We start from the raw sequence: 55,147 nt of genomic DNA on the forward strand, positions 1-55,147 counted from the left end.
GGCTCGCTGACAAAACGCGGGCAGTTGAGGTCCAGGTTCAAGGCGCGCTCGGCCAGGTTGCTCAGCACATCCAGCTCCGCCAGAGCTCCGGCGGTATCCTGCAACGGTGGCAGATGGCTGATCAGGGTTTCCAGCAGCGCATCGTAGAGCATCTTTTCCCGGGCCAGCGCACGGCTCTTGGCCGACAGCGCCTTGTCTTCGAACTCCTTGAGTTCCGGTGTGATGAAGCGCTCGGCGCCTTTGAGCGTCTGCCGGCGAATGTAGTCCGCGGGCGCCTGCTCGGCCTGCTTGCTGGGCAGCTCGATGAAATAGCCGTGAATGCGGTTGTAGCCGACCTTGAGGTTGGCCAGGCCGGTGCGGGCTTTCTCGCGGGCTTCGAGGTCGATCAGGAACTGCCCGGCGTTCTCGCTCAAGGATTGCAGCTCGTCCAGCTCAGCGTCGTAGCCGGTCTTGAGCACGCCGCCGTCGCGGATTACCGCTGGCGGGTTGTCGATGATGGCCTTGGCCAGCAGCGCCGCCAGCTCCGGGTAGGTGCTGGTGGTGAGCGCCAACTGCTTGAGGTGATCCGCCTCCAGTTCAGTCATCGCCTCTTGCAGTTCCGGCAGCGCGGCCAGGGCGTCGCGCAGGCGAGCCAGGTCCCGCGGACGGGCATTGCGCAAGCCGATTCGCGCGAGAATCCGCTCGATATCGCCAATTTCCTTCAACTGCGGTTGCAGTCGTTCGAAGCGGTAACCGTCCAGCAAACAAGTAATGGACGACTGACGCGCCTGCAAGACCTTGAGATCCCGCAGCGGGCGGTTCAGCCAGCGAGTCAGCAGGCGGCTGCCCATGGCGGTCTGGCAGCGATCGACCACCGATTGCAGGGTGTTGTCGCGTCCACCAGCCAGATTGGTGTCCAGTTCCAGGTTGCGACGGCTGGCGCCGTCCAGCACCACGGTATCGTCCAGGCGTTCATGACGCAGGCTGCGCAGGTGGGGCAGGGCGGTACGCTGGGTTTCCTTGGCGTAGCTGAGCAGGCAACCGGCGGCGCCGATGGCCAGGGTCAGGGTTTCGCAGCCAAAACCCTTGAGGTCCTGAGTGGAGAACTGCTGGCAGAGGCTCTTGTGAGCCGAATCACGCTCGAAATCCCAGGGCGCACGGCGCCTTGCACCGCGGCGTTTTTCCGCAGGCAAGCCCTGCGGCCAGTCATCGGGGATCAACAGCTCGACCGGATTGATCCGCTCCAGCTCGGCCAGCAGGTTCTCCCAGCCCTTGATTTCCAGGACGCTGAAGTTGCCGCTGGTGATGTCGAGCACCGCCAGGCCAAACAGACGCTCATCACCCAGCACAGCGGCAATAAGGTTGTCGCGGCGTTCGTCCAGCAGCGCCTCGTCACTCACCGTGCCCGGGGTGATAATGCGCACCACCTGGCGCTCCACCGGGCCTTTGCTGGTCGCCGGGTCGCCCACTTGTTCGCAGATCACCACCGACTCGCCGAGCTTCACTAGCTTGGCCAGGTAACCTTCAGCGGCGTGATAGGGAATACCGCACATGGGAATCGCCTGGCCCGCTGACTGTCCGCGCGCCGTCAGGGTGATGTCCAGCAGCTTGGCGGCCTTCTTCGCGTCTTCATAGAAGATCTCGTAGAAGTCGCCCATGCGGTAGAACATCAGTTGATCAGGGTGCTGGTTCTTGAGGCGCCAGTACTGCTGCATCATTGGGGTGTGGCTTGAAAGGTCCGTCATTCGTGGGGTTTGGCTCGTTGTGTCTATTTGACAATGATAAATTGTCTAATACTACAGTGATTTTTTCGGCATTGCCGGAGGCTCTGCCACGTCAATTCTGCGTAGTCGCAGGTAGCGGGCGGTCATCTTGGCGTCGGTGTGTCCGCCCAGCTTTTGTGCGTCGTTGCCCTGGTCGTCGGTGTCGGTCAGTGACTTGGCGCGCAGGTCATGAATGGTTGCGTCGGCCACCTCGGCCCGCTTGCATGCAAGCGCGAAGGCGGCTTTCACCGAGCTGTAATGTACCGGTTTACCGCCGCGAGGTGAGCAGAACAGGGTCAAGCCGCGGATCTTCCGTGGCAGGGCCTTGATCCTGCTGATCAGTTCTTCCAGATCTGGAGTCATTCGAACGATCAGGCGGGCGCCGGTCTTTTCTTGAGTGAAGGCAATCCCCTCGGTTGTAATATCCGCCAGCCGTATCGACAGAACATCGCCGATGCGTTGCCCGGTCAAGTAACCCATCTCATAAATCACCCTCATGTTATCGCTCGACTTACCGCAGATCGCGGCAAACTCGGCGTGGGTGATGTACCTGTCGCGCTGCTTTTCGGGATGCCGGCGAATGCCAGTGCAAGGATTGAAGTCAACCATCTGCTGTTCCAGGGCGTAGGTGAATACGCCTCTCAGAACGGATATCACGCGGTTGGACATGTTCGGAGTGTCCGCCATGTGCATCTTGAGTTTCGCGACGTGCCTGGGCAGTACGTCGCGCGGTTCGAACTCCGCAAAGGCTTCTTTCAGCCTTACGGCTGCGGCCTGGTATTGAACAATGGTGTTTGGCTTGAGCTTCTTCGACATCTGCTCTAAAGCGTCATCGATCAGCTTGCCCATGCCGCCTTGGCTGCCGCTGTCGATGATCTTCGCATACTCTGCCAGAGCCGCCTGGAAGTCACTTCCCAGGCGTTTCCATTTGCCTTTGCGCACCAGGTAGTAAGCCCCATGCTTTTCGTACATGCATGCGGGCAGGTGCCGATCTTTCTTGCGAGGACGCATCTGTTCTCACCTCACCCTAGCCGAAGCTCCGGCTCCTTCCTTGATTGAACCCCACCCATCCTGCCGATCACAGCCTGCCGCAGGACTTTCGGGTGACCATCTCCACCAACTGCAAAACCGTATTTGTGGGCGGTCAGCCATCTGATCTGAGCGCCGTAGCGCTTGTAGCCCGTCAGTTCGGCCACTTCTTCAGGTGTCAGAAACATATCCACCTCTATCGCTCGGGCCCATCGTTGAGACGGTCAATTACTTGTCCCCTTGGTTTATCGTGCGGTGTAGGCTGGCTCGCAGGTAGTTGATTGCGTGGTTCATGACTGCGCCTCCTTGGCCATGGCCGTGTCGACTGCCTCGTCGAGGTGTTTCTCGTTGAGGGCCATGTTCTGTGGTGTTATGCCAGCGAAGACGCCGCCCTGATTGATGGTTTCCAGGTGTCGGGATCGCAGCCACCGATATCACTCGCCATCCTTGTGCAGCTCGTTGGCCAGGTGCCATGGCGTCCAGTAGCCGTCGTCCATCGGTGTTGCTAAGTGATTGTTGGGGCCGCTCCAGCAGAGGCCATAGCGAGGAAGTCCTTCACTCTCTAGCGGGCGCGGCGGACCTGCTGGGCGTAGGCCTCTCAGTCGTTCAATCTTTGCGATTAGCGCCGTGGCGCAAGATTCGCCATGGTGCTGGGTGGCTGCTTTACGAGCAACCCACCCAGCTTTGAAAGCTAGGGTGTAGCTGGCCCGCAGGCGTTACACCTTTCCGCGCAGAAACTCGGCGAGGGCTATTTCAAGGGGGCTTACAGTTTGTTTGTTACTCATAGCTGGTGCCCCTCCATGATCATGCCGTAGTGGAACCACCGACTTTTCTGTGTCTTGGGGTTGATCTCGCACAGTACCCCGGGACGCGACCAATGGACGCCGTGACCGATCACCTCGATATCGCTTTTCCCGCGACCGACACTTACGCGCACGACGCAACCTATCGGCCACGCTTTTTTCACGGCCGTTGCCAGTGCGAGATTCGCTTCCTCGACGGCGTTCTGGCATGTCAATACAACATCGCGCTTGCTCATACGGCCTCCTTAAACTGCTCGGTTTGGCGCCAAGGGTCATTTGCCCGTGCGAGGGCGGCCACCTGCCTGCGCATGGCGGCATTCATCGCGCAGATCGGCAACGAGTCCGGTCAGTTGCAGTGGGTGCGCGAGCTGGGCAGCGCTCAGTACCTTAGCAAGTACGACACCGGCATCCTGGCCAAGCGCTTGGGCAACACACCCGAGGCGGACGGCGACGGGCAGAAGTACGGGGGCAGGGGGCTGATTCAGATCACGGGCCGCGCCAACTACGAAGCCTGCAGCGAAGCGCTGTTCGGCGATGCTCGACTGCTCAACACCCCCGAACTACTGGACACCCCAGTCTATGCCGCGCTGTCGGCGGGTTGGTTCTGGCAGCGGGCAGGGCTGAATACCCTGGCCGATAAGGGCGACTTCCTCACCATCACCAAGCGCATCAACGGCGGAACCAACAGCTTGGCGGATCGCGAGGCGCTGTATCTGCGTGCATTGAAGGTGCTGCCTTGAAGGCCACGGGCTTGTTGTTGCCGGTCCTGGCCCTGGTGCTGGGGTTTGCCCTGTGCGGTTGGCTGGCCTGGACGTGGCAGGCCAACGCCTACGGCAAGGATCTAGCAGAGCAGGCCGATGCGTACAGCAGGGACTGCGGGCAGGCCGCCGCTGCGGTGATTAACTGGCAGGAAATCCAGCAGGCCGCCCGCCGCGCCCTGGAGGATCGCCGGCAGGCGAATGACGACATCCATTACAAGGAACTGCGCGATGCTCAAACGGACCAGGCTCGCCTGTGTGACCGGCTTGCTACTGCTGATGTCCGGCTGTCAGTCGTACTCGTCTCCACCGAACCCACCAGCGGCTGCTCAGTGCCAACCACCACCGCCACCGGCCGCGTGGTTCATGGCCCCGCAAGAGCCCAACTTGACCGAAAGCATACTCAACGAGTTATTAGGATCACCGATGCCGGCGACCAAGGATTGATCGCCCTGCGGGCCTGTCAGGTATACGCAAAAGAAGTCTCTAGCGTGAAGTAGCAGAGGCTACCGGTTGGGGGCGTTGGCCTGTTTGAGCCCCCAACTGCTCGGCCTGCAAATCTGGCCCAGCTTATGCGTGAGAGATTTTTCTGGTTTAGTACAGAGAAGTTATAGATAATTGACGATTAACAATATGTCCCGTTAGAGATTCCTATGAGTGTTCAATCTGTAAGGAAGTATGATTACATAGATGCAATAAGAGGATTGGCAATAGTATTAGTGGTCATGACTCATGCATCACAATATGTAAAGCCTTTGTCGGATTTGCTTCTGCGCATCATGGAGGAGGGAGCTCGTGGGGTTCAGCTATTTTACGTTGCAAGCGCTGTTACATTGTGCATGTCTTGGTCAGCGAGAAAGTCCCATGAACAAAGTCCTATTTTAAACTTTTATATACGTAGGTTTTTTCGAATCGCGCCAATGTTTTATTTAGCGATGATAGGTTATTTGATTCTTAACGGGGTTGCCGCTACTTACTGGGCCCCAAACGGGATTGAATGGTGGTTTGTTCCTGTTACGGCGTTGTTTCTACACGGCTTCCATCCTGAGACAATCAACTCCGTTGTCCCAGGTGGTTGGTCCATAGCGGTAGAGATGACGTTTTATCTTGTTTTCCCATTTCTTATGCGATTCCGAAAGGCTTACTATTTTTTAGGCGTGTTGCTGGTTTGTGTTTTGCTGCAGCGCCTCAATAGCTATGTGTCTGTAAGGGTTTTTCCCTACCCGCCAGGACAGGAATACATGGCAGTGAATTTTTCGGTGTTGAATTTTATCAGCCAGGCGCCAGTATTTCTGATGGGTGTCTTTGCCTACCTGTTTCTGACCAGGGCTAGGGTGAGTGATGCAAAGATGCTCATCGTTGGTGGGCTTCTGTTTTGCTTCCTTTCTGTGAAATTTTGGACGCTTTCACATAAGCCGGTATCCCATCACGTTTATGCGGGTGCTATGTTCGCTGTATTATTTGTCTTGGTTGCCTATTATCCCGTAAGGATATTGGTCAATAAATTCATGATCGGCCTTGGTAAGCTGAGCTTCAGCATGTACCTGACGCACTTTGCAGTTTTGAGCCTTTTTACTAAGCTTGGAGTTGTGTCACTTCTAGGAAATGGCAATAAGGAAAGCGTAGTGTATTGTTTTTTGGTGCTGATAGTCTCGGCAGGTGTATCGCTACTGACCTATAACTTTATCGAAAAACCGGGCGTTTCCCTTGGTCGCCGTTTGATTGAGCGGCTAGAGGGAGCGAATGCGAACCCAATAATTGATAGCAAGGCTGTGGAGTCAGTTAAATAAGTACAGTTGAGCCTGCGTCATTTGGCGCAGGCGTTGGAGTGTGAATGGAAGTTAATGCGGCTGTAGTTAATCTTTAAATTTTCTCATTCAAGCTAGATACTTCCGTAAGGGCGCGTATTCACGTTGCCCGTTCTGTCTGTTTACCAGACCTCGTATACAGTTTTTCCGTCGAAACAAAAGAAGCGGCCGCTCTGGATGCGTCAACATTCGCGCTGCCACTGTCCCTGCAGATTGTCCCAGCAAGTCCAGCCAAGGCTCCTGCTTCGTGCACAAAGTGCAGCGAGCCTAGTGCTGTTTATCCATACAGAAAAGGTCTTGCATTATATGTCCACCCCCCATCGTTCCTTGGATGGGCGGCAAACGCCGCCTGGCCGACCGCTTTATCCCGCTTTTTCCACCCCATGAGTGCTACGTCGAAGTCTTCGCCGGCGGTGCCGCGCTTTACTTCATGCGTCCCCAGGCCGCTCCGGTTGAAGTCCTCAACGACATCAATGGTGATTTGGTGACGCTGTACCGCGTCGTGCAGAACCACTTAGAAAAATTCGTGCGCCAGTTCAAATGGGCGCTCAGCTCCTGCCAGGTGTTCGAGTGGCAGAAGATGGCGCCTCCTGAAACCCTTACGGACATCCAGCGTGCTGCCCGATTTTTCTACCAGCAGCATCATGCACTTGCCGGCAAGGTGGCTGGACAGACGTTCGGCACTGCGACGACCGGCCCGGCCATTAACCTGCTGCGGATCGAGGAGAACCTGTCTGCGGCGTGGCAGCGTTTGTCCGGCACTTATGTTGAAAACCTGGGCTGGCTTGAATGTGTCGAGCGCTACGACTGTGCACAACACTAGGCCGCAGAATTTACTGCGACAGGCGCGTGGAAGGTTGCGAGAAGCTGTCTAAACCCCCCCTGCTAACCATCCTGGTTTTGCTAGCCGAAATACGACCTAAAGGCAGCAAAGGTTTTAGATAAAACCCTATATAAATTATTGTTTTTTAAGGAATTAGTGCGCTGGCATTCACTAGTGCTGCATCATCGGCGTGTGGGAGGACAGATCGGAGGTATTTTTACTCATTGGGTATTTAGGCGGATTCGTTGAATGGGTGAAGCAAAGGAGCGCTGGGCTCGGCTTTTTGCAGATGGCGGCAAGGTTACCATGGGCGCCCCGGGCTCGCAGACTCCAAGGCACTACCGCGTTTGTCCGGTAAATGCATTACGTTTATGCAAAACAGCATTTGTCATTGAGAAAAAGTTCAAGCAATATGCGTTCTATGCAAATACGCAATGTTTCTACCGTCTTAAGAGAGCTGCTGGAGCGTGACGGAATCTCCCCCACGGAGCTTCACCGCCGCACCGGTGTGCCTCAATCCACCCTCTCGCGGATTCTCAGCGGGAAGATCGTCGATCCCTCGGATAAGCACATCTCGCGGATCGCCGAATACTTCCAGGTGAGCACCGATCAACTGCGTGGGCGCGTGGACATCGCGCCTGCCCGCGCGGCGGCCCCCCGTGACGAGATTCATTCGGAACTCAAGGACATAAGCCTGTGGGACGACGATACCCCTGTCGATGACGACGAGGTGTCGGTTCCCTTTCTGCGTGAGGTTGAATTGGCTGCTGGATCAGGAAGATTCGTCATCGAGGAAAGCGAGCGCGCCAGCCTGCGCTTCGGCAAGCGCAGCCTGCGGCACAACGGCGTGCAGTTCGATCAGGCCAAGTGCGTCACGGTGCGCGGCAACAGCATGTTGCCGGTGCTGCGCGATGGGGCCACGGTCGGGGTCAATGCTGGCAAATGTGCGATTGGCGACATCATCGATGGCGACCTCTACGCGATCAACCACAATGGCCAGTTGCGGGTGAAGCAGCTGTATCGCCTGCCCACCGGGATTCGCTTGCGCAGTTTCAACCGCGACGAGCACCCGGACGAGGACTACAGCTTCCAGGAGATCCAGGAGGAGCAGATCAGCATCCTCGGTCACGTCTTCTGGTGGGGCATGTACGCCCGCTAAGCCATCACCGTCAGACAAAGCCCGCCACTGAGCGGGCTTTTTTTCGCCCTCGAAAAATCCTCCCACCCTGCATTTATGCGGGCTCCATGCGTTCGTGCAATTCGGCTGCATAAATAAATGCATTTACGCATTGACTGCATATGCATGAATGCATATTATCCATCTCAAGCCGTTCGACAACGGCTGCAACGACGCTCTTTAGTGGCAAAGCAAAGGCAGCGATGAACCGGCCTCGACGGTTCAGAGGGTTGGCAACTGACCCGGGTGTGCAGCGTAAAGCACCAGAAGCAGTTATCCGGCGGACAGGGTCGCGGCCGGAGGAACAATTTGAATGGGTCCGTACCGCACCAGTAGTGCCGAAAGACCAAGGTTTGCATTACTGAAAAGCCCGGGCGACCGGGCTTTTTGGAATGCCTGCCTAACGTGGGCCGCCAACAGACAGGGACCCCTTGAATCACCCTTTTCAGCTTTCTATCAACTGGCCATCTCGCTGGCCTCAATCCGCGCGGGAGACGTGAATGACAAACGAGCAGCAAGCGTTGCTGGACATGCCGATCTGGCTGGTCATCGTCCTGGCGCTGGTCGGTGGCGTTTCCGGGGAAATGTGGCGCGCCGACAAAGAGGGCGCCCGTGGCTGGTCGCTGCTGCGGCGCCTGGCTCTGCGCTCTGGAGCCTGCGTGGTCTGCGGGGTCTCGGCAATCATGCTGCTGTATGCCGCCGGCGTCTCGATCTGGACCGCCTGCGCCTTCGGTTGCCTGACCGCGATGGCCGGCGCCGACGTCGCCATCGGCCTCTACGAGCGCTGGGCGGCCAAGCGCATCGGGGTTTGCGAACCGCCCCCGCGGGATTCGAACCCGGATCAGCGTTGACCCCGCGTCGCCTCCGGCCTTCAACACGCACCATCGGCCCCAGTGGCTGGGGCGCCTCGACCAGATTCAGGAACTACACAATGAATGAACTGACCCGGCTAAAAGACGCCATCACGTCCACGATCAAGCTGGCGATGCCGCAACTGCAGACGGTTGAGGCATTCCCCAAGATGCTCGAAGGCATCACTGAACCGGCGCTCCACTACGCGATTACCGGCCTGGATCAGGCCGCCGACCCCGGCGATGGCCGCAGTTGCCTGCGGGCCACCTTCGAGGCGCGGGTCCGGGTTGATCCCGAACTGGCGCAGGCGCCTTTGCAGGCGGCCGTGCTGGCGGCGCAGTTGCTTGAGCTGTTGCGTTGCCAGCAGTGGAACCTGGACTTTGTTGAGGGGGCCACGGCGGTATGGGCCAAGCCTGCCGGAACGGCGGCGGATCCGGCTTATCGCGCCGAGTGGATCGTGCAGTGGCAGCAACTTGTCTACCTGGGCCAGGAACAATGGCCCTGGCCGGATCAACCGCCGGGCACGCTGGTGTTGGGCTTCAGCCCAGATACCGGACCCGGTCATGAGGACCGCTACCAGTCGCCGGAGCACATGGCGTGAGTTACGTGTCTGCAAGCCACGACCGCATGATTGCCGGCCTGATCCTGCCTTGCAGCGTGGTCGGCGTGGATCTGGCTGCCGGGCTGGTCCGGGTGTCCGATGGCGCCGGCTGGACCAGCGCCTGGGTGCGCTGGCACAGCCAGGCCGCCGGCAAGGCCCGTCACTGGCGGGCGCCGAGCCTGGGGGAGCAGGGCGTGCTGATCAGCCCCAGCGGCGAGCCGGCCCAGGGCACCTTCGTTCCCGGGCTGTATGGCAATGCCGGTCCCCAGCCGGACAACCGCGACCACGTCGAGGTCTGGCGTTTCGAAGATGGCGGCTCGCTGGTCTATGACTGGCAGGCCAAGCGCTACAGCATCAGCCTGCCCAGCGGCACGGTGAGCATTGAGGTCGGCGCCAGCTCGGCGCAGGTCACCGACAGCAGCATTACCGCCAAGGCCGACAGCATCACCTTGAGCGGAGCTATCACTTTGAATGGCGATGTGCAGATCAACGGTGGGAGCCTGAAGCACAACGGGGTCAACGTCGGTTCGACCCATACCCACTTGGGGGTGATGCCGGGCCCCGGGGCAACGGCCCCGCCGCAGTGATCCTTGGCCCCATCGTCCTTACGACCCACCTATCACCCAAGCAACCCGCCCAGAGCGGTTTTTTTCTACCCGGAGAATCCAATGGCCATCCCCAAGAAAACCCCCGGTCGTCCGGCCGGCACCGGTGCTGTGGTGTTTCGCGACAGCCTCTACACCTCGCGCCATCTGATCCTGCCGGATGGCCGCCAATTGCCGGTGCTCCAGGGGCAGGTGTCGGTCAAGGCCGGCGACCGCGTTGCCCTGGACTACCTCGCCAGCCACCCGGATCTGCAAGCACAGGAGTAAGGCCATGATCGGAATGGATCGCCGTACCGGCCTGTCGCTGTCCGGCATCGAGCATGTGCGGCAGTCCATCGAGGACATCCTGACCACGCCCCTGGGCAGCCGACGGATGCGCCCCGAATACGGCAGCAACCTGCGCCGTTATGTTGACCTGCCGGTGACTGGCGGCTGGAAAAGCGCGGTGCAGGCCGAAGTGGCCCGAGCGCTGTTGCGCTGGGAGCCACGGTTGAAGTTGGAACGGGTCAGTGTGGTCGCGGTCGTTGGCGGCCAGATCAGCTTTCAACTGACCGGCCAGTACCTGGGCAATCGCGCGGTTTTGGAGGTAACGGCATGAGTACGTTGGACCTGTCGGCGCTGCCGGCACCCCAGGTGCTTGAAGCCCTGGATTTCGAGGCCTTGTACCAGGGCAAGCTGGCCACCTTTCGCCGGCACATGGGCGACAACTGGACGGCCAACTTGGAAAGCGACCCTGTGAGCAAACTGCTGGAAGTCTCGGCTTACGCCGACATGCTGCTGCGGGCCCGGGTCAACGATGCCGCCAAGGCGTTGCTGCTGGCCCATGCCCAGGGCACGGACCTGGATCACCTGGCGGCCAACGTCAAACTGCGGCGCCTGGTGATCCAGGCTGGCAATCCGTTGGCGGTGCCGGTGCTGGAGGAGATCAGGGAGTCGGACGACGCCCTGCGCGAGCGCATCCAGTTGGCCTATGAAGGGCTGACCACCGCCGGCCCGCGTAACAGCTACATCCTGCATGCCCGCAATGCTTCGGCGCTGGTGGCCGATGCCGAGGCCGAGAGCCCGTCGCCGGCCCGGGTGACGGTCACGGTGCTGAGCCTGGAAGGCAACGGCACGGCGGCTCCCGAGCTGCTGGCGACGGTTGCCGCGGCCCTCAACGATGAGGACGTGCGGCCCCTGGGGGATCGGGTCACGGTGCAGAGTGCCCAGGTGTTGCCCTATCGCATCGACGCCGTGCTGCACATGAAGGGGCCAGGGCCGGAAAGTGATGCGGCCCTGGCCGAGGCCGAGCGCAGGCTGGCGGCCTGGATCAATCCGCGGCGGCGCCTGGGCATCGAGGTGGCGCGTTCGGCCATCGACGCCCAGCTGCATGTGGCCGGCGTGGCTCGGGTCGATCTTGGCGGTTGGCAGGACATCACCCCGAGCAAGGCCCAGGCGGCGTACTGCACCGGCTACAGCGTCAAGTTGGGGAGCTGAAATGAGCAGCCTACTGCCGATCAACCGCACCCCGCTGGAGCGCGCCCTGGAGGCGGCCGGTAGCACTGACAGCGCCATCATGCTGCGCACCCTGTACGACCCGGCGACCTGCCCGGTGCATCTGCTGCCGCAACTGGCTTGGGCCTGGTCGGTGGATCGCTGGGACCCGGGCTGGAGCGAGACGGTCAAGCGCAACGCCATTCGCGCCTCCTACTTCATCCACGCCCGCAAAGGCACCCTCGGTGCACTGCGGCGAGTGGTGGAACCGCTAGGCTACCTGATCGAAGTGGTCGAATGGTGGCAGACGGTCCCTGAAGGCGAGCCGGCCACCTTTGCCTTGAAAGTCGGGGTGCTGGATACCGGCATCACCGAGGAGATGTACCAGGAGCTGACCCGGCTGATCGATGACGCCAGACCCGTCAGCCGGCACATGACCGGCCTGGCCATCAGCCTGGAAACCTCCGGCGTCATTGGTTACGGCGCCTACGTGGATCAAGGCGAAGTACTCGACGTGTATCCCCCGACCCCCCGCGACATTGAAGTGACCGGTCGTTATGGCCAGGTCATGTGTATTGATGAAACAGACACCCTGGATGTGTACTCATGATTGATTCCAACAGTCAGTTCTTCGCCATGCTCACGGCCGTGGGCGAGGCGAAACAGGCCAACGCCACGGCCCTGGGCACGCCCTGGACCTTCAAGGAAATGGCGGTCGGCGATGCCAACGGCACCGACCCCATTCCGAACCGGACCCAGACCAAGCTGATCAATGAATGGCGCCGCGCCCCGGTCAACCAGGTGCGCACCGACCCGGCCAACCCCAACATCATCATCACCGAACAGGTAATCCCGCCTGATGTCGGCGGCCGCTGGATCCGCGAGATCGGCCTGTTCGATGCCGACGGCGACCTGGTGGCGGTGGCCAACTGCGCCCCGAGCTTCAAGCCCCTGCTGGCCCAGGGCACCGGCAAGACCCAAGTCATCCGCATGAACTTCATCGTCGCCAATACCGCGCCGATCGTGCTGAAAATCGATCCGACGGTGGTCCTGGCGACCCGCGAGTATGTCGACACTGCCGTGATCGAGGCCCTGGCCAAGCTGGACTTCAAGCACTCGGCGCTGGTGGCCACCACCGCCAACATCGCCTTGAGCGGGATTCAGACCATCGACGGCGTGCTGCTCCCTGCCGATGCCCGGGTACTGGTGAAGAACCAGGCCCAGGCCAAGGACAACGGGCTGTATGTCGTATCGTCGACGGGCGTCTGGACCCGTGCCCAGGATGCGGACACCAGCCTGGAGGTCACCCCCGGACTGTTCGTCAGCATCGAGAAGGGCACGGTCAACGGCGACAGCGTCTGGCAGCTGGTCACCGACGGGCCGGTTGTCCTCGGCACCACGCCGCTGGCCTTCGAGATGGCCATCGGGCGAACCGGTATCAGCGCGGGCTCCTATGCCAACGTCACGGTCGACAAATACGGCCGGGTGATCGCCGGTACCAACCCGAGCACCCTGGCCGGACATGGCATTACCGACACCTACACCAAGGCCGAGATCGAGTCGATTGTGGCGCAGTCGTCATCGTTGCCGGTGGGCTCGATGGTGGCATTTCCCAGGGCCAGCTTGCCGCCGGGTTTTCTGGAGATTGATGGCAGTGTGCAGAGCATTGCGGCTTATCCAGACCTGGCGGCGTATCTGGGGACCACCTTCAACAAGGGTGACGAGGGGGCTGGAAACTTCCGCTTGCCCGAGTCTCGGGGGGAGTTCCTGCGGGGCTGGGACCACGGGCGCGGTGTTGATCCGGGTCGGGCAGTCGGCAGTGCGCAGGCTGATGATTTTAAGTCGCATACTCACTCACTACAGGGCTCTACGAATTTCACATATACAGTCAACCCAACGAGTAACTTCAAGCCTTACCAAGACGGCGTATCGTCTTACAACACGTCGGCGACTGGTGGCGGCGAAACCCGCCCGCGCAATCTTGCGGTTATGTGGTGCATCAAAGCCTGGAGCGCACCAGTCAATCAGGGAAATATCGACGTAGCGGCGCTGGTAAAGGAACTGGCAGCACTCAAGTCAACGCACCCTGTTGGCGCCATCATTCCGTTTCCCAAGGCTGAGGTTCCAGCGGGATACCTTGAACTCAACGGTAGCGTGCAAAGCATTGCCGCTTATCCCGATCTCGCTGCGTATCTGGGGACCACTTTCAACAAGGGTGATGAAGGCGCAGGAAACTTCCGTCTGCCAGAGTCGCGGGGTGAGTTTTTGCGGGGTTGGGATCATGGGCGTGGGATTGATATTGGCCGAGAGCTTGGTGGCTGGCAGAAAGGATCGTTGATGGCCGGAGGCGACAACCTTTCAGACCATTCGATGCTGTTTGCCGGATTGTCAGACCCTATTCGCCGGAAGCTCACTGGTTGGGATGAGGTTTACGATCCGGCACTTTACTTTCCTGTCATTAAGTATTTTCCGGTGAGCGCATCTGACGTTCTCGTTACGTCGGAGTACGCCTCTCATACCGGAGTTTCTCGCCCAAGAAACCTTTCTGTTATGTGGTGCATCAAGGCGTGGAACGCACCAGTCAATCAGGGAAGCATCGATATTGCAGCTCTTGCCCCGCTGGCGGCTCAGGCGACAGGAGTTAATCAGGGAACGGCCAAGGTCGCTACAGATGCGCAGATGTTAGACAGCGCAAACGACTTGGTGATTGCAACGCCTAAAAAACTGCGCCTCGGTTTTGCAATGAGCTTGGCGGCAAACGGATATGTGGCTTTCCCCTCCTGGCTGGGAGGGCTAGTTGTTCAGTGGGGATATGTTCCGAAGCCTAGTGCAGCGGCAGTTCCAGTGACCTGGCCCATGGCTTTCCCTAATGGCTTTGGTCGTTGCATAGCATCATTCGGCGGTTCATCGGCGCCAAGCGGCGGTGTTTCAACTGGCTCGCCCTCGCAGTTAGGAGCAGTTTTTTACTCGGCAGTTGGCGGGGCCGGATATGACATCTCTTACATCGCGATTGGATGGTGAAATATGAAGCGTTTTTATAGCCAGGGTACAAAAAGCACTTACCTCAAGGGGTTGCACACGTCGATACCCGACGATGCAGTTGAGATATCTGATGCACTTTACCTCTCGGTCATCGGAAACCCGGCTTCAGGCAAGATTCGGGCGCATGACGAAAAGGGCTTGCCCTACCTTGTAGATACACCAGCTGTAGCCACAGAGTCGGCAGCTTCAGAGCGTGCATGGCGCGACACTGAACTGACCTCGTTGATGTGGTTACGCGAGCGGCACCGTGACCAGCTTGAAATCGGGACAGCCACGACGCTGACAGGTGAGCAGTTCAAGGAGTTGCTTGTGTACATGCAATCCCTACGCAACTGGCCCCAATCCCCGGACTTTCCACAAGCCGAGCACCGCCCAGTCGCCCCATCCTGGATCGCCGAACAAACCCAATAATCGCCCCGCACCGCCGGGGCGTTTTCTTACCTGCTTCCCACCAATCATTCATCCCTACGAGCCCCCTTCACCCGGGGCTTTTTCATGTCTGGAGTTTATCCATGAGTGGTTTTTTCCACGGCGTTACCGTTACCAACGTCGACACCGGCACGCGCACCATTTCGCTGCCGTCGTCTTCGATCATCGGCCTGGTGGACACCTTCACCGAAGGCCCGACCGCCACTGCCAAGGCCAACGATCTGCTGCTGATCACCAACGAGCGCGAGGCTATTGCCGCCTGGGGCCCGGATGCGGCTATCACCAAGGCCTGCCAGGCCATCTACCAGCGAGCCAAGGCGGTGATCGTCGCTTGTGGCGTGGCCAAGATGACCGACGCGGCCGAGCAGACGTCGGCGATCATCGGCGGGGTGCTGGCCGACGGTAAGCGTACCGGCCTGCAAGCCTTGCTCGACGGCAAGAGCCGTTTCAACGCCCAGCCGCGGTTGCTGGTAACCCCCAAGCACAGTTCGACCCTGGCCATCGGCACGGCCCTGGTGGCCCTGGCCGACAAGCTGCGTGGCCTGGCCATTCTCGATGGTCCCAATACCACCGACGAAGCGGCGATGGCCTATGCCAAGAATTTTGGCGCCAAGCGCGCCTACATGGTCGACCCGGGCGTTCAGCGCTGGGACAACGGCGCCAATGCCACCGTCGATGCGCCGGCTTCGGCCTGGGTCGCCGGGCTGTTCGCCTGGACCGACAACGAGTACGGCTTCTGGGCCTCGCCGTCGAACAAGGAGTTCGTCGGCATCACCGGCACCACGCGGCCGATCGAGTTCCTCGACGGCGATGAAACCTGCCGCGCCAACCTGCTGAACAACGCCAACATCACCACCATCATTCGTGACGCGGGCTTCCGCCTGTGGGGCAACCGCACGCTGTCCAGCGATCCGAAGTGGGCCTTCGTCACCCGGGTGCGGACCATGGACATCGTCATGGACGCCATTCTCTTCGGCCACAAATGGGCCGTGGACCGCTCGATCACCGCGACCTACGTCAAGGACGTCACCGAGGGCCTGCAGGCCTTCATGCGTGATCTGAAGAACCAGGGGGCGATCATCAATTTCGAGGTCTACGCCGACACCGAGCTCAACACCGCCAGCCAGCTGGAGCAGGGCAAGGTGTACTGGAACATCCGCTTCACCGACGTACCGCCCGCCGAAAACCCCCACTTCCGGGTCGAGGTCACCAACCAGTGGTTGACCGAAGTCCTCGACCAAGCCGCTTAAGGAGCCGCAGCAATGGCAATGATTCCCGAAACCCTGGCGAACATGAACCTGTTCGTCGATGGCATCAGCTTTCAAGGCGACGTGCCGAGCCTGACCCTGCCCAAGTTGACCCTCAAGACCGAGGAACACCGTGTCGGCGGCATGGATGTGCCGGTGGAACTGGACATGGGCATGGAGAAGCAAGAGGCCGGCTTCACCACCACCGGCGTGCGCCGCGAGTCGCTGAAGATGTTCGGACTGGCCGATGGCAGCGGCTTCAACGGCGTGTTCCGTGGCGCCTTCAAGGGCCTCAAGGGCAAGGTCACCCCGGTGATCGTGACCCTGCGCGGCCTGCTCAAAGAGGTCGACATGGGCGACTGGAAGTCCGGCGACAAGGCCGAAATCAAGCACAACGTGGCGCTGACCTACTACAAGCTGGAAGTCGACGGTCGCCTGATCTACGAGATCGATGCCCTGGGCATGAAGCGTGTGATCAACGGCGTCGACCAGCTCGCCGCGCAACGTTCGGCCCTGGGCCTGTAAGGAAAAAACCATGTCTCAAGCAAGCGACAAGACCCCGTCCTGGATGACCCTGAGCAGCGACAGCGTGATGGTGGCGTTGAGCAAGCCGGTGGAGATGAACGGCGTGGTCTGCGACCGGCTCACCCTGCGCGCGCCGACGGTGCGTGATGTGCGCGCCGCCAGTGCCGCCGGCGTGGGTGACGATGAACAGCGCGAGCTGATGCTGTTTGCCAGCCTCGCGCAAATCAGCACCAAGGACCTGGAGAGCATGGCGCTCAAGGATTATCAGCGCCTGCAGGCCGGCTATTTTCGCCTGGTGCAAGAAGACGAGCTTTGATCCGGCGGTGATGAAGGTGGCGGCGAAACGGCTCGCTCGCGAGCTGCATTTTTCCGCCGAGGAAATCATGACCATGAGGTTTTCCGACATGGTCTGGTGGCTCACGGATTGAGCCCATCACCCAAGGAGCAGGAGACGCAGATGGCGAACAAGCTGGTATCGGAAGTGCTGGTGATAGGTACTGCCCTCAGTTCGACCTGGGACGCTGCCTTCAAGACGATGGAAGGCCGGATCAAGCAGCTGGAGCAACAGGGCAGCAAGGCCAGGGTGCTGGAAAAGACCATCGGCCAGACCCTGCGCCTGCAGGATGAATGGAAGAAGGCCCATGACACCGGCGCCGCTTCCGCGGCCGGCCTGTTGCGTCGGTTGGAAGGGAGCCGGGATGGGCTGCGCCGGCAGGGGATTCAGGTACATAAACTGCGCCAGGAGTACCAGGCGCTGGGCAATGTGGCGCGGGGCTCGGCGCTTCAGGCCCGAGGACTGCAGCAGGTCGCCCAGGGCAAGGCCGACTTCAAGGCGGCTTATGACTGGGCAAAGTTCGGCGTCGATAAACTGCGCGCCCCGGTCAAGATCAGCGCCGATTATCAAGCGCTGATCCGCGACATGGCGATCAAGGCCGGTGTGGCCAACCAGCCCCAGGAAGCCCAACTGAGCCGCACGGTGATTCAGACCTCCCGTGACACGGGCATGGCCCGCAACGATGTGGCGGCGCTGGTGAGCCAGATGATGGCCAGCGGCATGTCGCTGGACAAGGCGCAAGGCTACGCCGGGCTGGCCGCCAAGTTTGCGGTGGGGCAGGGCGCGAGTGTCGACGACACGGCGAAGCTGATGCGGGCCCTGGAGCTCAAAGCCGGAATCAACGATCCAAAGGTTATGGAAAGGGCTCTTGAGGCCATCGCTCTGCAGGGGCAGGCGGGCAATTTCGAAGCTGCCGACATGGCGCGCTTGCTCCCGGCACTGCTCAAGAGCGCCAGCGCGCAAGGGCTCACCGGCATGCAGGCGGTGAGTCAGCTGGGATCGATGCTGCAGGTGCAGATGAACACCGCCGCAAGTCCTGACGAGGCCGCAGGTCAACTGCAGAACTGGATCGAAAAAATCGGCTCCAGCGACGCGGTCAAGGCTTATGAAGACGCCGGCATTGATTATCAGGCTTCGCTGAACACCGGTATCCAGAAGGGCATGTCGAGCCTGGAGGCGAGCTTTGCCCTGGCCATGCGTTACGTCAGGGCCATCGACCCGGCCAAGGCGGCGAAGATGGCCGAGGCCCAGGCGCAGATCAGCAAGGAAACCGATCCGGTCAAGGCCAAGGCCATGCTTGAGGCCCTGGAAGAGTCCCTGCGTACCGGCGACCTGTTCACCGATATGCAGATCAAGGCGGCCTTGCTGGCCCAGACCCAGGGCCGGCAGCAGTATGAGCAAGTGAAGAAGGATTCGTTGAGCGCTTCGGCTGTTCTCGACAAGAACCTGGCCGAGCGTCGACAAGCCTCCGCGCAATTGTGGAAGGAGAGCGAGCAGGCGGTCGACGATGGCATGCGTGCGGTGGGAGAGGCCCTGCAACCGGCGACGGATCTGGTGGCCAAAAACATCACGCTGGTGGTCGGCAAGCTGACCGAACTGGCAGAGCGGAACCCATCGTTGGTGCAGGGTGTGGTTGCCCTGGGCGCTGCTTATGTCGCAGTGAAAAAGCTCATGGCCGTCTACACCATGGGCGAGGGCCTGATCAATGTCTTGCGTGGTGGGTTGAAGGTTGACCCCAAGGCGGCGAAGCGAACGCCTGGCCGCAGTGCGGGAGGCATCGACTGCTGTGAGCTTGCAGGCAAGCCAAAGGCGAGTAGGCGAGCGCCCGGTCGCAATGCGCTAGGCATTGACTGTTGCGAGCCCATGATCGACTGCGGCTTGGACAAAAAACGTCGCAAGGGCCGTGGCGGGCGAAAGGAGCCCAGGCGCGCCCCGAGTTCGAAGGGGGCGGGCAGTAAAGGGTTCAAGAGCCCTTTGACGCCCAGTGGTTTGGAAAAACTGCCCAGAGGGGCGGTCAGGTCTGGCGTGACCGGTACCGCACTGAAAGGCGCTGGCTCTGTGGCCAAAGGGTTCGCACCTTTGCTCAAGGGCGGCGCGATCCTATCGGTGCTCGGTGCCGGTTTCCAGGTTGCGGACACCTTTCTGAATGCCAAGACCCAAGATGAAAAAGCCGAAGGCTATGGCGAGGCGGCAGGCAATCTTGCAGGCGCCGCTGCCGGAGCAGCAGCAGGGGCCGCCATTGGTTCCGTGGTGCCGGTCATCGGTACTGTTATTGGTGGGCTGGTGGGCGGTGCCCTGGGCGCCTGGGGCGGTTCTGCCGCCGGTGGGGCCTTGGGTAAAAAGCTCTTCGGCTCCGACGACTCGCTCAAGCAAATGCCCGCCGCCGGTCCGCTGATGATGCGCAACGCCGGGCAGAACATCCCGCCGGTCATGGGCGATATCGCCAAGTCTTTCCAGCCGGGCCAGCCCTCCCCGCTGATGGGCCAGGCCGCGCGTTCACTGGCCAGCCCAGCACCGTCGGCGTCGAGCCTTTCGCTGAGCAATCCCCCGGAGCCGCTTACATCGGCGGCGCCGGCGATCGAACAGCAGTTCAGCTTCGCGCCCTACCTGTCGATCTCGGTGCAGGGCGATGTCAGAGATCCGGCGCAACTGGCCCGGGAGCTGGAACCCTATCTGCGCTTTCAGTTCGACGAATACAGCCGGCAGGCGGCGAGTCGTCAGTTGTTCGACGCGGCACACGTTTAAGGAGGTGGCATGGCCTATATGGAACAGCTGCAATCGGGGCTCACGTCCCTGGTGGCGGCAGCGGAGGCGGGGCGGCGCAGCGCCGATGAAATGCTCGGGCCCATGAACGGCGCCATCAGCGACATCACCGGCGCCGCCTCGGAGCTGGAAAACCTGCCCTGGGTCGGCCCGGTGCTGGGCGCCAAGCTGCAACGCACCATGCGCAGCATCGGTGCGGCGCAGTCGGCGGTGGGTGAAGTTGCGGCCAAGTACAACCAGGCCGTCACCGTGGCGGGCCAGATGCAGCAGCGTCTTGGCGCCTTGCAGGAGCAGGTGGCCAAGGCCGGCGCGGCAATCAACCGCATCGGCGGGCAGATCAGCCCGGCCCTGGGCAATATCTTCCCTTCCGGCGCGCTGGCGCCCCAGGACACCCCGGCGGCGGAGGCCGTGAAGCCCTTCCCGCACCTGCTGATCCTGCAGCCCCTGGGGGCCGCGGCCGAGCCGTTCTACTTCAACCTCGACACCGCGGCCTTCGATGAATTGCGCCGACAAACCGGCTTTCGCTGGGCGGCTCAGGAACGCTTGAGCCGCAGCATTGCGCAGCAGGCCGTGGGGCAGGGCGACGACAAGATTTCCCTCAAGGGCGCGATCTTTCCCGGCTTCAAGGGTGGGCTGGGGCAGTTGCAGGCGTTGCGCAGCATTGGCCGGCGCTTGCAGCCCCTGAGCCTGACCACAGGCTACGGCGAAGTGCTGGGCACCTGGTGCCTCACCAGCATCGACGAGGAACAGAGCCACCTGCTGGCGGGTGGCATTCCCCGCAAACAAGGGTTTTCACTGGAGTTTGTGAGCTATGGCAACGACCTGCAGAACCTCTGACGGCGATCTGCTCGACACCCTGTGTCAGCGCTACTACGGGCACCTCAATGGCAGTGTCGAGGCGGTGCTGGACGCCAACCAGGGCCTGGCCGACGAACCGCAACCCTTGCGTGCCGGGGTACTGATCCTGCTACCGGAGTTGCCGATCCGCACAGAGGCGATGGTGCAGCTATGGGACTGACCTGGCATCCACTCAACAGACCCCGCTGCGTGCGGGGTCTTCATTTTCTGGAGCACAGGCCATGACCCCGGTCTTTCGCATCCTCGCCGATGGTCGCGACATCACCGCGCAGATCAATGACCGGTTGCTGACCCTGCGCACCCTGGACAAGCCGGGAATGGAGGCGGACGAGTTCGAACTGCGCATCGACGACCGTGACAGCGCGGTCGCCTTGCCCGGTCGTGGCGCCGCCATCGAAGTGTTCCTCGGCTATGCCGGGCAGGCATTGACCCGCCTGGGGCGCTACACGGTGGATGAAGTGGTGGTCAACGGGCCGCCGGACTCCATCGAGATCCGCGGCAAGGCCAGCGACATGCGCGGCACTGGCAAGACCACCCGCAGCGGCAGCTGGGAGAACGTCGCGCTGGCGCAGATAGTCCGCGATCTGGCAGCCCGCAACGGCTGGCAGCCGGTCTGTCCGGTGGCGACCAAGGTGCCGCGGATCGACCAGCTCAACGAGTCCGACTTCAACTTCATCACCCGCCTGGCCCGGCAGTACGACTGCACCGCCAAGGTGGCCGAAGGCAGGTTGCTGGTGCTGCCCCGGCAGTCCGGATTGAGTGCCAGCGGCAAGGCCCTGGGGGTTGTCAGCCTCAGCCGCCGCGACGTCAGCCGCTATCAGTTCCGCTTGAGTGACAGCAGCACCCACAAGGCGGTGCAGACCAGGCACCAGGACCCGAAGAGCGGCACGCTCAAGGTCATCGACTTGGGCAACGGCGACTCACCGGCCAGCGTGCCGGCGGTGCACACCGATCGGCACCTGTACCCCAACAAATCCGCCGCCGAGCAAGCGGCCAAGGCCCGTCTGGCTGCCTTCAACCGCAGCAGCGCCAGCCTGCGCCTGGAGATGCTCGGGCGCACCGATCTGTTTGCCGAGCGCCTGATCAATGCCCAGGGCTTCAAGGCCGGACTGGACGGCGAATACCTGGTGGACTCGGTGGAGCAGCTGTTCAACCCGTCGGGCTGGAGCACCACGGTCGAATGCAACGGCGGCAAACACGGCAAGGCCAAAGCCAAGGCCAAGAAAACGCCCGCCAAAAAGCCACTCAGGGTGGTGCAGCTTTGACGCGGCGACAGCCCCGCGAACTGTCCCGTGGCCCATGCATGTGGATCGTTCCGATCCAGCCCTCTTTCATTTTTCAAGCAGGCGGAAAATCCGCAGGAGTATTCATGAACCCAGGCATCAGCAGCCCGGCCTCGAAGCGAGGCGTCCGCTTTCTATTGCAGACATTGATCGCCGGCTGCAGCTTGCTACTGGCCGCCGTAGCCCATGCCGGCCCCTTTGTCCTGGCCTACACCGACGGCCAGGTCGAAGCGTCCTACAGCAACCTGCAGGCGTTCCACCGTAACCTTTCTGCTGTCGGTCTGGGCAGCGTCTACGGGCTGACCGTCACCGGTCAGTTGCACCAGGAAGGGATGAACCCGACCAGCGCAAACATCATTCGCTTCGCCCAGTCCAAGTCGCTGCCGCTGTACCCCACCGTCTCCGACTACAACCAGGGCATTGCTGATTTCGATCCGGCGATTTCCCACTCGATTGTCAACGACAAGACCTTGAGTGCCGGCAGCATCAAGCAACTGGTGACGCTGGCCAAGGAGGGCGGCTTTGCCGGGATCAACCTGGACTTCGAACAGGTCGAGCCGAGGAATGCCAAGGCCTTTTCCGCTTATGTCAAAGCCCTGGGCAATGCCCTGCATGCCAGCGGCAAGAAGCTGATCATCAGCGTCCCGCCCAAGTCCAGCGACCGCGAGCCCGAGTACCTGCAAGGCTACGACTACAAGGCCCTGGGCGCGGCGGTGGATTACTTCCAGGTCATGACCTACGACCAGGTCGGCCCCGGCTGGAGCAGCGGCGGCTTCCACGACGAAGTCTGGCCCGGCCCGGGCTCCGGTGCCGACTGGCAGCAGGCGCTGCTCGGCTATGCCGTGTCGCGAGTCGCACCGAGCAAAGTCCTGGCCGGGCTGCCGGCCTACGGTCAGGACTACAGCATTGGCAACCGGGTGCACTGGTCGGCCTATCAGGAAGTCATTACCGAGCACCGCGCCGTCATCCACCGGGACGCAGCCTCGGCCACTCCCTACGCCACCTGGGGCCCGGTCCGGACCTTTGCCGACGGCGTGGAGTGGACCCCGGAGCGCGCGCAACCGGTGCTCTGGTACGACGACGCCGCGAGCATCCAGAGCAAGACCGCACTGGTCGCCAAGCTGGGCCTGGGCGGCACCAGCGTCTGGGCCATGGGCTATGAAAATGCCGAGTTCTGGACGGCGCTGCAGGCCGGGCTCAAGGCCGGTGGTGAACTGTTGCCGGCGGGGCGGGAGTGAGCCAGGCCAGTACCAGAATTCCGGGACTGCCCCGGGTAACGTTCGACGGATAGAGAGTACTGCCCCATGAATGACGAAGACCTTGCGGCGATCAATCGACTGATCGCTGCGCTCCAGGCCCAGACCGATGGACAGGCCGCCTTGAACAGCGCGATCCGCCTGCTGGCGCAGAGTAACCAGGCGCTGGTGGACTTGATCAAGAGTCGCGAGCCCGACCCCAACGCTCCCCCTTATCTGGATGGCTCGCCGGCTCCCTGAACCAGGGGTTCCAGCGTCTTGAGCTTCCTTCCCGAGTAACACTCACAGCCCGCCGTCGCGGGTTTTTTATTGTTTGATGGAGAACACCTGATGTCGATTCTTACCCAAGGTACGCAAATCTTTGCCCTGGTTCCGCCTGTCTCCGGCAGCGGCCCCTACACCGTGCTGGAAATCGAGCACGCTACCTCCTTCGACCCGGGCGGTGCACCCGCCGAGCAGATCGAAGACACCAGCCTCAACGCTGAAGAACGCAGCTACAAGAAGGGCCTGCGCACTCCAGGTACGGCCAGCCTCGGGCTGAACGCTGACCCTGCCAACGCCAGTCATATCCGTCTGCACCAGCTGTCCGAGGCCAATGGCGATACCAGCGTCAAATGGGTCGTGGGCTGGTCCGATGGCAAGGGTGTAGTCCCTACCCTCAACACCAAGGGTGACAACTTCGAACTGCCCACCACCCGTACCTGGTTCGCCTTCGACGGCTACGTCTCGGACTTCCCGTTCAACTTCGCCCTGAACGCTGTAGTGACCACCACCGTCACCATTCAGCGCACCGGCGGTTCCACCTGGATCAAGAAGGCCTGAGCCACGCCATGAACCTCAAGCAGCTGAAAGCCAAGGGCGGCATCGTCGATGCCCTGCCCGTGAAGAAACAGGTGAGCTGGACTCACCTTGACAGCAAGACCGGCAAGGAAGTGACCGACACCTTGACCCTGCATGTTCGCCGGCAGTCTTTCGGGGTTATCGAGCGCCTGTTTGCCGAGAGTGACAGCGAGCTGAGCCGTAATGCCCGCTACATCGCCGCTTCGGTGGCGTTGGGCGCTGACGGTTCGGAAGCCCTCAGCTACGACGATGCCTACGGGCTGGAGCCGTCCCTGGGGTTCCTGATTCTCAATGCGGTGAATGAGGTCAATGGCACCGGTGGCGCCGCGGCAAAAAACTGACCGCCGCCGATGAGTTCTGGCACGAGTTGGTGCTGAACGGAGTCGGCGGCCGGACCATTGCCGAAGCCAAGGAACGCATGACCTACCAGGAAGCCCTGGCATGGGGGCGCTATATCGACCGATATGGCTCCTTGCATACCGGTAGGCGGCTGGAGGCGGGCAGCGCCCTGGTGGCGCTGCAGACCCACCGGCTGGGCGGAGGCGTGGCGGAGTTGCTGGACTTCATGCCTCACGAACAACGTTTGGGGTTGTCACTCGAACGTGCAATGAACGAGTGGCGCTGACCTCGGGCCACTTTTCCCGAACCCGTTTCGACGGGTTTTTTCATGACCCGGAGAAACCTATGGCAACTGCTTCCCAAGGGAGTTTGCAGCTGGACCTTGGCAGCCTGGAGCGAGCCCTGGACAAGGCCCAGCGTATTACCGACCAAGGCATGCGCAGCATGCAAAGGCGTGTCGAGGAGGCCAGCAAGAAGATTACCGAGGCGCTGGCAACTTCGTCTGCTTCCACGTTGGGCGCAACCTCCAATGCCTTTGATGGCCTGCGCAAGGCCTATGACCCGGCTGCCAGAGCAGCCGATGATTTTGTTAAAAGCCAAAGCGCCCTGAACGCACTGCTCCAGCAGAACAAAAGTGCTGGAACCGAGTATGGGCAGTCCCTGGAAGTATCTGGAAAAAAGCTGGGGGCGTACTCCGACGAGCTGGAGAAACTGCGTAATTCAGGTGCTCTCGCTGTTTCTCAGTTGGGCAGGGGGAGTCGTCAACAGGCACTGGCCGCCCAACTCAGTGCGAACGATGAAGAATATGCGTTGGCGCGCAAGGCTCTGGATAAGCAATTTCCTCAAGGCGCGGTTCAGTCGCCAGCGACCTATGCCGACAAGTCGGGGATCAAGTTCCCGGCGGGAGATGCCTATGGCCGTGGGGTCGAACAGAGCGACGAGTATGCCACCAAGCTTGATGAGCTGAAGACCAAGCACAGTGACATGGCCCTGCAGATTCAAAGCAATTATGTACAGATGAGCGAAGCACTCGGCGACTGGAAAAATGGTGCCTCGTCGGCTTTGGATGACTACATGAATAACGCCGGCAACGTCGCTGCTCAGTCGAAGGCGGTGTTCACCAGTGCGTTTGAGCAGATGGATGCCGCGATCCTCCAGTTCGCTACCACGGGCAAGTTCTCCTTTTCCGATTTCGCCAAGTCGGTGCTCAAGGACATGGCGATGTTGGCGGCGAAGACGGCGGCGTCCAAGGCGTTGAGTTCGTTGTTTGGAATGGTCGGCTCGGCAGTGATGAGTTTTTGGCCCAGCGCTACCCCGACTTCAAGCACGTTCACGGTTGATGGCGCCACGACTGTATTCAAGCCGCAGGTCGATGCGTCCAGCCTGTCCCCTCCTGTATTTCCTCATGCCAAGGGCGGTGCCTTCACCAACACGGTGGCCACCGCTCCAACGTTGGCTCCAATGGCCCTATTCGGTGAGTCTGGCCCAGAAGCAATCATGCCCCTGAGTCGTGGTTCCGACGGCTCGTTGGGGGTCGTTGCGCTGGGCGGGGGACAATCCGGCACTACCAGCAACCAGCAGGTGGTCATCCAGCAGACCATCAACGTACCCGACGGACAGGCCGGTGCCTCGGGGGCAGGCACGAATTCCCAGAGCCTGGCCAATGCCTACGCCAGCGCGGCGAAGCAGGGCGCTGCCGAACAGATTGCCCGAGACCTGAAACCGGGCGGCCAGATCTGGTCCGTCATCAACGGCCGCTGATTTCCAGCGGCCGCAACGGCTCACGCCCGGAGAAAAGACATGACTATCGAAACATTCACTTGGGTACCCAAGATCGAGCCCGTGGGCAGCGTCGAGTTTCGCCTCAAGTCGGCGCGCTTTGGTGATGGCTATCAGCAGGTTGTCCAGGACGGGATCAATAACAAGACCCAGTCCTGGCCGCTGACCTTTGTCGGCGACGACAAGAAGATCAAGCCGATCATCAACTTCATCGACGCCCACCAAGGAGCCAGGCCTTTCTATTGGACGCCGCCGTTGGGCGAGCAGGGGCTGTACCGCTGCAAGACCTACCAGCCCTCGCCGTTGGGCGCAGGGATTTACTCGCTTAGCGCAACTTTTGAACAGGCATTTCATCCATGACTATCGATCCGATCCACCTCGGCAGTGCTCCCAACGATGGCACCGGGCAAAACCTGCGTTCGGGGGGGCAGACAATCAATGACAACTTCGCTGAGCTGGACATCCGAACAGGGGCGGCCCAGACGAAAGCAGATCAGGGTGTGGCAGATGCTGCAAATGCCTTGAGCGCTGCTAACTCCGCCCAGACGAAAGCAGATCAGGGCGTGGCAGATGCTGCAAACGCATTGAGCGCCGCTAACGCTGCCCAGACAAAAGCAGATCAAGGCGTGGCAGATGCTGAAAACGCCAGAGAGATAGCAAACGGAAAGCTTAGTATTAGCGGTGGGAGCCTGAGCGGCCCGCTGCTTTCGTCGAGTCATGGGAAGTTCACGCAATTGGAACTCAGTTCGACGACTGAAGCATTAATATCGGGCGGTGAGCCGCACACAGCGGTAACCTTAGGCCCGATTATTTCAATCGCAAAGAACACGAACATGATAACCGAGTTCTTTGTTAGCTCAGAAGTTAGGGGCTACGCCCCCAAGTTCACCCTGTTGCGATCAAGAGGAACGGTATCTGCACCCACCGCTGTAATTGACGCAGATAATCTCGGTGCGTTTCAGTTTGTAGCCCATAACGGAAGTTTTTTCATCACGACCGCATCGATCAGCGCGGCTATTGACGGAACGCCATCAGGTGCGGTGGTTCCGACATCCCTTCAGCTTTACACTGCTGGAGCCAATACCGGGGGAGTGCGGTGGCGAGTACGAAGTAGCGGTGATTTCCAGCCAGGCGACGACAACCTCTACGACATCGGGGGCGCTGGAGTTAGGCCCAAGACACTTTGGGCTGCAACTGGGGCTATCAGTACATCGGACGCACGCGAAAAGACCGTGGTACGCGGTCTGTCAAAAGAAGAGGTTGGGGCGGCTAAAGCTCTTGCAAAAGAAATTGGTTCTTATCGCTGGCTAGCCGCCATAGCTGAAAAGGGCGAGTCGGCCCGCGATCATATCGGCATGACTGTTCAGCGTGCTATCCAGGTGATGTCCTCTTTTGGCCTGGACCCGTTTGCCTACGGGTTCATATGCCACGACGCCTGGGAGGAGCGCATCCAGGCAGGCCCGGTGGAGGGTGAAGACCCGACTGTTGTTCCAGCTGGTGACCGATATAGCTTCAGGATTGACGAGCTCAACCTGTTCCTTGCAGCAGGCTTTGAGGCTCGGTTGGCTGAGATTGAATCCAGGTTCGCATAGAGCCATCTAATTTCCCGAGGAAAAATCATGCCGATCACGGCCGATATCCAGACCCTGGAGCCAGGCGCGTGGGTGGAGCTTTTTGAGCTCGACGCCACCAGCCTCGGCGCCGAGCTTTATCGCTTTCACGGTTACCCCCAGCAGTCGTCGATCTTCTGGCAGGGGCTTGAGTACTCACCCTGGCCGATTCAGGCCGAGGGTTTTGAAATGACCGGCAAGGGCGCGCAGCCAACTCCGACGCTGTCGGTCGGCAACGTGGGCGGTTTCATCACCGCCCTGGTGCTGTATTTCGAGGACCTGGTCGGGGCCCGGCTGATTCGTCACCGGACCCTTGGCAAGTACCTGGACGGCCAGCCTGAAGCCGATCCTGAAGAAGAGTTGCCGCCAGACATCTGGTATGTCGAGCGCAAGTCTTCGGAAGACAACGAGGTGGTGAAGTTCGAACTGGCCAGCGCCCTGGACTTCAACGGTGTGCAACTGCCACGACGGCAGATCGTTGCCAACGTCTGCTGGTGGCTCAGTTGTGGAGGCTATCGCGGGCCTTATTGCGGCTACAACGGTGGCCCGGTGGCGGATCTCAATGATGTGATCGTCACCGATGCGGCCAAGGATAAATGCGGTGGTCGGTTGAGCAGCTGCAAGCTGCGTTTCGGTGAAAACAACCCGCTGCCCTTCGGTTCATTTCCAGCGGCAGGGCTGCTACGGAGCTGAGCATGAACAAGGCAAATCTGGCCGCCATCGAGCGCCACGCGTTGGCCGAGTACCCCAAGGAGTGTTGCGGGCTGCTGATCCGCGAGGGGCGCAAGCGGGTCTACGTGCCCTGTCGCAACACCGCTGTCACGCCCAGCGAACATTTTCGCCTGGCCCCCGAGGATTACGCGGCGGCGGAAGAACGCGGCGAGGTGCTGGCGGTGATCCACAGCCACCCGGATTATCCACCGGCTCCCAGCGAGGCTGATCGGGTGGCCTGCGAGGCGTCGGGATTGCCCTGGCACATCCTGGAAGTGCGCAAGGACGATGACGGCACCTTGCGCAAGGGCGACTGGGCGAGTCTGCTGCCCACGGGGTATCAAGCGCCGTTGATTGGCCGTTCCTTTGCCCACGGTATCCACGATTGCCTGAGCATCATCCTCGACTACTACCGTCGTGAGTTGGGTATCGAGTTGGGTAGCTACCAGCGTGAAGACGGTTGGTGGGACAAGGGCGGCAATCTCTATCTGGAGCATTTGCCCGAGGCCGGGTTCGAGCGAGTCAATGACCTGCGCCAAGGCGACGTGGTGCTGATGCAGATCCGCTCGCCGGTACCCAATCATGCGGCGATCTACCTCGCCGACGGCGTGCTCAAGAGCGAACCGGAGCACTTTCCCGCGCCGGGCTCGATCCTGCATCACCTCTATGGACGGGACAGCAAACGGGACACCTATGGCGGTTACTGGGACGAGGTAACGGTCAGCATCTGGCGACATCGCCAGCTCATGGCGATGGATTGAAGTGCATCGTCTTTCCTTGAATTCAACCGGGGATCTTGTTCCTGGGAGTGATGTGATGAATCAGCAAAAAATCCGCGTCATCCGTCTCTACGGAACCCTGGGCGCACGTTTTGGCCGGGTGCACAGGTTGGCGGTCAGCAATGCTTCGGAAGCGGTTAGAGCCTTGTGCATTCTGATTCCGGGGTTCGAGGCTTTCCTTATGGAGTCCAAGGACCGCGGACTGACCTACTCGCTGTTTCTTGGCCGCGACAACATCGGTCACGACCGTTTGAACGCACCCAGTGGCAACAGCGATATCCGCATTGCGCCGATAGTGATCGGCAGCAAGCGTTCAGGTGGGCTGCAAACCATTATCGGAGTGGCCCTGGTGGTGGCCGCGTCGTACTTCTCCGGGGGCATGTTTGCTGCTGGGGGCAGTTCGACATTGATAGGCACTACCGGTACTACGGGCTGGACCATGGCCGCGCAGATGGGGATCTCCCTCGCCATGGGTGGGGTCATGCAGATGATGTCCCCGCAGCTCAAGGGACTGGGAGCCATGGACCGTCCCGACAATCGCGCCAGCTACAGTTTCAATGGCGCGGTCAACACCAGTGCCCAGGGCAATCCGGTGGGGTTGCTGTACGGTCAGTTGACCGTTGGCAGTTCGGTGATCAGCGCCGGGATCTATGCCCAGGACCAGCTCTGAATCCGGCTGGGTCCACCCTTTACTTGAAGCCCGCCTTGGCGGGTTTTTTATTGCCAGGAGAACCCCATGGGCTTGGCCGTAGAACGACAAAAGATGCAAACCGTGCTGCTGTCCGGGTCCCTGGCAAGAATGTTCGGACGTGAGCATCGTGTGGCCATTGCTGGTGGCTTCAAGGAGGTGATGGGGTACTTCCGTCAGTTCCCCGGCTTTGAGCGCTACATGCTGCAGAGCGCGGATAAAGGCTTGCGATTCGCGGTGTTCAATGGACGGCGCAATTTGTCCGAGACTGATATTCATCAGCCTCTTGGCAAAGAAGTGATTCGCATCGCCCCGGTCCTCAGCGGTTCGAAGCGTGCTGGTGGATTGCAGACCATTCTGGGCGCGGTGTTGATGGCCGTGGCTTATTACAACCCCTTTGGCTTCCTGACCGGGCCTGCTGCGTCGTTCCTGATGATGACGGGAGTCAGCATGGCCATGGGCGGTGTCATGCAAATGCTGGCTCCCTTGCCCAAGGGGCTTGCCGCCCAGGACAGCCCGGAAAGCCGCTCCAGCTATAGCTTTAACGGGCCAGTCAACACCAGTGCCCAGGGCAATCCGGTAGGCCTGCTTTACGGTCAGTTGACCATCGGCAGCGCCGTGATCAGTTCCGGCATCTACGCCGAAGATCAACTTTAACTCCTCCTGTCTTCAACCTGCCTGCCGTTGCGCGGGCCTTATTTCGCCTGAAGGAAAGCCATGACTGACCTTACTCTCGCTGGCAGCAAAGGCGGCGGCTCCAAGCCCCGTCCCTCCGTGGAGGCGCCAGACAGCCTGCAAAGCACGGCTTATGCTCGGATCCTCGATCTCGTCAGCGAGGGCGAGATTGTGGGCTTGAAGAATGGCAAGCGCTCGGTGTTTCTCAACGAGACGCCCCTGGCCAACGCCGATGGCAGCCTGAACTTCTCCGGGGTTACCCTCGAGACCCGCAATGGCAGCCAGGACCAGACCTACATCCCGGGATTCCCGGCGGTGGAAAACGAATCTTCGGTGGCGGTGGAGTTGCGCAGTGACCAGCCCTGGAGCAAGGCCATCACCAATCTGCAACTGTCGGCCGTGCGCATTCGCCTGGCGGTCTCGCGGCTGGCGCAGACCAACACCAGCAATGGCGACACCAACGGTTACACGGTGCGCTATGCGATCGATCTTTCCACCGATGGCGGTGTCTTCGTGGAAGTGCTGCAAGCAGCCTTCAGCGGCAAGACCTCGAGCAAGTACGAGCGCTCCCATCGCGTCGATCTACCTGCCGCTACTGCTGGCTGGACGGTTCGTGTACGGCGCCTGACACCGAACTCCACCAGCGGAGCGATTGCCGACACCACCAGTGTCGAGTCCATCACCGATGTGATCGACGCCAAGTTGCGCTACCCCGGGTCGGCGATCATCGGCCTGCAATTCGATGCCTCACAGTTCCAGTCGATCCCCACCCGTTCCTTCGAACTGCAGGGGCGGATCATCCGCGTACCCAGCAACTACGACCCGCTGACCCGGGTTTACAGCGGCGTCTGGGATGGCACCTTCAAGTCGGCCTGGACCGACAACCCGGCCTGGATCTACTACGACCTGCTGCTGCACCAGCGTTATGGTCTGGGGCATCTGCTCAACGCTGCCCAAGTGGACAAGTGGGAGTTGTACCGCATTGGCCAGTACTGCGACCAACCAGTCTCCGACGGCAAAGGTGGCACTGAACCACGCTTCACTTGCAACCTCTATCTATCCGTTCGCGCCGACGCCCTGAAAGTGCTGCAGGACCTGGCGACCACCTTCCGCGGCATGGCCTATTGGGGCGCGGGCTCGGTGATGGCCGTGGCCGATATGCCGGAAGACCCGGTGTACACCTACAGCAATGCCAACGTGGTCGACGGCAAGTTCGTCTACGGTGGCTCGGCGAAAAAGACCCGCTACAGCGTGGCCCTGGTCAGCTGGAACGACCCGGCGGACTTCTACCGGCAAAAGGTGCAGTACGTTGACGACCCGGAAGGCATTGCCCGCTACGGTGTGCAGCAGACCGAAATCACCGCCACCGGTTGCACCTCCCAGGCCCAGGCCCAGCGCATTGGCAAATGGGCGCTGCTGACCAACCGCCTGGAAACCGAAAGCGTGAGTTTCTCCGTGGGCCTGGATGGCACCCTCGCACGTCCTGGGCAGATCATCCGAGTGGCGGACAATGACAGGGCAGGGCGCCGGATTGGCGGCCGACTGCGTTCCGCGACCCTGGATACCCTGGTGCTCGATGCCGACGTGAAGGCCTATCCGGGGGACACCGTCACCCTGATCATGCCCACCGGCAAGGCCATCTCGCGGGTGATCAAATCGGTGGGTTATCCACTGACCTGGGACAGCACGGGGATTACCTGGGATAACGGCGACATCACCCTCGATACCACCAGCCTTCCTACCGAAATCCAGCGAGTGGTGCTGGAGAAGAAGCTGGATGAACTGCCGCCAGATCAATCCATGTGGGCGATCGATTCTCGGACATTGGCAGCCCAACAGTTTCGGGTGCTGTCGGTGGCTGAAGACTTCAGCGATGACGCCATCAAATACAGCATCAGTGCGGTCAAGCATGTGCCCAGCAAGTTTGACGCGATTGATAACGGCGCGCGGATTGAACGACCGCCGGTGACAGTGATACCGCCGAGTGTGCAACAGCCGCCGAGCAACGTTCGGGTGAGCAACGATCACTTTGTCGATCAGGGCAGTGCGGTCAGCGTCATGACCATCGAATGGGATCGCCCCGAAAGCGCGATTGCTTATGAGGTGTACTGGCGCAAAAACGATGGCGAGTGGGTGTTCGCCGGGCGCACCGGTGCGACTTCGATTGAAGTGAGCGGGATCTATGCCGGTCGTTATGTGGCCAAGGTTCGAGCGATCAACTCGCTGGATATTGGCTCAGTGTTCGCGACTTCGACCGAGACTGTACTGAATGGCAAGACCACGCCACCACCGGTGGTGGCGTCGTTTACCGCAGAGTCGATTGTGTTTGGCATCAAGTTGAAGTGGGGTATTCCGGCGGGTGTTGCCACTGCGGATCTGCAGCGAACCGAGATCTGGTACAGCCAGACCAATGACGTTGGAACGGCTGCTAAGTTTGGTGACTACGCCTATCCGCAGACTGACCTGACGATCATGGGCTTGGCCGCTGGAGTGCGGTTTTTCTTCTGGGCCCGGCTGGTGGATCGCATTGGAAACGTAGGGGCGTTCTATGGCCCGGTTACTGGGCAGTCATCGTCGGACGCCGGGCTGATTCTCGACTACCTCAGCGATCAGATCACCGAGACGCAGTTGAGCCAGCAACTGTTGGAGAAAATCGACTCGAGCGGCGGCGCTCAGGTCGAGGTAGATGCTTTGAAAACCGAACTGGCAGCTATGTACTCGATCAAGACCCAGCTCACGGTCGATGGTAAGCCATACCTGGCAGGCATCGGCGTCGGGGTCGAGAACAACCAAGGAATCATCACCAGCCAGGTGCTGATCGCGGCCAGTCGGTTTGCGATCATCGACCCAAACACCACCGATGTTTTCTACCCGTTCGTTGTTCAAGGAAACGCTGCCTATATCAAGTCTGCGTTTATTGAGAATGGATCGATTACTAATGCCAAGATTGGCGACTACATCCAGTCGGATGACTTTATTGAAGGGCAAAGGGGGTGGAGAATGAAGAAGTCAGGAACTCTAGAGCTCAACGGTGAAGGCGTGGGCTACAGGCTCCAGATCATGGATCGAGGCGTCTATCTCACCGATACCGAGACCGGCGTCCAGGTTGTAGAACTGGGTGTCCTGTCGTGACCTTCGGGTTCAGGGGAAGGGATAGGGTTACAGGGGAGGTCACCGTAGAGGTGACCGATCGCCTGACGCGCCAGCTCGGGGTCTTGGACAGCGGGAGAGGAGACGGGGCGATCACGGACGACAACCTCCTGCTGGGCGAGCCTTTCTATGTCGTGATTGACCCGTGGCCGAACCTCTGGACAAACTTTGTTCGGCCGATCCCTAGGATCAGCGGCAATAGGCTGTCCTGGAGTTTTCCGAACGTTTACGGCGCACGGACTTCCGTGAAAATCTTGTGGGGTGTCTCTTGAGCGAGATTGGTTTTAGGGTAAAAAACCAAAACAGGGCGATTCAGATTGACAGCCGATTCCGGAATCATTGCCTGTTGAGTCAAGGCCGAGTAGTTCCGGCAACCAGTGGCGAGTTCGGCAACATAAAATACACCGACGTCTTTATGCCTCAGTCAGACACCCCGCAGATAGTTGCGGTCAGGGGTAACAACCCCACCTTCTACGTTATGAATGGGCAGTACGTCAGGCTCTTTTCTGTAACCGCTACCGGCGCCGCTCAAGGCTTTGTTGATTACTACATCTTCGGCACGCCGAAAAGCGATGAGGGCGGAAAGCCGGGAATGCGTATCAGGAACCGCCTCACTGGCGAGACCGTTTACAACTCGCTGCGCAAGTACATTCGGATCCTGAACAGTTCAGCTCTTCCGGGAGCTAACACCGGCAGCATACCAGTTGGGCGAAAGTGTGCTCTGATCCAGAACACGCGAGGGTATGGAGCAAGGAAGCAGAGGACAGGCCCAAGCGGCACTATCGTTATCGAGGACGTCAAGTCGACGTTCATAATCACGCCGACCGACAACACCTGGGAGCATAGGAGCGGGATCGTGGCGAACATCAACCGCCCCTGGGATGGCCAGGGATTCGCCGAGTACAATTTCTCTCAGTTTCAGGCCAGCGTAACAATCATCGACGTCACCGGTTACTGATTGGCTATCCGACACATACGCTAGATGCTCCATCACCCGCTATACGCTGGATTTTTTTGCCTTGGGGAAATCCCCCATCACCGATCAACTACCACTGCTGATCAGCCCCTAGCCCGCCAAGTCGCGGGTTTTTTTGTGCCTGGAGTTTGATCATGACCATTCAAAACGCCTACGGCGTCCGCAACCGCAGCCCTGGAAACATCGACTACAACCTCATGCTGAAGTGAGCGCTGAGCTTGGTAAGTAGTTCGGATTTTGTTGGCCGTCGCCCTGGACGCTTGGCTGGCTGCTCGACATTGCCAATACGGAACTGGCCAAAGTTAAGGCCAGCCGAGACAACCTGGAAGCGCTAGTAGGCGCGCAGGGCAAAAAGTTGGTGTCCCGAGCTTTCTGGTGAGTGCAAATCGCCACCCCTCTACGATCATTTGGAAAAACCATGAAAATTACTCCTGTCTTTACTCAGGTGCGTACTCACTGTCCCAGTTTTTCCAATCGTGTAGTGGTTGGTACTGATATGCCTTCTTTGGACACAGCTAATGCTTCGCAAACTCCTGCTGCTCATGTTGCGTCCTTGGCCGATATTGCAAGTCGGAGCACCACTCAAAATGCCACTTCTTCAACCATCCGCGACCGCTTCGAAGTCGTCCTGCTCCTCGACGCCACAAACCCACAACAAGCCCTCGACCAACTCCACGACCTGCGCGCCGAAGTCTGGCGCGCCCTGGTCGGTTTCAAGCCCGGCGCCGAGTACAACCCCATCCAATACGACGGCGGTGAACTGGTGTCGTTAGACGCCACCCGCTTGCTCTACCGCCTGCGCTTCTTCGCCGAGTTCCAGCTGGGCCGCAACTTGCCCAGCCAGCCGGCGGAGACTTGGCATGAGCGTGAACTTGACGGCTTGCCGTCCTTGACCGGGGTCACGGTGCGGGTCGATGCCATCGATCCGGCGGACCCCAATCTGCAACGTCCAGGCCCCGATGGGCGCCTGGAGCTGACTTTTTCAGGAGAGCTGAAGCAATGAGCAAACGCATCACCGTGCTGCCGGTCGCCGGCCGCGCCGTACCGGATCCGGAAGCAGGCGATCTGCTGCCGGCCTCTGGCCGTGAAGTACCGGACAACGCCTGGTGGCGCCGGCGTCTGGCCGATGGCGATATCACTAGCAAGGCCGTGAAAGCGGCGAAATCTCAAGGAGCCAAATAATGGCGATCGGTTTCAGCAATATCCCGGCGGACCTCCGTGTTCCGCTGTTCTACGCCGAGATGGACAACTCGGCGGCCAATAGCGCGTCTTCGGCCATGCGCCGTCTGATCGTCGCCCAGGTCAATGACAACCAGGCCGGCGATGACCTCGGCAAGCTGGTGCTGGTGTCCAGCGTGGCCCTGGCCAAGAGCATCGGCGGACAAGGTTCGATGCTCGCTTCGATGTATGAAACCTGGCGCAAGACCGACCCGGTTGGCGAGATCTGGTGCCTGCCGCTGCACAGCACCGAAGGCAGTGTGGCCAAGGCCGAGCTGAAGATCAGTGGTAGCGCCAGCGCCGCCGGCCTGTTCAATCTGTACGTCGGCGGAGTGCGGGTGCAGGCCTCCATCGTCAGTGGCGCCAGCGCCGCCCAGGCCGCCAGCGCCCTGGCTCTGAAGATCAACGCGGCGGTGGACCTGCCGGTGACTGCGACGGCGGTCGACGGCACCGTGACCCTGAGCGCCAAGTGGACCGGCGACAGCGGTAATGACATCAGCCTGCAACTCAATCGCCTGGGCAAGAGCAATGGCGAAGAAACCCCGGCGGGCCTGAGCCTGGTGCTGGGTAAGATGGCTGGCGGCACCGGTGTGCCGGATCAGGTCGCGGCCCTGGCGGCCCTGGGCGACGAGCCGTTCGAGTTCATCTGCATGCCCTGGACCGACACCGCCAGCCTGAATGCCTGGCAAGCGGTGATGGATGACAACACCGGTCGCTGGTCCTGGGCCAAGCAGCTGTTCGGCCATGTCTACAGCGCCAAGCGCGGCACCGTCGGCACCCTGGTGGCGGCCGGTCAGGCGCGCAACGATCAGCACATCACCATCCAGGCCCTGGAAACCGGCGTGCCCCAGCCAGTGTGGGTGCAGGCCGCCGCCTTGGCGGCGCGGACCTCGGTGTTCATCTCCGCCGACGCCAGCCGTCCGACCCAGAGCGGCAGCCTGCCGGGTATCGATCCGGCGCCGGCCAGCGAACGCTTTACTCTCACCGAGCGTCAGTCGCTGCTGAGCTACGGCATCGCCACCGCCTACTACGAAGGCGGCTACATGCGCATTCAGCGGGCGATCACCACCTACCAGAAGAACGCCTACGGCCAGGCCGACAACTCCTACCTGGACAGCGAAACCATGCACCAGTCGGCGTTCATCGTGCGCCGGTTGCAAAGCGTGATCACCAGCAAGTACGGGCGCCACAAGCTGGCCTCTGACGGCACCCGCTTCGGCGCCGGCCAGCCGATTGTCACCCCGAGCACCATTCGCGGTGAGCTGATCGCCCAGTACGCCAAGCTGGAACTGGAAGGCCACGTGGAGAACGCCGAGCTGTTCGCCGAGCACCTGATCGTCGAGCGCGACGTGCAGGACCCGAGCCGGGTCAACGTGCTGTTCCCGCCGGACTACATCAACGGCCTGCGGGTGTTCGCGCTGCTCAACCAATTCCGTCTGCAGTACGACGCCGCGGCCTGAGCCGGACCTGCATCACTGCGCTTTTTCAGCCCGCCTTGAGCGGGCTTATTTTTTGGGAGAAACATCATGGGTCAACTGATTGCGGGCACCTGCTACGTCAAAGTGGACGGCGCTCAACTGACCATCAACGGCGGCTGTGAAGCACCGCTGATGGCCGTCAAGCGGGAAACCGTGGTTCCGGGTTTCTACAAGGAAACCGACCTCACCCCGTCGTTCAAGGTCACCGCGCTGCACACCCCGGACTTTCCGCTCAAGCAACTGATCGAAGGCGTCGACATGACCGTCACCTGCGAGTTCGCCAACGGCAAGGTCTACGTGCTGGCCGGCGCCTACCTGGTGGACGAGCCTATTGCCAAGGGCGACGACGCCAGCATCGAGCTGAACTTCGAAGGGCAGAAGGGGACCTGGCAATGAGCAACACGGTGAAGCTGCAAGTGCCGATCGAAGCCCACGGCGAGCCCCTGAGCGAACTCACCCTGCGCCGCCCGACGGTGCAGGAAGTGCGGGCGATCAAGGCGCTGCCGTACAAGATCGACAAGAGCGAAGAAGTCAGCCTCGACATGGACGTCGCGGCCAAATACATCGCGGTCTGCGCCGGTATTCCACCGTCCTCGGTGAACCAGCTGGACCTGGTGGACCTCAACGCCTTGAGCTGGGCGGTGGCGAGTTTTTTCATGAGTGCGGCATCGCAGCCATCGCCGACCTGATCGCTGTCGCCTATGACCTGGCCTGGTTCTGGAAGGTCGACCCCGAACAGATGATGGCCAGGCCACTGGATGTGCTCCGGGAATCCCTGGAGCACGCGCAACGGATCAATGCGATGCAGCAGGTGCAGTGATGGCAGATACACAAACCGTAGAGAAGAAGTCGGTGCTGTTGACCGGCATCGACGAACTGTCACCCAAACTCGTCGCCCTTCAAGGCAAGGTCGACTCTTTCAAGAAAAACCTTGAGCAGACCGGGCTGGGCAAGCTGGATATCAGTGGTCTGTTCAAGGGCGGCAGCCTGATCACCCCGTTTCTCGACGGGATCAAGGCCTGCGACGCGTTCAAGGGCAAACTGGCCGAGGTCGGCAACTCCAGCGCACCGGCCGATGCGGCCAAAGGCATGAATGTTTTCAGTCAGTCCATGGCCAAGGTGTCCTCGGCCATCGATGCCGCGCTGGCGCCGGCGGTGGGGGCGCTGGTGGTCGGTCTGGAGCCTATGCTCAACAGCGTGGGGACACTGCTCGACGACAATCCGAAGTTGGTCGAAGGGCTGGCGATGGGCGCCATTGCCTTCTCGGCGATGCAAACCGCCGTGACGGGCGCGACCCAGGTGCTCGACCTGATGGGCACCGTGGCCAAGGCCAATCCGGTGATGCTGATTGCCATGGGCATTGCTCTGGCCGCCGGGGTGATCATTGCCAACTGGACGCCGATCTCGGCCTTTTTCGTCAGCCTCTGGGAGGGCATGAAGAGCTTCGCGGCGCAGGCGATGGAGGTGCTGAGTACCCTGTTCAGCTGGACGCCCCTGGGCATGCTGATTGGCAACTGGGGGGCGATCACGGCGTTTTTTGCCGGGCTCTGGGACAGCATCAAGGCGATGACGGCTTCGGTCGTAGGCTTTCTCAAGGAGGTGTTCTCCTGGTCGCCCTTGGGGCTGGTCATCGATAACTGGGCAGGCCTGACGGGGCTGTTTGCGTCGATCTGGGAGTTGCTCAAGGCGTTGACGGTGCCGGCAATGGCCTTTCTAAAAGGCCTGTTCGACTGGGTGCCGATGGACATGATCACCAAGAGCTGGGGCGCGGTCACCGGCTTCTTCGCCTCGATCTGGGCAGCGTTGCAAACGGGCATTCAGGCGATCAAGGGGGTGTTGCAGACCCTGTTCGACTATTCCCCGTTGGTGCTGCTCTACAACAACTGGGGCGCGGTCACGGGCTTCTTCAGTTCTATCTGGGCGGCGCTACAACCGGGGATCGATGCGGTCAAAAAGGTTCTGCAAGCGCTGTTCGACTTCTCTCCGCTGGTGATTCTTTACAGCAACTGGGGTGCGGTTACGGACTTTTTCAGCTCGATCTGGGCGAAATTGCAACCAGGTATCGACTCGATCAGAAAGGCTATTGAGGTCCTGTTCGACTGGTCGCCGATGGAGCTGATCATGAGCAACTGGGCCCCCATCGCCGATTGGTTTTCCGGGCTGTGGAGCAAGCTTCAAGCGCTGATGGTGCCGATCAAGGAGCTGTTCGAGGGAGGTTTTGGAGGGCTGATTGCCACGGTCACCGGTAAGGTCGAAGGCTTTACCGAGGCGCAAAGGCAAATCAACGCCGAGGGTAAAGGCGGGTTGGCATCACCCTTTGCCACAACCCAGGGCAGCTCGCTGACCCAGAACTCCAGTGCCCTTATCCAGCAGAACGCCGCGAACAACCGCACGCAACTTGAGGGCGGTTTGACCGTGCGTTTCGAAAACGCCCCGGCGGGCCTGCGTGCCGAACAGGCCAAGACCAATCAACCCGGCCTGAACGTGGCTTCGACCCTGGGCTATCGCTCACTTTCCCTAGGAGGTTCCAATGGCGGATAACTGGCGCGATCGTTTGTTGCCGGCATCCTTTCGCGGCGTGCCGTTCTGGGTTGATCAGGCGAAAACCCCGGTGGGCCAGAAAGGCCAGTTGCATGAGTACCCGCAGCGCGACCAGCCGTTTTTCGAGGGGCTGGGCCAGCAGGCGAAGATCCATGACCTGACGGCCTTTATCGTCGGTGCCGATTGCCTGGAGCAGCGCGACAGGCTGCTCAAGGCCCTGGAGGAGGGCAGTGGCGAGCTGGTGCACCCCTGGCTCGGGCGGATGCAGGTCAAGGTCGGCGAATGCGAGATGACCCAGAGCCGCCAGGACGGCGGCCTGGTGACCTTCAGCCTGAAGTTCTACCCGGACCAGCCATTGCGCTTTCCCTCGGCAGTGGTCAACACCCAGCAGCAGGTGCTGGTGGCCAGCGATACCTTGCTGGGCTCGGCGGTGCTGCGTTTCGAGTTCGCCACCAACCTGATCAAGCAGGCGCGGATCGGCGTGGATGCGCTGCGCAAGGGCTTGACCGAGGTGTACGCGGTCATCGAGCACGAATTCAAACCGCTGATCGAGTTCTATGGCGACCTCAACACCCTGGTCAAGGCGGTCAAGGAAATACCCAAGGAGCTGAGCACGGAGTTCAAGGGGTTGCTGGAGGATGTGCGCGGGCTCAAGGATTTTGCCCGTACCGGCTATCGGCAGATGCTCGCCGATATTTCCCAGCAGGTGGAGGCGGCCCGGCGCATCGATGCGCCGAAGCTGACCACCGGCAAGGACACCACGGCGGCGGCCGAAGCGGTGGCCAACCTGGTACAGGATGCGCTGCTGGTGCAGATTGCCCGCCTGGTGTCGGCGCTGCCGGTGGCCACTCCGGTGGTCAAGCTGAAGAACACGCCACCCCTGGCGCAGCAGGCCAGCCGGCCGGTGCAGCGCCTGGAAGTACCGGTGGCCGACGATGTGCTGGCCCTGCGCGACCAGTTCAATGAGCTGATCTGGCAAGCCTCGCTCAAGGCCGATGCGGTGCATTACCAGGCACTCAACAGCCTGCGTCAGCAGGTACAGGGGCACCTCAATGCCGTGGCGTCCTCGGGGGTGCGGCTGGTCAGTCTCAGCCCCAAAAGCAGTATGCCGGCGCTGGTGCTGGCCTATCAGCGGTTTGCCGATGCGACGCGGGTCGGCGAAGTGGTGCAGCGCAACCGGGTGGCCCATCCGGGCTTCCTGCCGCCGGCCGACCTGCAAATCGCTCGGGAGTGACCCATGGACGAACTGGCAAATATCGTCACCCTGACGGTGGACGGGCTGGATTACAGCGGCTGGAAAAGCGTGGAGATCAGTGCGGATCTGGAGCGGCAGTTCCGTACCTTCAGCCTCAACATCACCTGGCAATGGCCGGGGCAGGACGCGCAGGTGCGGATCCGCCCGGGCGCTCGCTGTCAGGTGCGCATCGGTTGCGACCTGGTGCTCACCGGGCATGTCTACAAGGCGCCGATCAGTTACGACGGCAAGCAGATCAGCCTGAGCATCCAGGGGGGTTCGCTGACCCAGGACCTGGTGGATTGCGCGGCCATCAACCGGCCGAGCCAGTGGCGCCAGCAGGACGTGCTGAGCATCGTCCGCGCCCTGGCCGCATCCTACGGGGTCGGGGTACGCAGCGAGATCGCTCCGACCGGCAAGCTGCACACCCACAGCATCGTGCCGGGGGAGACGGTGTTCGCCTCCATCGACCGCTTGCTGACCCTGTACCGGGTGTTCTCCACCGATGACGCCAACGGCAACCTGCTGCTGGCGGCACCGGGCAGCGGCGGTCGCGCCAGCGATGCCCTGGAGCTGGGCAAGAACATCCTCTCGGCCAATGCACCGATGGATTTTTCCGCGGTGTTTTCCGAGTACCGGGTGATCGGCCAGCACAAGGGCAGCGACCAGAGCAGCGGGGCGGCGGTCAGCGAGGTGTATGGCCAGGCCAGCGATGCCCGTGTTTCGCGCAAGCGGGTCACGCTGATCAACGAAGCCGCGCAACTGAGCGCCGAGCTGGCTCAGCAGCGCGCGGACTGGGAGTGCGGCACCCGCACCGGCAAGGCACTGACCACGACCTATCAGGTACAGGGCTGGCGCCAGAGCAACGGTGACTTGTGGAAACACAACACCCTGGTACGGGTGATCGACCCGGTGCTGGGGTTCGATCGGGACATGCTGATCTCCAAGGTCACTTGGTCACTGTCCGAGCAGGGTTCGATCACCACCCTGCAGGTGGCGCCGCCGCAGACCTTCGATGCCAACCCGGCACCCAACAACACCTGAACCCCGCGCCCATCCGTAGGAGCCGGCTTGCCGGCGAAGGCATCCGGCGCGAAACCGCGCAACTCCTGTTCGCCGGCAAGCCGGCTCCTACCCTCCAAGGAACTCAGCATGAGCCTACTGACACGCCTGTTGGCGCGGGGCACCGTGGTGCTCGCCAACTCGGCCAACAAACTGCAATCGCTGCAAATGCGCCTCACCGCCGGCGAGGTCAACGACGACATGGAGCATTTCGAGCCTTACGGTTTCACCAGCAATCCCCTGGCCGGCGCCGAGGGCATCGCCACCTTCCTCGGTGGCGACCGTTCCCATGCGGTGGTGCTGGTGGTGGCCGACCGGCGCTACCGGCTCAAGGCCCTGGCCGCCGGTGAAGTGGCGATCTACACCGACGAGGGCGACAAGATCCACTTCAAGCGCGGGCGGGTCATCGACATCGAAACCGCCACCTTGAATATCCGCGCCAGCAGCGGCGTCAACATCGACAGTCCGACCCTGAGCATGAGCGGCAAGATCGTCTCCCAGGGCGATCAGCTTGCCGCCGGCATCAGCCAGATCAACCACGTCCACAGCGGCGTGCAACCCGGTCCGGGCCAGACCGGCGTACCCGTGGGAGGTTAAGCATGTTCGCCACCTATGACCTGAAGAGCGCCCTGACCCGGGCCGTGGAAATCAGCCTGTTCACCTGGCGCCGCGCCGCCGATGACGATGCCCTGGACGACGATCAGCGCTACGGCTGGTGGGGCGACAGTTTTCCCAGCGTGGCCGACGACCGCATCGGTTCGCGGCTGTGGCTGCTGCGCCGGGTCAAGCTGACCCGGCAGACCCAGCTCGACGCCGAGTTCTATGCCCGCGAGGCCCTGCAATGGCTGATCGACGATGGCCATTGCAACGCCGTCGAGATTCTCAGCGAACGCCTCGATGCCCAGCGCTTGAACCTGCGCACGGTGCTGATCCTGGCCGATGGCGAACGCCTGGACCTCAACCCCATTCACAGTTGGCAGGTGACCTATGCCGTTTGAAACCCCTTCGCTGCCGGTGCTGATTCAGCGTACCCAAAGCGACCTGGCCAGCGATTCGCTGCGCCAGTCCGATGCCCAAGTGCTGGCCCGCACCCTGAGCGGGGCGGCCTTTGGCCTGTACGGCTACCTGGATTGGATCGCCGAGCAGATCCTTCCGGACAAGGCCGATGAGTCGACCCTGGAGCGCATCGCCGCCCTGCGCCTGAACCAGCCGCGCAAGGCCGCCCAGCCGGCCCGTGGCAGCGTCAGCTTCACGGCCGCGGCCGGAGCCGTGCTGGATGTCGACACCCTGCTGCAGAGCAGCGACGGTCGCAGCTACACAGTGACCGCCGCGCGCACCACCAGCGCCGGGCTCAACAGCACCACCATCCAGGCGGTCGATGGCGGGGCCTTGGGCAACGCCGATGCGGGCCTGGAATTGACCGCGGTGCAGCCGGTGCAAGGCATCGGCAACGCGTTCACCGTCCTGGCCCCGGGCCTGAGCGGTGGCGTGGCCCGGGAAAGCCTCGAATCCCTGCGCTCCCGGGTGATCCGTTCCTATCGGATCATTCCCCACGGCGGCTCGGCGGACGACTACGAAACCTGGGCTCTGGAATGCTCAGGGATCACCCGTGCCTGGTGCCGGCGCAACTACCTGGGGCCAGGCACGGTGGGGCTGTTCGTCATGCGTGACGATGACCCGCAGCCGATCCCCAATGCCGAGCAACTGGCGCAGGTTCAGGCCTATATCGAGCCACTGCGCCCGGTCACTGCCGAGGTGCATGTACTGGCCCCGGTGATGCTGCCGGTGACCTACACGTTGCGCCTGACCCCTGACACCAGCGCGGTGCGCGCCGCCGTCGAGGACCAGCTGCGCGATCTGCACAGCCGCGAGGCCGGCCTGGGCCAGACCCTGTTGCTCAGCCATATCCGCGAAGCCATCAGCAGCGCCACCGGCGAGCAGGACCATCGGCTGCTGGCGCCTTTGGCCGATGTTCCGGCGGCGAACAATCAGTTGCTGGTGTTCGGAGGTTGCCAATGGCAGCAATAAGAAGCGCCACCCAGTACCAGGATCAGCTGCGCAGCCTGCTGCCCAGCGGCCCGGCCTGGGACCCGGAGCGGGTGCCGGAGCTTGAACGCGTGTTGCAGGGCATCTCCCGGGAGCTGGCGCGTATCGACGCCCGGGCCGTGGACTTGCAAAACGAAATGGACCCGGCCAGCGTCAGCGAACTGGTGACCGATTGGGAAAAGGTCATGAACCTGCCCGATCCCTGCCTGGGCCTGACCCCGCTGTTCGAAGACCGGCGCCTGGCCGTGCGCCGTCGTCTGTTGGCGGTGGGCAGCCAGCGCGCGGCCTACTTCGTCGAAATCGCCCGCAGCCAGGGCTACCCCAATGCCAGCGTCACCGAACTGAGCACCCCGCGCATCGGCCGCTCACGCTTTGGTCACGCGCATTTCGGCACCTGGCGGGCGAATTTCATGTGGACCCTCAATACCGGCGGCCGCCTGCAACTGGGCCGGCGTTTCGGCGCGAGCTATTGGGGCGAACGTTTTGGCATGAACCCGGGCAGTGCCCTGGAATGCCTTATCCATCGCAGTACACCGGCGCATACCCAGGTGTACATCAACTATGACTAGAGAAGACAAGAACAAGTGGATTATCCGAAAAGTGTTCCCAGCGTAGGGCTGGTGAACGGCAAGTTTGTCGACGAGAACCCGGTCACGGGGCAAGTCGGCTCACTGATTTCCTCGCAATGGGGAAACGCGGTTACCGACGAATTGCTCAATGTGATTCGTGCGGGCGGCAAGCAGCCGGCCGAGGCCGAGCATGACCAATTGCTGGTGGCGATCAAGGCGATCGTCCGGGATTCGATACCGCCAGAGAAGATCCGCAGCACCTTGGCCGAGTACGGCATCACCGACGCCTACACCAAGTCGGTGACCTACACCAAGGCTGAGATCGAAGCGCTGCTGAAGAACATGTCGGCCCTGCCGGTGGGGGCCATGGTGCCGTTTCCCAAAGGGGCGGTGCCGGCGGGGTTCCTGGAGGTGGATGGCAGTGTGTGCGGATTTCGGTGAACGTGACCGAGCGTTTCGCTAATACGTGACCGGTGCTTCCACCCCGGTTGCGCGGGTTCTGGATTGTAATCGCATCGGTCACGATGCGGCTTGTTCCTCGGCTTTTTTTCGGCGCAGCGACTCGCCTTTCATCGTCAGTCGGTAGGCGTTGTGCACCAGGCGGTCGAGGATGGCATCGGCCAGGGTCGGGTCGTTGATCCAGCCGTGCCAGTGCTCGATGGGCAGTTGGCTCGTCAGGATGGTGGAGCGGCTGCCAGCGCGGTCGTCGATCACCTCCAGCAGGTCATGCCGGGCTCCTTCCTCCAGCGGGGCTAGCGCCCAGTCGTCCAGCACCAGGACGTCGACCTTTGCCAGCTGTTGCAGGGTACGGCCGAAGCTGCCGTCGCCATGAGCGATGCGCAGTTGTTCCAGCAGGCGCGGGGTGCGCAGGTACAGGGTGCTATAGCCCTGGCGGCAGGCCTGGTTGCCCAGGGCGCAGGCCAGCCAGGTTTTGCCGGCACCGGTCGGGCCGGTCAGCAGCAGGTTGTGCTGCTGGCGGATCCAGTCGCCACTGGCCAGGGTGGCGATCAGACGCTCGTCCAGGGCGCGTCCGGTGCGGCGGTCGAGATCTTCCAGGCAGGCGTTGGCGTACTTGAGCTTGGCCTTCTTGCGCAGCCGTACCAGGCGCTGGTTGTCACGCCAGGCCAGTTCGCGGTCGAGCAGTAGGCCGAGGCGTTCATCGAAGCTCAGGCTGTGGCTGGCCGGCAGCGTCCATTGCTCTTCCAGGGCGCGGGCCATGCCGTCCAGGCGTAGCTGGTGCAGTTGATTCAGGGTGTGTTGCGGCATCATCGAACAGCTCCTGTTGCGGGGGTTGGTAGTAGTCGGCGCCACGGACGTTCTCGTGGTCGCCGGGTAAGGTCGTTTCGGCGGCACGCTGGGGCAGCGGCTGTTGATCCAGGCCTTGCTGGAGCAGGTTGCGCACGCTGCGCCCGGTGAAGGCGCGCAGGTGTACGGCACGTTCGGCAGCGGCTTCCAGGCGTGCATTGCCATAGCGCCGGGCCAGCGAGAGCAGGCCGAGGCAGGCGCGGTAGCCCATCTCCGGGTGCGGCTTGTGGGTCAGTTGGTGATCGATCAGTTGGCGCGTGTAGGGGCCGATCCGCGCGCCCCAGTCGAGCAGGCGTTGTGGCGTCCATTCGCGATGCGCCTGGTGCGCCGCGGGCATGTGCTCGCGCTGGGTACTGTAAGCGCCGCGTCGCCCCAGCAGCAGGTGGCTGGCCACCCGCCGGTTGCCATGCAGCACTTCCAGGGTGTGTGCCGTCAGTCGCACGTCCACGTTCTGCCGGGCCAGGGCGGAGGGCACGCTGTAGAAGCTGCCATTGACCTCGATGTGGTAGTCGATGCTGACCTTGCAGCGCTTGAAGGTGGCGACCTCGTAGGGATGCACCGGCAGCGCTCGCAAGGCCGGGCGATCCAGGCGCTCGAACCAGTCGCGCCGGCAGCCATCGAGCCGCTTGAACGGGCGCCGATTCAGATCCTCCAGCAGCTCGGCGATGGCCTGGTTAAGCGCATGCAGGCTGAAGAACTGCCGATGGCGCAGCCGCGCCATGATCCAGCGCTCGACCACCTGCACCGCCACCTCGGCCTTGGCCTTGTCCTGAGGCTTGCGTGGCCGTGCCGGCAGGATCACCGTCTGGTAATGACGCGCGCACTCCAGCGTGGCCCGGTTCAGGCCCGGCTCGTAGCGATCCGGCTGGGCGACCAGGGCGCGCGGATTGTCCGGCACAACCATTTCCGGCACGCCGCCAAAGTAGGTCAGAGCCTGGCCCAGCGAGGTCAGCCAGTCCACCTGGGTTTCGCCTGGCGTCGCGCAGGCATAGGTGTAATTCGAGGCGCCCAGGGCGGCGACGAAGATGTGCGCCCGGCGCACTTCGCCGGTGGCCGGGTCGACCACCGGCAGCGTCGGCCCGGCATAGTCGATGAATAGCTTCTCGCCCGCACGGTGCAGCTGACGCATCGAACGTTTGAGCGTCTGGGCGTAGCGCCGGTAGTGCTCGACGAACTGGGTGTAGCGGTAGGTCGGCTGGCCCGCATGCGCGGCGAGATATTCCTCCCACAGCAGCTGCAAGGTCACGCCCTTGCGTCGCAACTCGCGGTGGATGCTCAGCACATCGGGCAGCACTCGCTCACCGCGCGGCTTGTTCGTCGACGTCGGTGCAAACAAGGCGGCCGCCAGCGCGGCCTCGTCCATGGCCACCAGCGCCGGCCAGTCCAGCCCGGCCACCCGCGCCGCCGCGATGTACTTGCTAACCACGCCCTTGGACAGCTGCAAGGCACGGGCAATCTTCTCGTGGGACAAGCCGGCCTCAAACTTGAGGCGCAGACATTCTTTGATGTTTCGCATGGCTACTCGCGGCGCCGCCATCTTCCTCTCCCGAAATCGGTCGAGGATGGCGGCGCATCAGGTCATGCGCAACGAAGGGGAAGGCTTTCGCTAAGTCGTGACCGGCGATTTCGGTAAGCCGTGACCACCTGTTTCGGAACAGGCGGAAAATCGGTCACGTTGCTACCGAAATGAGCGGTCACGCGTTAGCGAAATGACCGGTCACGATCAACCGAAACGGCCGGTCACGGTGCTCCGAAATCCGCAAGTGTGCAGAGCGCCGCGACCTATCCGGATCTGGCGGCTTACCTAGGGACGACCTTCAACACCGGGGGCGAGGGCGTGGGGAATTTCCGTCTGCCGGAGTCGCGGGGGGAGTTTCTGCGGGGTTGGGATCATGGGCGTGGTATCGATACGGGGCGGGTTATTGGCAGTCGACAGGCTGCCACGATTGTCAGTGCTGGTGACGGGACAAGAACATCTGCTGCAGTAGTTTCGTTTTACAACAACGCGGATGAGAGCTTGGAGGGGAATAAGTCGAGGCTCAATTCTGATGGCACTCCTCCGCTGCCAATCACTGGTGTTTCAGATATCTATGCGGGAACTACTGGATCCGACGTTATTGCTTACTCTGCAATGTATGTCCGTCCACGCAACCTGGCGGTCATGTGGTGCATCAAAGCCTGGAACGCTCCGGTCAACCAGGGAAATATCGATATCGCAGGCTTGGCCGCAAACGTTGCGGCACTTGAGGCTAGGCCACGTGGCCTGGGCGATGGCCAAATCTGGCAAAACCTTACAACAAGCCGCGTTTCTGGAACTGTCTACACCAATACGACTGGGCGCCCGATTCAGGTACATGTGGCGATCTCGAGTGGAGCTGTTTACGCCCGGGTAGGTCCTGTGGACGTATCTTTCTCGGCGTATCACGCAGCGTTCGTAGTACCTGCTGGAGCCACTTATACAGTCACACTCAACAATCCAGTTAACTTGTGTTGGGCGGAGTTGCGCGCATGAAGTATTTCCATAACCCCGAGACCAACGAAGTCCACGCCTACGATGAGGATGCTCCTGGTGAGTTCATCCCAAGCAGCTTGTTGCCAATGTCCGAAGCACAGGTGCAAGCCTATATCACCAGTGCGACAACTGCCTTGCCTACCAAGGAAGATACGGAGCGCAACTGGCGTGATAACGAACTGACTTCGCTGATGTGGCTGCGTGAGCGGCATCGCGACCAGCTCGAAATTAAAGCCCCGACCAGCATTGATGGGGAGCAGTTCAAGGAGCTGCTGGTGTATATGCAAGCCCTGCGCGATTGGCCGCAATCGGTGGATTTTCCTGATGCCGATTTGCGTCCGCTAGCGCCCCCCTGGATTGCCAAGCAAGTTCAATAAACGCCCCGCCTCGCCGGGGCGTTTTCTTTTCCAGTTTTCTAACTATGTCCATGCCGAGCTGTGTCGGCGTGGATGAATGACAACGAGAGGACAGACGAGTGGATTATCCAAAGAGTGTGCCAAGTGTTGGGTTGGTTAATGGGAAGTTTGTTGACGAGAACCCGGTCACGGGGCAAGTCGGCTCACTGATTTCTTCCGACTGGGGAAATGCGGTGACCGATGAACTGCTCAATGTGATTCGTGCGGGTGGGAAGCAGCCGGCCGAGGCCGAGCATGACCAGTTGCTAGCGGCGATCAAGGCGATCGTCCGGGATTCGATACCGCCAGAAAAGATTCGCACGACCTTGGCCGAGTATGGGATCACCGATGCGTATACCAAGTCGGTGACCTACACCAAGGCGGAGATCGAGGCGCTGTTGAAGAACATGTCAGCCCTGCCGGTGGGGGCCATGGTGCCGTTTCCCAAGGGCACGGTGCCGCCTGGATTCCTGGAGGTGGATGGCAGTGTGCAGAGTGCTGCGACCTATCCGGATCTGGCGGCTTATCTGGGGACGACCTTCAACACCGGGGGCGAGGGCGAGGGCAACTTCCGGTTGCCGGAGTCGCGGGGGGAGTTTCTGCGGGGTTGGGATCATGGGCGGGGGGTGGATGCTGGGCGGGCGCTTGGTAGCTGGCAGACCGACGAATTGAGGAGTCACAAGCATGCGCTTGACGCCAACGTCGTTACTGAAACAGGGTCAGGATACGCTGGCGGTATTGCCACCGATGGCAACAAGTACCTGACAGAAACCGCATTCTCAGGTGGTATGGAAACCCGACCTAGAAACCTTGCGGTAATGTGGTGTGTCAAAGCCTGGAACGCACCGGTCAACCAGGGAGCAGTTGACGTTTCGGCCATGCTTCTGGAACTTCAGCGCGTCAAGGTACTGGCTGCGATTGGCGACCCGCAAAATCTCTTTGTTTCTGCTTCTGGTCAGAATTCAATCGTAGGTATCAGAGCCAGGAGGCTGATTGTCGGATCTGCTGGAGCGGCGTCTGCACTAAGCGATGTCAATGTCGGCATTAACCTCTTGACCAATGGGCTTAATGGGCTTGATCAGGGGGCTGTTGCAGCCTCAAGTTGGTACAGCGGCTGGGTAGCAACCAATGGTGAGGTAGTAGCTGGAGTTGCAGCCTTGATGCCTACCATCACGGTGAACGCAACGGCTGGCTCGAATGTGGTTACAGGTATTCCCAGTACTGCCCTGATGCGCAAGGGAATGGCTTTCGCGGGTGGGGCTTTCCCTCCTGGAACCGTGGTCCAATCGGTCGATTCTGCCAATCAGATTACTGCCAGTCACCCGGCGACGCAGACGCTTGGCGCAACACCTGTAGTGTTTGTTTATGAACCAGTGCTTCCTGCCGGTTTTACCGCAGTGCGGGTGACTTCGTTCTTCACTGATGCTGCCAACAAGTACCCGCTTCGTTACCGGCAACGCGGGTCCAAGGTGAAGTGGTTGTTGGCGGCGGGCACCAATGTTGTGTCTAACCGGCTTGTGGCGGCAGGGGTTGTTGGCAGTTGGAACTCTACTGCACCCACTTGGGGGGAGGTGTCTTTAGTCAACTTTGTGCCACCCACTGCGGTATCTGTCTCACTTACAGCAATTGCCAGTTACAACGGCGGCGCTCAGTCGAATGTCTGTATCGCTTCCAACTCGAGCTACCTGGGGACTCGTAGCTCCTCGGCTCCGCAGATATCGACGGCTATCGCCGGTGGTACGGGTAGTGCTCCGGATGTCATATCGGCAGAAGTCATGCTTGAGGGCATGAGCATTTATGTCGCGTCTCAGACCGCGGCAGGGGCTGTAGCAATTCATGGGTATGAGGAGGTTTTATGAGTTTTGCAGTACGCGATGATGGTCAAGGCTGGCGTGCGGTTAATGTTGAGGAGGATCTTCTTCCAGGAGAGTACTTCTCGGAACAGGCACCGTTGGAAACTGTGTTTCCTCCTTCTTCGATTGATGAAGTGCTGGGACGGCGAGACCAGCTTCTGGCGATGGCGGCGAACCGCATGGGGCCTTTGCAGGACGCGATTGATACCGATATCGCCAATGCAGGCGAAGTTGAACATCTGAAACTCTGGAAGCTTTACCGGGTAGCGTTGAATCGACTTCAGCAGCAACCAGGATTTCCCTCCAAGGTCGATTGGCCGCAACCGCCCGATCAAATCCCCTCTCCATAAACGCCTCGCACCGCCGGGGCGTTTTCTTACCAATTTACAAACACCGACCATGCCAATCACCGAACAACAACTGCAACAAATCCTCCCTAACGCCCGCCGCCAAGCGGGCGTTTTTGTTTCTCCACTCAACACCGCCATGGCTCATCGGCAGATCGATACGCCGAAGCGTCAGGCGGCCTTTCTGGCCCAGATCGGTCACGAATCCGGGCAACTGCAATACCTGCGCGAGCTGGGCAGTGATCAATACCTGAGCAAGTACGACACCGGCACGCTCGCCGCACGCCTGGGCAATACCCCAGAAGCCGATGGCGACGGCCAGCGGTATCGCGGGCGCGGGCTGATCCAGATCACCGGGCGCAGCAACTATCGGCAGTGCAGCCTCGGGCTGTTTGGCGATGAGCGCCTGCTGGAGTTGCCGGAACTGCTGGAGCAGCCGCAATGGGCCGCTGAGTCCGCCGCCTGGTTCTGGGAGCGCGGCGGGCTCAATGCCCTGGCCGATCGCGATGAGTTCAACAGCATCACCCGCCGCATCAATGGCGGTTTGAACGGGCTGCAGGATCGTCTGCAACTCTGGGCCAGGGCGCGGGCGGTGTTGTGCCTGCCCGTGGTCTGAATGCGCAGGAGGACAGCTGCTGTAGCTGTTGTCGGAGGCTGCAATGGGATCTGGCGGGAAGCACCTGCGGACCTTTTCGCAGCCTGCGGCCGCGGCTACAGGGATTTTGTCGGCCGTTTGAATGCATTTGATATCAGTCCGAGGAGGTTTTGATGAATATCCGCAGTTGGCTGGCTATCGCCGTCGTGGCTGGGTTGCTCTATGCCCTCGGTTTCGTCAGCGGTGCCGGCAGCGAACGCAGTCGACAGCAGCGCCTGGACGAGGCTCGACTGCAACAGTCCTTCGAGCAGGGCCAGGCGTTGGGCCGGGTCAAGGAGAAGGTGGTGGTCGAGTACGTCGATCGCGTCGTCAAGGTCTATCAGGCGGGCGCCACTATCACCAAGGAGGTTCCGATCCATGTTTCGAAAGCAGCTGATAATGCCTGCGTTGTGCCTGGTGGTTTTGTCCGGGTGCACGACGCCGGCGCCGCCAACCTGCCCGTGGCCGCAGGCCCCGGCGTCGCTGATGACGCCGCCTCGGGCCTTGCTCTCTCTACCGTCGCCGCCAGCGTCGTCGACAACTACAGCCAATGCCATGCCAACGCCGAGCAATTGAGGGCGTTGCAGCAGTGGGTGCGGGAGTCTCAGGCGCTGATGCAAGCTGCTCCGGCGATGCACTGACGGCCTTGAGACATTTATGAAACGGATCGCTGCGGCGGTGTGGGGCAGTTGAAATCAAATGGACTTGTCGATGTTAAAAGAATGCAGATGCGGTCATTGCAAACGACTTCTCGCCCGGGTGGGTGAGTTTACCGAGCTGCAGATCAAATGTTCCCGCTGTGGAACCTTGAATCACGTGAAGGCCTCGAGCCTTGGGCAATCGCCTTTGAGCGACATGAAAACGGCACTTTCAGTGACCGACCATTCCATTCAAAGGTGAACAATATGAACGCAGTAACCATGGGCAAGCACTTCATTACCGTATTCCCAAAAGGGATTGTGGAGATCGTTTCGGCCGCTCAAAACACCGGTGGCCTGATCATCCAGACGGGGTTGATCAAGACCTCCACCGGTGTCGTCGATCTGTATGTGGGACCGACCGGGTCTTCCATCTCCAATGCGGCCATCATCTTCTCGGGTAACGGCTCTAGTATCTCCGGCAGTGACTCCGAGATTGTCATGCCGTACCCGATCCGTATTCCCGCAGGCCAGGCATTGTGGGCATATGCATCCACTCCGGGTGGTGCAATCGCGTTGACTTGGGACTTGCTGGCCTGAGCTGTGTATCCAGCTTCGCGATCTTGCGCGAGCGCTTTCCTGTTGTTTGGGGCTTCCTTGTCTGAAGCCGTGTTCCAGAGCCGTTGGTTTTCCTGACGGCTTGTCACTTGCAAGCCGTCTTTGCTGGTGTACGGTAAGCACACGCCAGCCCCATCAGGAGAGGATTGTGAAAGAAATTACCCAGCTTGCCGCTGAACTCGGCCGGCGTCTGCAGGTTCTGAATGCCCATGTCACCACGGCCGAGTCCTGCACCGGTGGTGGGATTGCCGAGGCAATCACGCGGATCCCGGGCAGCTCGGCCTGGTTCGAGGCCGGTTATGTCACCTATTCCAATCGTCAGAAAACCCTGCAATTGAATGTGCCGGCCGATTTGTTCAATTCGGTCGGTGCGGTCAGTCGCGAAGTCGTCGAAGCCATGGTCCGCGGGGCGCAGGCCAAGAGTCATGCGCGTTTCGCCGTGGCGGTCAGTGGTATCGCCGGGCCGGATGGCGGTTCCGCGCAAAAGCCGGTGGGTACCGTGTGGCTGGCCTGGGGCGCGGGAGAGACACTGACTGCCGAGTGCCGGCACTTCCCCGGGAATCGCGATGAGGTCCGCCGACAAACGGTGAAGGCCGCGCTAGAGGGGCTGCTGCAACACGCCGCAGCAGAAATCGCAAATCAGGGGTAGGCGATCCTTGAGCGCTGTGGAATAATACTGGCTACTTATACAGGTGTTGGCCGTCAGGCCTTATTGATTACGTGAGGACTTTAATGGACGACAACAAGAAGAAAGCCTTGGCTGCGGCCCTGGGTCAGATCGAACGTCAATTCGGCAAGGGTGCCGTAATGCGTATGGGCGATCATGACCGCCAGGCGATCCCGGCCATTTCCACCGGCTCTCTGGGCCTGGACATCGCTCTGGGCATTGGCGGTCTGCCAAAAGGCCGTATCGTTGAAATCTACGGTCCTGAGTCGTCCGGTAAAACCACCCTGACCCTGTCGGTCATCGCCCAGGCGCAGAAAGCCGGTGCCACTTGTGCCTTCGTCGACGCCGAGCACGCGCTGGATCCGGAATACGCCGGCAAGCTGGGTGTGAATGTCGACGATCTGCTGGTTTCCCAGCCGGATACCGGTGAGCAGGCCCTGGAAATCACCGACATGCTGGTGCGCTCCAACGCGGTTGACGTGATCATCGTCGACTCCGTGGCGGCCCTGGTGCCCAAGGCTGAAATCGAAGGCGAAATGGGCGACATGCACGTGGGCCTGCAAGCCCGCCTGATGTCCCAGGCGCTGCGTAAAATCACCGGTAACATCAAGAACGCCAACTGCCTGGTGATCTTCATCAACCAGATCCGCATGAAGATTGGCGTGATGTTCGGCAGCCCGGAAACCACCACCGGTGGTAACGCCCTGAAGTTCTACGCTTCGGTTCGCCTGGACATCCGTCGTACCGGCGCGGTGAAGGAAGGCGACGAGGTGGTCGGTAGCGAAACCCGAGTCAAGATCGTCAAGAACAAGGTGGCTCCGCCGTTCCGTCAGGCCGAGTTCCAGATTCTTTACGGCAAGGGCATCTACCTCAATGGCGAGATCATCGACCTGGGCGTACTGCACGGTTTCCTGGAAAAATCTGGCGCCTGGTACAGCTACCAGGGCAACAAGATCGGTCAGGGCAAGGCCAACTCGGCCAAGTTCCTGCAGGACAACCCGGAAATCGGCAACGCGCTGGAAAAACAAATCCGCGATAAGTTGCTGACCGGTTCGCCAGACGTCAAAGCCAATCC

Annotated in this window: 62 protein-coding genes and 2 pseudogenes (2 of these 64 running past the window's edge); 59 read left to right on the forward strand and 5 right to left on the reverse strand. The window is 61.0% G+C overall.

Annotated features, from left to right (window positions below; all coding sequences use genetic code 11):
- The 3 genes in view from mutS to BLV47_RS29615 are tightly spaced (at most 51 nt apart) and all read right to left on the reverse strand, a layout consistent with a single transcriptional unit that may run on beyond the window.
- A protein-coding gene (gene mutS, locus BLV47_RS29605; RefSeq protein ID WP_092320065.1) for a DNA mismatch repair protein MutS crosses the window boundary here: on the reverse strand, window positions 1-1,724 show its 5' portion. 844 nt of this gene lie to the left of the window's left edge; 1,724 of the gene's 2,568 nt are visible here — the first part of the coding sequence; its start codon is at window positions 1,722-1,724; its stop codon lies beyond the left edge, outside the window.
- Window positions 1,725-1,775: 51 nt separating this feature from the next.
- Window positions 1,776-2,753 (reverse strand): tyrosine-type recombinase/integrase, encoded by a 978-nt coding sequence (locus BLV47_RS29610; RefSeq protein WP_092320067.1) that lies wholly within the window; start codon window positions 2,751-2,753, stop codon window positions 1,776-1,778.
- 11 nt (window positions 2,754-2,764) lie between these two features.
- A complete protein-coding gene (locus tag BLV47_RS29615) occupies window positions 2,765-2,959 on the reverse strand; it encodes a DUF4224 domain-containing protein (RefSeq protein WP_092320069.1) in 195 nt (64 codons plus the stop codon).
- Window positions 2,960-3,648: 689 nt separating this feature from the next.
- On the opposite strand from BLV47_RS29615, the gene BLV47_RS29620 reads away from it, so the two are divergent.
- From BLV47_RS29620 to BLV47_RS29860, 49 genes and pseudogenes are all read left to right on the forward strand, one after another.
- Window positions 3,649-4,314 carry a glycoside hydrolase family 19 protein gene (locus tag BLV47_RS29620; protein ID WP_244168967.1) on the forward strand — a complete coding sequence of 222 codons (666 nt, stop codon included), beginning with the start codon at window positions 3,649-3,651 and terminating at the stop codon, window positions 4,312-4,314.
- Window positions 4,311-4,832 (forward strand): lysis system i-spanin subunit Rz, encoded by a 522-nt coding sequence (locus BLV47_RS29625; RefSeq protein ID WP_092320071.1) that lies wholly within the window; start codon window positions 4,311-4,313, stop codon window positions 4,830-4,832. The genes BLV47_RS29620 and BLV47_RS29625 overlap by 4 nt, the downstream gene beginning before the upstream one ends.
- 153 nt (window positions 4,833-4,985) lie before the next feature.
- On the forward strand, window positions 4,986-6,122 hold the full coding sequence (locus BLV47_RS29630; protein ID WP_092320073.1) for an acyltransferase family protein: 1,137 nt from the start codon (window positions 4,986-4,988) through the stop codon (window positions 6,120-6,122).
- 349 nt (window positions 6,123-6,471) lie between these two features.
- Window positions 6,472-6,948, forward strand: a pseudogene (locus BLV47_RS29635) (DNA adenine methylase); the annotation flags it as partial.
- Window positions 6,949-7,212: 264 nt separating this feature from the next.
- Entirely contained in the window at window positions 7,213-7,434 is a 222-nt protein-coding gene (locus BLV47_RS36285; protein ID WP_167365708.1) for a hypothetical protein, read from the forward strand.
- Complete coding sequence (locus tag BLV47_RS29640) at window positions 7,376-8,122, forward strand: LexA family transcriptional regulator (RefSeq protein ID WP_092320075.1); 747 nt, start codon at window positions 7,376-7,378, stop codon at window positions 8,120-8,122. Before BLV47_RS36285 ends, BLV47_RS29640 begins: the two co-directional genes overlap by 59 nt.
- A gap of 518 nt (window positions 8,123-8,640) precedes the next feature.
- A complete protein-coding gene (locus BLV47_RS29645; RefSeq protein WP_092320077.1) occupies window positions 8,641-8,991 on the forward strand; it encodes a phage holin family protein in 351 nt (116 codons plus the stop codon).
- Window positions 8,992-9,071: 80 nt separating this feature from the next.
- On the forward strand, window positions 9,072-9,593 hold the full coding sequence (locus BLV47_RS29650) for a hypothetical protein (RefSeq protein WP_092320079.1): 522 nt from the start codon (window positions 9,072-9,074) through the stop codon (window positions 9,591-9,593).
- Window positions 9,590-10,180 carry a phage baseplate assembly protein V gene (locus BLV47_RS29655; protein WP_092320081.1) on the forward strand — a complete coding sequence of 197 codons (591 nt, stop codon included), beginning with the start codon at window positions 9,590-9,592 and terminating at the stop codon, window positions 10,178-10,180. Before BLV47_RS29650 ends, BLV47_RS29655 begins: the two co-directional genes overlap by 4 nt.
- Window positions 10,181-10,261: 81 nt before the next feature.
- Complete coding sequence (locus tag BLV47_RS29660; protein ID WP_092320083.1) at window positions 10,262-10,465, forward strand: hypothetical protein; 204 nt, start codon at window positions 10,262-10,264, stop codon at window positions 10,463-10,465.
- A gap of 4 nt (window positions 10,466-10,469) precedes the next feature.
- A complete protein-coding gene (locus tag BLV47_RS29665; RefSeq protein WP_060837784.1) occupies window positions 10,470-10,796 on the forward strand; it encodes a GPW/gp25 family protein in 327 nt (108 codons plus the stop codon).
- The gene (locus BLV47_RS29670; RefSeq protein ID WP_092320085.1) at window positions 10,793-11,674 is read left to right on the forward strand and encodes a baseplate assembly protein; all 882 of its coding nucleotides are present in this window, start codon (window positions 10,793-10,795) and stop codon (window positions 11,672-11,674) included. The genes BLV47_RS29665 and BLV47_RS29670 overlap by 4 nt, the downstream gene beginning before the upstream one ends.
- A gap of 1 nt (window position 11,675) precedes the next feature.
- A complete protein-coding gene (locus BLV47_RS29675; RefSeq protein ID WP_092320087.1) occupies window positions 11,676-12,281 on the forward strand; it encodes a phage tail protein I in 606 nt (201 codons plus the stop codon).
- On the forward strand, window positions 12,278-14,692 hold the full coding sequence (locus BLV47_RS36290; protein WP_167365722.1) for a phage tail-collar fiber domain-containing protein: 2,415 nt from the start codon (window positions 12,278-12,280) through the stop codon (window positions 14,690-14,692). Before BLV47_RS29675 ends, BLV47_RS36290 begins: the two co-directional genes overlap by 4 nt.
- A 3-nt stretch (window positions 14,693-14,695) precedes the next feature.
- Window positions 14,696-15,124: a phage tail assembly chaperone gene (locus BLV47_RS29685; RefSeq protein ID WP_244168968.1), complete on the forward strand. Its 429-nt coding sequence runs from the start codon at window positions 14,696-14,698 to the stop codon at window positions 15,122-15,124.
- Between the two features lie 101 nt (window positions 15,125-15,225).
- On the forward strand, window positions 15,226-16,392 hold the full coding sequence (locus BLV47_RS29690; protein ID WP_092320089.1) for a phage tail sheath subtilisin-like domain-containing protein: 1,167 nt from the start codon (window positions 15,226-15,228) through the stop codon (window positions 16,390-16,392).
- 12 nt (window positions 16,393-16,404) lie between these two features.
- Window positions 16,405-16,914, forward strand: a complete 510-nt coding sequence (locus BLV47_RS29695; protein ID WP_016965333.1) for a phage major tail tube protein — start codon at window positions 16,405-16,407, stop codon at window positions 16,912-16,914.
- A gap of 10 nt (window positions 16,915-16,924) precedes the next feature.
- The gene (locus tag BLV47_RS29700) at window positions 16,925-17,230 is read left to right on the forward strand and encodes a phage tail assembly protein (protein WP_092320091.1); all 306 of its coding nucleotides are present in this window, start codon (window positions 16,925-16,927) and stop codon (window positions 17,228-17,230) included.
- A 141-nt stretch (window positions 17,231-17,371) separates the two neighbouring features.
- Window positions 17,372-19,993 (forward strand): phage tail tape measure protein, encoded by a 2,622-nt coding sequence (locus BLV47_RS29705; protein ID WP_092320093.1) that lies wholly within the window; start codon window positions 17,372-17,374, stop codon window positions 19,991-19,993.
- Window positions 19,994-20,002: 9 nt separating this feature from the next.
- Window positions 20,003-20,848, forward strand: a complete 846-nt coding sequence (locus BLV47_RS29710) for a phage tail protein (protein ID WP_092320095.1) — start codon at window positions 20,003-20,005, stop codon at window positions 20,846-20,848.
- Window positions 20,823-21,029 carry a tail protein X gene (locus BLV47_RS29715; protein WP_092320097.1) on the forward strand — a complete coding sequence of 69 codons (207 nt, stop codon included), beginning with the start codon at window positions 20,823-20,825 and terminating at the stop codon, window positions 21,027-21,029. Before BLV47_RS29710 ends, BLV47_RS29715 begins: the two co-directional genes overlap by 26 nt.
- 61 nt (window positions 21,030-21,090) lie before the next feature.
- Entirely contained in the window at window positions 21,091-22,134 is a 1,044-nt protein-coding gene (locus tag BLV47_RS29720; protein WP_092320099.1) for a phage late control D family protein, read from the forward strand.
- Between the two features lie 104 nt (window positions 22,135-22,238).
- Window positions 22,239-23,390, forward strand: coding sequence for a glycosyl hydrolase family 18 protein (locus BLV47_RS29725; RefSeq protein WP_092320101.1), 1,152 nt, complete (start codon window positions 22,239-22,241; stop codon window positions 23,388-23,390).
- A gap of 66 nt (window positions 23,391-23,456) precedes the next feature.
- Entirely contained in the window at window positions 23,457-23,648 is a 192-nt protein-coding gene (locus BLV47_RS29730; protein ID WP_019093183.1) for a hypothetical protein, read from the forward strand.
- Window positions 23,649-23,738: 90 nt separating this feature from the next.
- Complete coding sequence (locus BLV47_RS29735; protein ID WP_016964892.1) at window positions 23,739-24,230, forward strand: phage tail tube protein; 492 nt, start codon at window positions 23,739-23,741, stop codon at window positions 24,228-24,230.
- An 8-nt stretch (window positions 24,231-24,238) separates the two neighbouring features.
- On the forward strand, window positions 24,239-24,589 hold the full coding sequence (locus BLV47_RS29740) for a phage tail assembly chaperone family protein, TAC (RefSeq protein ID WP_016964891.1): 351 nt from the start codon (window positions 24,239-24,241) through the stop codon (window positions 24,587-24,589).
- Between the two features lie 29 nt (window positions 24,590-24,618).
- On the forward strand, window positions 24,619-24,873 hold the full coding sequence (locus BLV47_RS29745; protein WP_092320590.1) for a hypothetical protein: 255 nt from the start codon (window positions 24,619-24,621) through the stop codon (window positions 24,871-24,873).
- 59 nt (window positions 24,874-24,932) lie between these two features.
- On the forward strand, window positions 24,933-26,348 hold the full coding sequence (locus BLV47_RS29750; protein WP_092320103.1) for a phage tail tape measure protein: 1,416 nt from the start codon (window positions 24,933-24,935) through the stop codon (window positions 26,346-26,348).
- A gap of 39 nt (window positions 26,349-26,387) precedes the next feature.
- Window positions 26,388-26,726: a phage tail protein gene (locus BLV47_RS29755; RefSeq protein WP_047302098.1), complete on the forward strand. Its 339-nt coding sequence runs from the start codon at window positions 26,388-26,390 to the stop codon at window positions 26,724-26,726.
- Complete coding sequence (locus tag BLV47_RS29760) at window positions 26,723-27,958, forward strand: tail fiber domain-containing protein (protein ID WP_092320105.1); 1,236 nt, start codon at window positions 26,723-26,725, stop codon at window positions 27,956-27,958. Before BLV47_RS29755 ends, BLV47_RS29760 begins: the two co-directional genes overlap by 4 nt.
- Before the next feature lie 27 nt (window positions 27,959-27,985).
- The gene (locus BLV47_RS29765; RefSeq protein WP_019093175.1) at window positions 27,986-28,669 is read left to right on the forward strand and encodes a phage minor tail protein L; all 684 of its coding nucleotides are present in this window, start codon (window positions 27,986-27,988) and stop codon (window positions 28,667-28,669) included.
- A gap of 2 nt (window positions 28,670-28,671) precedes the next feature.
- Entirely contained in the window at window positions 28,672-29,448 is a 777-nt protein-coding gene (locus tag BLV47_RS29770; protein ID WP_092320107.1) for a C40 family peptidase, read from the forward strand.
- A gap of 55 nt (window positions 29,449-29,503) precedes the next feature.
- Window positions 29,504-30,136 (forward strand): tail assembly protein, encoded by a 633-nt coding sequence (locus tag BLV47_RS29775; protein WP_092320109.1) that lies wholly within the window; start codon window positions 29,504-29,506, stop codon window positions 30,134-30,136.
- 66 nt (window positions 30,137-30,202) lie between these two features.
- Window positions 30,203-30,811, forward strand: a complete 609-nt coding sequence (locus BLV47_RS29780; protein WP_092320111.1) for a tail assembly protein — start codon at window positions 30,203-30,205, stop codon at window positions 30,809-30,811.
- Window positions 30,812-30,871: 60 nt separating this feature from the next.
- Window positions 30,872-33,961: a TipJ family phage tail tip protein gene (locus tag BLV47_RS29785; protein ID WP_092320113.1), complete on the forward strand. Its 3,090-nt coding sequence runs from the start codon at window positions 30,872-30,874 to the stop codon at window positions 33,959-33,961.
- A 364-nt stretch (window positions 33,962-34,325) separates the two neighbouring features.
- The gene (locus tag BLV47_RS29795; protein ID WP_167365723.1) at window positions 34,326-34,937 is read left to right on the forward strand and encodes a hypothetical protein; all 612 of its coding nucleotides are present in this window, start codon (window positions 34,326-34,328) and stop codon (window positions 34,935-34,937) included.
- Window positions 34,938-35,373: 436 nt separating this feature from the next.
- On the forward strand, window positions 35,374-35,958 hold the full coding sequence (locus BLV47_RS29800) for a phage tail terminator protein (protein ID WP_092320119.1): 585 nt from the start codon (window positions 35,374-35,376) through the stop codon (window positions 35,956-35,958).
- Window positions 35,955-36,137, forward strand: coding sequence for a DUF2635 domain-containing protein (locus BLV47_RS29805; RefSeq protein WP_047302105.1), 183 nt, complete (start codon window positions 35,955-35,957; stop codon window positions 36,135-36,137). The genes BLV47_RS29800 and BLV47_RS29805 overlap by 4 nt, the downstream gene beginning before the upstream one ends.
- A complete protein-coding gene (locus tag BLV47_RS29810) occupies window positions 36,137-37,633 on the forward strand; it encodes a phage tail sheath subtilisin-like domain-containing protein (RefSeq protein WP_092320121.1) in 1,497 nt (498 codons plus the stop codon). Before BLV47_RS29805 ends, BLV47_RS29810 begins: the two co-directional genes overlap by 1 nt.
- Before the next feature lie 66 nt (window positions 37,634-37,699).
- The gene (locus BLV47_RS29815; RefSeq protein ID WP_092320123.1) at window positions 37,700-38,047 is read left to right on the forward strand and encodes a phage tail tube protein; all 348 of its coding nucleotides are present in this window, start codon (window positions 37,700-37,702) and stop codon (window positions 38,045-38,047) included.
- Window positions 38,044-38,340, forward strand: a complete 297-nt coding sequence (locus BLV47_RS29820) for a phage tail assembly protein (protein WP_092320125.1) — start codon at window positions 38,044-38,046, stop codon at window positions 38,338-38,340. The genes BLV47_RS29815 and BLV47_RS29820 overlap by 4 nt, the downstream gene beginning before the upstream one ends.
- A 130-nt stretch (window positions 38,341-38,470) precedes the next feature.
- Window positions 38,471-40,192, forward strand: a complete 1,722-nt coding sequence (locus BLV47_RS29825) for a phage tail tape measure protein (protein ID WP_092320127.1) — start codon at window positions 38,471-38,473, stop codon at window positions 40,190-40,192.
- On the forward strand, window positions 40,182-41,426 hold the full coding sequence (locus tag BLV47_RS29830) for a DNA circularization protein (RefSeq protein ID WP_092320129.1): 1,245 nt from the start codon (window positions 40,182-40,184) through the stop codon (window positions 41,424-41,426). Before BLV47_RS29825 ends, BLV47_RS29830 begins: the two co-directional genes overlap by 11 nt.
- A 3-nt stretch (window positions 41,427-41,429) precedes the next feature.
- Window positions 41,430-42,470: a phage baseplate assembly protein gene (locus BLV47_RS29835; RefSeq protein WP_092320131.1), complete on the forward strand. Its 1,041-nt coding sequence runs from the start codon at window positions 41,430-41,432 to the stop codon at window positions 42,468-42,470.
- Window positions 42,471-42,578: 108 nt separating this feature from the next.
- The gene (locus BLV47_RS29840) at window positions 42,579-43,085 is read left to right on the forward strand and encodes a phage baseplate assembly protein V (RefSeq protein WP_092320133.1); all 507 of its coding nucleotides are present in this window, start codon (window positions 42,579-42,581) and stop codon (window positions 43,083-43,085) included.
- A gap of 2 nt (window positions 43,086-43,087) precedes the next feature.
- Entirely contained in the window at window positions 43,088-43,486 is a 399-nt protein-coding gene (locus BLV47_RS29845) for a phage GP46 family protein (RefSeq protein ID WP_092320135.1), read from the forward strand.
- A complete protein-coding gene (locus BLV47_RS29850) occupies window positions 43,476-44,516 on the forward strand; it encodes a baseplate J/gp47 family protein (RefSeq protein WP_092320137.1) in 1,041 nt (346 codons plus the stop codon). Before BLV47_RS29845 ends, BLV47_RS29850 begins: the two co-directional genes overlap by 11 nt.
- The gene (locus tag BLV47_RS29855) at window positions 44,504-45,103 is read left to right on the forward strand and encodes a YmfQ family protein (protein WP_092320139.1); all 600 of its coding nucleotides are present in this window, start codon (window positions 44,504-44,506) and stop codon (window positions 45,101-45,103) included. The genes BLV47_RS29850 and BLV47_RS29855 overlap by 13 nt, the downstream gene beginning before the upstream one ends.
- A gap of 51 nt (window positions 45,104-45,154) precedes the next feature.
- A complete protein-coding gene (locus BLV47_RS29860) occupies window positions 45,155-45,544 on the forward strand; it encodes a hypothetical protein (RefSeq protein ID WP_244168969.1) in 390 nt (129 codons plus the stop codon).
- Window positions 45,545-45,622: 78 nt separating this feature from the next.
- Here the strand turns inward: BLV47_RS29860 and istB are convergent, their stop codons facing one another.
- Window positions 45,623-46,372 carry an IS21-like element IS1474 family helper ATPase IstB gene (gene istB / locus BLV47_RS29865; protein WP_062838242.1) on the reverse strand — a complete coding sequence of 250 codons (750 nt, stop codon included), beginning with the start codon at window positions 46,370-46,372 and terminating at the stop codon, window positions 45,623-45,625.
- Window positions 46,260-47,945: an IS21 family transposase gene (gene istA, locus BLV47_RS29870; RefSeq protein WP_062838241.1), complete on the reverse strand. Its 1,686-nt coding sequence runs from the start codon at window positions 47,943-47,945 to the stop codon at window positions 46,260-46,262. Before istA ends, istB begins: the two co-directional genes overlap by 113 nt.
- A gap of 240 nt (window positions 47,946-48,185) precedes the next feature.
- Here istA and BLV47_RS29875 point away from each other — a divergent pair.
- The 10 genes and pseudogenes from BLV47_RS29875 to recA form a co-directional block, all read left to right on the forward strand.
- Window positions 48,186-48,920, forward strand: a pseudogene (locus tag BLV47_RS29875) (phage tail protein); the annotation flags it as partial.
- On the forward strand, window positions 48,917-49,297 hold the full coding sequence (locus tag BLV47_RS29880; protein WP_092320143.1) for a phage tail assembly chaperone: 381 nt from the start codon (window positions 48,917-48,919) through the stop codon (window positions 49,295-49,297). The pseudogene BLV47_RS29875 and the gene BLV47_RS29880, both read left to right, overlap by 4 nt.
- Before the next feature lie 98 nt (window positions 49,298-49,395).
- Entirely contained in the window at window positions 49,396-51,174 is a 1,779-nt protein-coding gene (locus BLV47_RS29885; RefSeq protein ID WP_092320145.1) for a phage tail protein, read from the forward strand.
- Window positions 51,171-51,518, forward strand: coding sequence for a tail fiber assembly protein (locus BLV47_RS29890; RefSeq protein WP_092320147.1), 348 nt, complete (start codon window positions 51,171-51,173; stop codon window positions 51,516-51,518). Before BLV47_RS29885 ends, BLV47_RS29890 begins: the two co-directional genes overlap by 4 nt.
- A 49-nt stretch (window positions 51,519-51,567) precedes the next feature.
- Window positions 51,568-52,131, forward strand: a complete 564-nt coding sequence (locus tag BLV47_RS29895) for a glycoside hydrolase family 19 protein (RefSeq protein ID WP_092320149.1) — start codon at window positions 51,568-51,570, stop codon at window positions 52,129-52,131.
- A gap of 152 nt (window positions 52,132-52,283) precedes the next feature.
- Window positions 52,284-52,790, forward strand: coding sequence for a hypothetical protein (locus tag BLV47_RS29900; RefSeq protein WP_092320151.1), 507 nt, complete (start codon window positions 52,284-52,286; stop codon window positions 52,788-52,790).
- 70 nt (window positions 52,791-52,860) lie between these two features.
- Window positions 52,861-53,049: a Com family DNA-binding transcriptional regulator gene (locus BLV47_RS29905; protein ID WP_092320591.1), complete on the forward strand. Its 189-nt coding sequence runs from the start codon at window positions 52,861-52,863 to the stop codon at window positions 53,047-53,049.
- A gap of 5 nt (window positions 53,050-53,054) precedes the next feature.
- Entirely contained in the window at window positions 53,055-53,387 is a 333-nt protein-coding gene (locus BLV47_RS29910) for a hypothetical protein (RefSeq protein ID WP_020372545.1), read from the forward strand.
- 166 nt (window positions 53,388-53,553) lie between these two features.
- Window positions 53,554-54,054: a CinA family protein gene (locus BLV47_RS29915; protein WP_092320153.1), complete on the forward strand. Its 501-nt coding sequence runs from the start codon at window positions 53,554-53,556 to the stop codon at window positions 54,052-54,054.
- A gap of 83 nt (window positions 54,055-54,137) precedes the next feature.
- Window positions 54,138-55,147 carry the 5' portion of a recombinase RecA gene (gene recA / locus BLV47_RS29920; protein WP_092320155.1) on the forward strand. The gene runs 43 nt beyond the window's last position, so 1,010 of the gene's 1,053 nt are visible here — the first part of the coding sequence; the start codon lies at window positions 54,138-54,140; the stop codon falls past the right edge of the window.

The sequence above is a fragment of the Pseudomonas saponiphila genome, assembly GCF_900105185.1.
Classification (GTDB): Bacteria; Pseudomonadota; Gammaproteobacteria; order Pseudomonadales; family Pseudomonadaceae; genus Aquipseudomonas; species Aquipseudomonas saponiphila.

Excerpts from the sequence above, each read along its gene's own strand:
- BLV47_RS29685 (WP_244168968.1), top strand. The coding sequence starts at position 14,696 with ATGAAGCGTTTTTATAGCCAGGGTACAAAAAGCACTTACCTCAAGGGG.
- BLV47_RS29830 (WP_092320129.1), top strand. The coding sequence starts at position 40,182 with ATGGCGGATAACTGGCGCGATCGTTTGTTGCCGGCATCCTTTCGCGGC.
- BLV47_RS29695 (WP_016965333.1), top strand. The coding sequence starts at position 16,405 with ATGGCAATGATTCCCGAAACCCTGGCGAACATGAACCTGTTCGTCGAT.
- BLV47_RS29705 (WP_092320093.1), top strand. The coding sequence starts at position 17,372 with ATGGCGAACAAGCTGGTATCGGAAGTGCTGGTGATAGGTACTGCCCTC.
- BLV47_RS29780 (WP_092320111.1), top strand. The coding sequence starts at position 30,203 with ATGGGCTTGGCCGTAGAACGACAAAAGATGCAAACCGTGCTGCTGTCC.
- BLV47_RS29770 (WP_092320107.1), top strand. The coding sequence starts at position 28,672 with ATGAACAAGGCAAATCTGGCCGCCATCGAGCGCCACGCGTTGGCCGAG.
- BLV47_RS36290 (WP_167365722.1), top strand. The coding sequence starts at position 12,278 with ATGATTGATTCCAACAGTCAGTTCTTCGCCATGCTCACGGCCGTGGGC.
- BLV47_RS29850 (WP_092320137.1), top strand. The coding sequence starts at position 43,476 with ATGCCGTTTGAAACCCCTTCGCTGCCGGTGCTGATTCAGCGTACCCAA.
- BLV47_RS29735 (WP_016964892.1), top strand. The coding sequence starts at position 23,739 with ATGTCGATTCTTACCCAAGGTACGCAAATCTTTGCCCTGGTTCCGCCT.
- BLV47_RS29740 (WP_016964891.1), top strand. The coding sequence starts at position 24,239 with ATGAACCTCAAGCAGCTGAAAGCCAAGGGCGGCATCGTCGATGCCCTG.
- BLV47_RS29805 (WP_047302105.1), top strand. The coding sequence starts at position 35,955 with ATGAGCAAACGCATCACCGTGCTGCCGGTCGCCGGCCGCGCCGTACCG.
- BLV47_RS29730 (WP_019093183.1), top strand. The coding sequence starts at position 23,457 with ATGAATGACGAAGACCTTGCGGCGATCAATCGACTGATCGCTGCGCTC.
- BLV47_RS29855 (WP_092320139.1), top strand. The coding sequence starts at position 44,504 with ATGGCAGCAATAAGAAGCGCCACCCAGTACCAGGATCAGCTGCGCAGC.
- BLV47_RS29660 (WP_092320083.1), top strand. The coding sequence starts at position 10,262 with ATGGCCATCCCCAAGAAAACCCCCGGTCGTCCGGCCGGCACCGGTGCT.
- BLV47_RS29645 (WP_092320077.1), top strand. The coding sequence starts at position 8,641 with ATGACAAACGAGCAGCAAGCGTTGCTGGACATGCCGATCTGGCTGGTC.
- BLV47_RS29610 (WP_092320067.1), bottom strand. The coding sequence starts at position 2,753 with ATGCGTCCTCGCAAGAAAGATCGGCACCTGCCCGCATGCATGTACGAA.
- BLV47_RS29910 (WP_020372545.1), top strand. The coding sequence starts at position 53,055 with ATGAACGCAGTAACCATGGGCAAGCACTTCATTACCGTATTCCCAAAA.
- BLV47_RS29825 (WP_092320127.1), top strand. The coding sequence starts at position 38,471 with ATGGCAGATACACAAACCGTAGAGAAGAAGTCGGTGCTGTTGACCGGC.
- BLV47_RS29890 (WP_092320147.1), top strand. The coding sequence starts at position 51,171 with ATGAGTTTTGCAGTACGCGATGATGGTCAAGGCTGGCGTGCGGTTAAT.
- BLV47_RS29670 (WP_092320085.1), top strand. The coding sequence starts at position 10,793 with ATGAGTACGTTGGACCTGTCGGCGCTGCCGGCACCCCAGGTGCTTGAA.
- BLV47_RS29810 (WP_092320121.1), top strand. The coding sequence starts at position 36,137 with ATGGCGATCGGTTTCAGCAATATCCCGGCGGACCTCCGTGTTCCGCTG.
- BLV47_RS29720 (WP_092320099.1), top strand. The coding sequence starts at position 21,091 with ATGACCCCGGTCTTTCGCATCCTCGCCGATGGTCGCGACATCACCGCG.
- BLV47_RS36285 (WP_167365708.1), top strand. The coding sequence starts at position 7,213 with ATGGGTGAAGCAAAGGAGCGCTGGGCTCGGCTTTTTGCAGATGGCGGC.
- BLV47_RS29905 (WP_092320591.1), top strand. The coding sequence starts at position 52,861 with ATGTTAAAAGAATGCAGATGCGGTCATTGCAAACGACTTCTCGCCCGG.
- BLV47_RS29725 (WP_092320101.1), top strand. The coding sequence starts at position 22,239 with ATGAACCCAGGCATCAGCAGCCCGGCCTCGAAGCGAGGCGTCCGCTTT.
- BLV47_RS29675 (WP_092320087.1), top strand. The coding sequence starts at position 11,676 with ATGAGCAGCCTACTGCCGATCAACCGCACCCCGCTGGAGCGCGCCCTG.
- BLV47_RS29785 (WP_092320113.1), top strand. The coding sequence starts at position 30,872 with ATGACTGACCTTACTCTCGCTGGCAGCAAAGGCGGCGGCTCCAAGCCC.
- BLV47_RS29845 (WP_092320135.1), top strand. The coding sequence starts at position 43,088 with ATGTTCGCCACCTATGACCTGAAGAGCGCCCTGACCCGGGCCGTGGAA.
- BLV47_RS29835 (WP_092320131.1), top strand. The coding sequence starts at position 41,430 with ATGGACGAACTGGCAAATATCGTCACCCTGACGGTGGACGGGCTGGAT.
- BLV47_RS29640 (WP_092320075.1), top strand. The coding sequence starts at position 7,376 with ATGCGTTCTATGCAAATACGCAATGTTTCTACCGTCTTAAGAGAGCTG.
- BLV47_RS29750 (WP_092320103.1), top strand. The coding sequence starts at position 24,933 with ATGGCAACTGCTTCCCAAGGGAGTTTGCAGCTGGACCTTGGCAGCCTG.
- BLV47_RS29630 (WP_092320073.1), top strand. The coding sequence starts at position 4,986 with ATGAGTGTTCAATCTGTAAGGAAGTATGATTACATAGATGCAATAAGA.
- BLV47_RS29900 (WP_092320151.1), top strand. The coding sequence starts at position 52,284 with ATGAATATCCGCAGTTGGCTGGCTATCGCCGTCGTGGCTGGGTTGCTC.
- BLV47_RS29760 (WP_092320105.1), top strand. The coding sequence starts at position 26,723 with ATGACTATCGATCCGATCCACCTCGGCAGTGCTCCCAACGATGGCACC.
- BLV47_RS29800 (WP_092320119.1), top strand. The coding sequence starts at position 35,374 with ATGAAAATTACTCCTGTCTTTACTCAGGTGCGTACTCACTGTCCCAGT.
- BLV47_RS29710 (WP_092320095.1), top strand. The coding sequence starts at position 20,003 with ATGGCCTATATGGAACAGCTGCAATCGGGGCTCACGTCCCTGGTGGCG.
- BLV47_RS29620 (WP_244168967.1), top strand. The coding sequence starts at position 3,649 with ATGGACGCCGTGACCGATCACCTCGATATCGCTTTTCCCGCGACCGAC.
- BLV47_RS29690 (WP_092320089.1), top strand. The coding sequence starts at position 15,226 with ATGAGTGGTTTTTTCCACGGCGTTACCGTTACCAACGTCGACACCGGC.
- istB (WP_062838242.1), bottom strand. The coding sequence starts at position 46,372 with ATGATGCCGCAACACACCCTGAATCAACTGCACCAGCTACGCCTGGAC.
- BLV47_RS29650 (WP_092320079.1), top strand. The coding sequence starts at position 9,072 with ATGAATGAACTGACCCGGCTAAAAGACGCCATCACGTCCACGATCAAG.
- BLV47_RS29700 (WP_092320091.1), top strand. The coding sequence starts at position 16,925 with ATGTCTCAAGCAAGCGACAAGACCCCGTCCTGGATGACCCTGAGCAGC.
- BLV47_RS29880 (WP_092320143.1), top strand. The coding sequence starts at position 48,917 with ATGAAGTATTTCCATAACCCCGAGACCAACGAAGTCCACGCCTACGAT.
- BLV47_RS29840 (WP_092320133.1), top strand. The coding sequence starts at position 42,579 with ATGAGCCTACTGACACGCCTGTTGGCGCGGGGCACCGTGGTGCTCGCC.
- BLV47_RS29895 (WP_092320149.1), top strand. The coding sequence starts at position 51,568 with ATGCCAATCACCGAACAACAACTGCAACAAATCCTCCCTAACGCCCGC.
- BLV47_RS29665 (WP_060837784.1), top strand. The coding sequence starts at position 10,470 with ATGATCGGAATGGATCGCCGTACCGGCCTGTCGCTGTCCGGCATCGAG.
- BLV47_RS29820 (WP_092320125.1), top strand. The coding sequence starts at position 38,044 with ATGAGCAACACGGTGAAGCTGCAAGTGCCGATCGAAGCCCACGGCGAG.
- BLV47_RS29715 (WP_092320097.1), top strand. The coding sequence starts at position 20,823 with ATGGCAACGACCTGCAGAACCTCTGACGGCGATCTGCTCGACACCCTG.
- BLV47_RS29765 (WP_019093175.1), top strand. The coding sequence starts at position 27,986 with ATGCCGATCACGGCCGATATCCAGACCCTGGAGCCAGGCGCGTGGGTG.
- istA (WP_062838241.1), bottom strand. The coding sequence starts at position 47,945 with ATGGCGGCGCCGCGAGTAGCCATGCGAAACATCAAAGAATGTCTGCGC.
- BLV47_RS29815 (WP_092320123.1), top strand. The coding sequence starts at position 37,700 with ATGGGTCAACTGATTGCGGGCACCTGCTACGTCAAAGTGGACGGCGCT.
- BLV47_RS29775 (WP_092320109.1), top strand. The coding sequence starts at position 29,504 with ATGAATCAGCAAAAAATCCGCGTCATCCGTCTCTACGGAACCCTGGGC.
- BLV47_RS29615 (WP_092320069.1), bottom strand. The coding sequence starts at position 2,959 with ATGTTTCTGACACCTGAAGAAGTGGCCGAACTGACGGGCTACAAGCGC.
- BLV47_RS29755 (WP_047302098.1), top strand. The coding sequence starts at position 26,388 with ATGACTATCGAAACATTCACTTGGGTACCCAAGATCGAGCCCGTGGGC.